The 57,671-nt window shown below is 40.9% G+C and carries 52 protein-coding genes, 1 pseudogene, 1 CRISPR repeat array and 1 riboswitch (2 of these 55 running past the window's edge); of the genes and pseudogenes, 27 read left to right on the top strand and 26 right to left on the bottom strand.

Annotated elements, in window-relative coordinates; all coding sequences use genetic code 11:
* From NLP_RS03850 to NLP_RS03795, 12 genes are all read left to right on the top strand, one after another.
* A protein-coding gene (locus NLP_RS03850) for a sirohydrochlorin chelatase (RefSeq protein WP_104905227.1) crosses the window boundary here: on the top strand, positions 1-581 show its 3' portion. Its footprint begins 166 nt before the window's first position; 581 of the gene's 747 nt are visible here — the last part of the coding sequence; the start codon falls outside the window, past its left edge; the stop codon is at positions 579-581.
* Between the two features lie 8 nt (positions 582-589).
* On the top strand, positions 590-1,357 hold the full coding sequence (cobA, locus tag NLP_RS03845; RefSeq protein ID WP_442946641.1) for a uroporphyrinogen-III C-methyltransferase: 768 nt from the start codon (positions 590-592) through the stop codon (positions 1,355-1,357).
* Positions 1,358-1,513: 156 nt separating this feature from the next.
* A riboswitch (cobalamin riboswitch) is annotated at positions 1,514-1,685 on the top strand.
* Between the two features lie 22 nt (positions 1,686-1,707).
* Positions 1,708-2,127, top strand: coding sequence for a DUF1636 domain-containing protein (locus NLP_RS03840; protein ID WP_104905225.1), 420 nt, complete (start codon positions 1,708-1,710; stop codon positions 2,125-2,127).
* Positions 2,124-2,864, top strand: coding sequence for a cobalt-precorrin-6A reductase (locus NLP_RS03835; RefSeq protein ID WP_104905224.1), 741 nt, complete (start codon positions 2,124-2,126; stop codon positions 2,862-2,864). The genes NLP_RS03840 and NLP_RS03835 overlap by 4 nt, the downstream gene beginning before the upstream one ends.
* A gap of 29 nt (positions 2,865-2,893) precedes the next feature.
* A complete protein-coding gene (locus NLP_RS03830) occupies positions 2,894-3,445 on the top strand; it encodes a PEP-CTERM sorting domain-containing protein (protein ID WP_234017196.1) in 552 nt (183 codons plus the stop codon).
* A gap of 146 nt (positions 3,446-3,591) precedes the next feature.
* Positions 3,592-3,831: a hypothetical protein gene (locus NLP_RS32745; protein WP_158680271.1), complete on the top strand. Its 240-nt coding sequence runs from the start codon at positions 3,592-3,594 to the stop codon at positions 3,829-3,831.
* A 244-nt stretch (positions 3,832-4,075) separates the two neighbouring features.
* Positions 4,076-4,945 carry an inositol monophosphatase family protein gene (locus NLP_RS03820; RefSeq protein ID WP_104905222.1) on the top strand — a complete coding sequence of 290 codons (870 nt, stop codon included), beginning with the start codon at positions 4,076-4,078 and terminating at the stop codon, positions 4,943-4,945.
* Between the two features lie 50 nt (positions 4,946-4,995).
* Complete coding sequence (locus NLP_RS03815; RefSeq protein WP_104905221.1) at positions 4,996-5,976, top strand: 2-dehydropantoate 2-reductase; 981 nt, start codon at positions 4,996-4,998, stop codon at positions 5,974-5,976.
* Positions 5,977-6,454: 478 nt separating this feature from the next.
* Entirely contained in the window at positions 6,455-7,648 is a 1,194-nt protein-coding gene (locus NLP_RS03810) for a Fic family protein (RefSeq protein WP_234017195.1), read from the top strand.
* 96 nt (positions 7,649-7,744) lie between these two features.
* Positions 7,745-9,235 carry an ABC transporter permease subunit gene (locus NLP_RS03805; RefSeq protein WP_104905220.1) on the top strand — a complete coding sequence of 497 codons (1,491 nt, stop codon included), beginning with the start codon at positions 7,745-7,747 and terminating at the stop codon, positions 9,233-9,235.
* Positions 9,228-9,962 carry an amino acid ABC transporter ATP-binding protein gene (locus tag NLP_RS03800; protein WP_104905219.1) on the top strand — a complete coding sequence of 245 codons (735 nt, stop codon included), beginning with the start codon at positions 9,228-9,230 and terminating at the stop codon, positions 9,960-9,962. Before NLP_RS03805 ends, NLP_RS03800 begins: the two co-directional genes overlap by 8 nt.
* A 480-nt stretch (positions 9,963-10,442) precedes the next feature.
* Complete coding sequence (locus tag NLP_RS03795) at positions 10,443-11,102, top strand: PEP-CTERM sorting domain-containing protein (RefSeq protein WP_104905218.1); 660 nt, start codon at positions 10,443-10,445, stop codon at positions 11,100-11,102.
* A gap of 54 nt (positions 11,103-11,156) precedes the next feature.
* On the opposite strand, the pseudogene NLP_RS03785 reads toward NLP_RS03795, so the two are convergent.
* A pseudogene (locus tag NLP_RS03785) lies at positions 11,157-11,400 on the bottom strand (hypothetical protein).
* A gap of 144 nt (positions 11,401-11,544) precedes the next feature.
* On the opposite strand from NLP_RS03785, the gene NLP_RS03780 reads away from it, so the two are divergent.
* Positions 11,545-12,171, top strand: coding sequence for an NADPH-dependent FMN reductase (locus NLP_RS03780; RefSeq protein WP_199784754.1), 627 nt, complete (start codon positions 11,545-11,547; stop codon positions 12,169-12,171).
* Positions 12,172-12,211: 40 nt separating this feature from the next.
* Positions 12,212-13,617: a CRISPR direct-repeat array (repeat unit 37 nt; unit sequence GTTTCAATCCCTAATAGGGATTTTGATGAATTGCAAT).
* Between the two features lie 268 nt (positions 13,618-13,885).
* On the opposite strand, the gene cas2 is transcribed toward NLP_RS03780, so the two are convergent.
* The 11 genes from cas2 to NLP_RS03725 form a co-directional block, all read right to left on the bottom strand.
* Positions 13,886-14,173 carry a CRISPR-associated endonuclease Cas2 gene (cas2, locus tag NLP_RS03775; RefSeq protein WP_069070563.1) on the bottom strand — a complete coding sequence of 96 codons (288 nt, stop codon included), beginning with the start codon at positions 14,171-14,173 and terminating at the stop codon, positions 13,886-13,888.
* A gap of 22 nt (positions 14,174-14,195) precedes the next feature.
* Positions 14,196-15,200 carry a type I-D CRISPR-associated endonuclease Cas1d gene (gene cas1d, locus NLP_RS03770; RefSeq protein ID WP_104905217.1) on the bottom strand — a complete coding sequence of 335 codons (1,005 nt, stop codon included), beginning with the start codon at positions 15,198-15,200 and terminating at the stop codon, positions 14,196-14,198.
* Between the two features lie 217 nt (positions 15,201-15,417).
* A complete protein-coding gene (gene cas4, locus NLP_RS03765; RefSeq protein WP_104905216.1) occupies positions 15,418-16,011 on the bottom strand; it encodes a CRISPR-associated protein Cas4 in 594 nt (197 codons plus the stop codon).
* A 31-nt stretch (positions 16,012-16,042) separates the two neighbouring features.
* Entirely contained in the window at positions 16,043-16,879 is an 837-nt protein-coding gene (cas6, locus tag NLP_RS03760; RefSeq protein WP_104905215.1) for a CRISPR-associated endoribonuclease Cas6, read from the bottom strand.
* Positions 16,869-17,489 (bottom strand): 2OG-Fe(II) oxygenase, encoded by a 621-nt coding sequence (locus NLP_RS03755; protein ID WP_104905214.1) that lies wholly within the window; start codon positions 17,487-17,489, stop codon positions 16,869-16,871. The genes cas6 and NLP_RS03755 overlap by 11 nt, the downstream gene beginning before the upstream one ends.
* A 76-nt stretch (positions 17,490-17,565) precedes the next feature.
* Positions 17,566-19,848: a type I-D CRISPR-associated helicase Cas3' gene (gene cas3, locus NLP_RS03750; protein ID WP_104905213.1), complete on the bottom strand. Its 2,283-nt coding sequence runs from the start codon at positions 19,846-19,848 to the stop codon at positions 17,566-17,568.
* Entirely contained in the window at positions 19,841-20,599 is a 759-nt protein-coding gene (cas5d, locus tag NLP_RS03745; RefSeq protein WP_104905212.1) for a type I-D CRISPR-associated protein Cas5/Csc1, read from the bottom strand. The genes cas3 and cas5d overlap by 8 nt, the downstream gene beginning before the upstream one ends.
* 3 nt (positions 20,600-20,602) lie before the next feature.
* Positions 20,603-21,631, bottom strand: coding sequence for a type I-D CRISPR-associated protein Cas7/Csc2 (gene cas7d, locus NLP_RS03740; RefSeq protein ID WP_104905211.1), 1,029 nt, complete (start codon positions 21,629-21,631; stop codon positions 20,603-20,605).
* 17 nt (positions 21,632-21,648) lie between these two features.
* On the bottom strand, positions 21,649-24,342 hold the full coding sequence (locus tag NLP_RS03735) for a CRISPR-associated protein Csc3 (protein WP_104905210.1): 2,694 nt from the start codon (positions 24,340-24,342) through the stop codon (positions 21,649-21,651).
* Between the two features lie 242 nt (positions 24,343-24,584).
* The gene (locus NLP_RS03730; protein WP_234017194.1) at positions 24,585-24,824 is read right to left on the bottom strand and encodes a DUF5615 family PIN-like protein; all 240 of its coding nucleotides are present in this window, start codon (positions 24,822-24,824) and stop codon (positions 24,585-24,587) included.
* Positions 24,821-25,072, bottom strand: coding sequence for a DUF433 domain-containing protein (locus tag NLP_RS03725; RefSeq protein ID WP_104905209.1), 252 nt, complete (start codon positions 25,070-25,072; stop codon positions 24,821-24,823). Before NLP_RS03725 ends, NLP_RS03730 begins: the two co-directional genes overlap by 4 nt.
* Before the next feature lie 377 nt (positions 25,073-25,449).
* Here NLP_RS03725 and NLP_RS03720 point away from each other — a divergent pair, with 377 nt between their 5' ends.
* Positions 25,450-26,313, top strand: coding sequence for a helix-turn-helix transcriptional regulator (locus NLP_RS03720; RefSeq protein WP_104905208.1), 864 nt, complete (start codon positions 25,450-25,452; stop codon positions 26,311-26,313).
* Between the two features lie 45 nt (positions 26,314-26,358).
* Here NLP_RS03720 and NLP_RS03715 read toward each other — a convergent pair whose 3' ends face one another.
* Positions 26,359-27,243, bottom strand: a complete 885-nt coding sequence (locus NLP_RS03715; RefSeq protein ID WP_104905207.1) for a fructosamine kinase family protein — start codon at positions 27,241-27,243, stop codon at positions 26,359-26,361.
* 276 nt (positions 27,244-27,519) lie between these two features.
* The gene (locus NLP_RS03710; RefSeq protein WP_104905206.1) at positions 27,520-28,848 is read right to left on the bottom strand and encodes a M16 family metallopeptidase; all 1,329 of its coding nucleotides are present in this window, start codon (positions 28,846-28,848) and stop codon (positions 27,520-27,522) included.
* Positions 28,849-29,155: 307 nt separating this feature from the next.
* Between NLP_RS03710 and NLP_RS32740 the strand changes: the two genes are divergently transcribed.
* The 8 genes from NLP_RS32740 (at position 29,156) to NLP_RS34580 (ending at position 40,387) form a co-directional block, all read left to right on the top strand.
* Positions 29,156-29,311, top strand: coding sequence for a transposase family protein (locus NLP_RS32740; RefSeq protein WP_234017193.1), 156 nt, complete (start codon positions 29,156-29,158; stop codon positions 29,309-29,311).
* 283 nt (positions 29,312-29,594) lie between these two features.
* Positions 29,595-30,602 carry a zinc-dependent alcohol dehydrogenase family protein gene (locus tag NLP_RS03705; protein WP_104905205.1) on the top strand — a complete coding sequence of 336 codons (1,008 nt, stop codon included), beginning with the start codon at positions 29,595-29,597 and terminating at the stop codon, positions 30,600-30,602.
* A 9-nt stretch (positions 30,603-30,611) separates the two neighbouring features.
* Positions 30,612-32,849 carry a pentapeptide repeat-containing protein gene (locus NLP_RS03700; RefSeq protein ID WP_104905204.1) on the top strand — a complete coding sequence of 746 codons (2,238 nt, stop codon included), beginning with the start codon at positions 30,612-30,614 and terminating at the stop codon, positions 32,847-32,849.
* A gap of 663 nt (positions 32,850-33,512) precedes the next feature.
* A complete protein-coding gene (locus NLP_RS03695) occupies positions 33,513-34,307 on the top strand; it encodes a hypothetical protein (protein ID WP_104905203.1) in 795 nt (264 codons plus the stop codon).
* 342 nt (positions 34,308-34,649) lie between these two features.
* Positions 34,650-35,927, top strand: coding sequence for a hypothetical protein (locus NLP_RS03690; RefSeq protein ID WP_234017192.1), 1,278 nt, complete (start codon positions 34,650-34,652; stop codon positions 35,925-35,927).
* 786 nt (positions 35,928-36,713) lie between these two features.
* On the top strand, positions 36,714-38,060 hold the full coding sequence (locus NLP_RS03675) for a P-loop NTPase fold protein (protein ID WP_104905200.1): 1,347 nt from the start codon (positions 36,714-36,716) through the stop codon (positions 38,058-38,060).
* Positions 38,017-39,954, top strand: coding sequence for a tetratricopeptide repeat protein (locus NLP_RS03670; RefSeq protein ID WP_104905199.1), 1,938 nt, complete (start codon positions 38,017-38,019; stop codon positions 39,952-39,954). The genes NLP_RS03675 and NLP_RS03670 overlap by 44 nt, the downstream gene beginning before the upstream one ends.
* A 22-nt stretch (positions 39,955-39,976) precedes the next feature.
* Entirely contained in the window at positions 39,977-40,387 is a 411-nt protein-coding gene (locus NLP_RS34580) for a hypothetical protein (protein WP_234017191.1), read from the top strand.
* Between the two features lie 6 nt (positions 40,388-40,393).
* Here NLP_RS34580 and NLP_RS03660 read toward each other — a convergent pair whose 3' ends face one another.
* The 9 genes from NLP_RS03660 to NLP_RS03620 all read right to left on the bottom strand — a co-directional run bounded on the left by NLP_RS03660 (position 40,394) and on the right by NLP_RS03620 (position 49,530).
* Positions 40,394-40,597, bottom strand: coding sequence for a hypothetical protein (locus NLP_RS03660; protein ID WP_104905198.1), 204 nt, complete (start codon positions 40,595-40,597; stop codon positions 40,394-40,396).
* A gap of 174 nt (positions 40,598-40,771) precedes the next feature.
* Positions 40,772-41,038, bottom strand: coding sequence for a type II toxin-antitoxin system RelE family toxin (locus NLP_RS03655; protein ID WP_104905197.1), 267 nt, complete (start codon positions 41,036-41,038; stop codon positions 40,772-40,774).
* Positions 41,035-41,274, bottom strand: a complete 240-nt coding sequence (locus NLP_RS03650) for a hypothetical protein (RefSeq protein ID WP_104905196.1) — start codon at positions 41,272-41,274, stop codon at positions 41,035-41,037. Before NLP_RS03650 ends, NLP_RS03655 begins: the two co-directional genes overlap by 4 nt.
* Before the next feature lie 269 nt (positions 41,275-41,543).
* Positions 41,544-41,774, bottom strand: coding sequence for a hypothetical protein (locus NLP_RS03645; protein ID WP_199784753.1), 231 nt, complete (start codon positions 41,772-41,774; stop codon positions 41,544-41,546).
* Positions 41,775-41,798: 24 nt separating this feature from the next.
* Positions 41,799-43,679 (bottom strand): ABC transporter ATP-binding protein, encoded by a 1,881-nt coding sequence (locus NLP_RS03640; RefSeq protein WP_104905195.1) that lies wholly within the window; start codon positions 43,677-43,679, stop codon positions 41,799-41,801.
* A gap of 111 nt (positions 43,680-43,790) precedes the next feature.
* Positions 43,791-44,789 (bottom strand): aldo/keto reductase, encoded by a 999-nt coding sequence (locus tag NLP_RS03635; protein ID WP_104905194.1) that lies wholly within the window; start codon positions 44,787-44,789, stop codon positions 43,791-43,793.
* A 157-nt stretch (positions 44,790-44,946) separates the two neighbouring features.
* Positions 44,947-45,312: a GDSL-type esterase/lipase family protein gene (locus tag NLP_RS03630; RefSeq protein WP_104905193.1), complete on the bottom strand. Its 366-nt coding sequence runs from the start codon at positions 45,310-45,312 to the stop codon at positions 44,947-44,949.
* Positions 45,313-46,386: 1,074 nt separating this feature from the next.
* On the bottom strand, positions 46,387-47,988 hold the full coding sequence (locus tag NLP_RS03625; RefSeq protein WP_104905192.1) for a B12-binding domain-containing radical SAM protein: 1,602 nt from the start codon (positions 47,986-47,988) through the stop codon (positions 46,387-46,389).
* Between the two features lie 558 nt (positions 47,989-48,546).
* Positions 48,547-49,530, bottom strand: coding sequence for a CHAD domain-containing protein (locus tag NLP_RS03620; RefSeq protein ID WP_104905191.1), 984 nt, complete (start codon positions 49,528-49,530; stop codon positions 48,547-48,549).
* A gap of 287 nt (positions 49,531-49,817) precedes the next feature.
* On the opposite strand from NLP_RS03620, the gene NLP_RS03615 reads away from it, so the two are divergent.
* Entirely contained in the window at positions 49,818-50,885 is a 1,068-nt protein-coding gene (locus NLP_RS03615) for a DUF3616 domain-containing protein (protein WP_104905190.1), read from the top strand.
* Between the two features lie 68 nt (positions 50,886-50,953).
* Here the strand turns inward: NLP_RS03615 and NLP_RS03610 are convergent, their stop codons facing one another.
* Complete coding sequence (locus tag NLP_RS03610; protein WP_104905189.1) at positions 50,954-51,358, bottom strand: NIL domain-containing protein; 405 nt, start codon at positions 51,356-51,358, stop codon at positions 50,954-50,956.
* A gap of 773 nt (positions 51,359-52,131) precedes the next feature.
* Here NLP_RS03610 and NLP_RS03605 point away from each other — a divergent pair.
* A complete protein-coding gene (locus NLP_RS03605) occupies positions 52,132-52,665 on the top strand; it encodes a sterol desaturase family protein (protein ID WP_325034720.1) in 534 nt (177 codons plus the stop codon).
* Between the two features lie 328 nt (positions 52,666-52,993).
* Here NLP_RS03605 and NLP_RS03600 read toward each other — a convergent pair whose 3' ends face one another.
* Positions 52,994-53,308, bottom strand: a complete 315-nt coding sequence (locus tag NLP_RS03600) for a hypothetical protein (RefSeq protein ID WP_104909763.1) — start codon at positions 53,306-53,308, stop codon at positions 52,994-52,996.
* Between the two features lie 365 nt (positions 53,309-53,673).
* Positions 53,674-54,543: a 3-deoxy-7-phosphoheptulonate synthase gene (gene aroF, locus NLP_RS03595; protein ID WP_104909762.1), complete on the bottom strand. Its 870-nt coding sequence runs from the start codon at positions 54,541-54,543 to the stop codon at positions 53,674-53,676.
* 876 nt (positions 54,544-55,419) lie between these two features.
* Here aroF and NLP_RS03590 point away from each other — a divergent pair.
* The 3 genes from NLP_RS03590 to NLP_RS03580 form a co-directional block, all read left to right on the top strand.
* Entirely contained in the window at positions 55,420-55,914 is a 495-nt protein-coding gene (locus NLP_RS03590) for a hypothetical protein (RefSeq protein ID WP_104905187.1), read from the top strand.
* A gap of 138 nt (positions 55,915-56,052) precedes the next feature.
* On the top strand, positions 56,053-56,760 hold the full coding sequence (locus tag NLP_RS03585) for a pentapeptide repeat-containing protein (protein WP_104905186.1): 708 nt from the start codon (positions 56,053-56,055) through the stop codon (positions 56,758-56,760).
* 471 nt (positions 56,761-57,231) lie between these two features.
* Positions 57,232-57,671, top strand: partial view of a DUF72 domain-containing protein gene (locus NLP_RS03580; protein ID WP_104905185.1) — the 5' portion only. It continues 415 nt past the right edge of the window; 440 of the gene's 855 nt are visible here — the first part of the coding sequence; it begins with the start codon at positions 57,232-57,234; its stop codon lies off the right edge, out of view.

The following is a 57,671-nucleotide window of genomic DNA, read 5'->3' as shown; positions in this document are numbered from 1 at the left end:
CTTTACACGAGCAGATTCAACAATTTGCTAAGAGCGCTTTTGGCGATTGCCCAGTGTCTCAAAATGAAAATAGCCTCAAAATTGTACCGCTATTTCTACTGCCGGGAGTGCATGTCATGACAGATATTCCCGCCGAAGTAGCACTAGCACAGCAGACTCTTGGTCAAGATATCATGATTGAGTTGCAACCATATTTAGGCTCTCACCCCAATTTAGAGAAATTGCTGGCAAAACAAATAGCTGCTATAAAAGCAGAAGCATGGATTCTATTAGCTCATGGTAGCCGTCGCCCAGGTTCTCAAGAAACTGTGGAAGCAATGGCGGCGAGTTTGGGAGCCGTGACTGCTTATTGGGCTGGTCCTCCTAGTTTAGAATTACGGGTGAAAGAGTTGGTAGGTGCTGGTTATCGGGAAATTGCAATCTTGCCATATTTTTTATTCGCTGGTGGAATAACCGATGCGATCGCCACCTCAATAGAGCAGCTAAAATTACAATTTTCTGCGGTGAATTTCCAATTGGCAGAGCCATTGGGAGCAAGTGCAGAATTAGCCGAGCTAATTTGGGATTTAACAGATAGATGAACCGCACAATGACAGAAAGGAACAAGTATTTGGGAAAGGTTTATTTAGTCGGTGCGGGGCCAGGAGATCCAGGACTAATAACTCTGAAGGCGAAAGGTTTGTTGGAATGTGCAGATGTAGTCATCTATGATGCCTTGGTGAGTCCGGCTATTTTGGCAATGATTAATCCCCAAGCCGAGCAAATTAATGCTGGTAAACGTGCGGGGAGACATTCGTTGTTGCAGTCAGAAACAACTCAATTGCTGATTGATAAAGCGCAGGATCATGCAATTGTAGTGCGGCTAAAGGGTGGCGATCCGTTTATTTTTGGTCGCGGTGGCGAAGAGATGGAAGAATTAGTCAAAGCTGGAATATCAACGGAAGTAGTGCCCGGTATCACATCGGGAATTGCAGCAGCAGCATACTCAGGTATTCCTTTGACGCATCGGCTGTATAGTTCATCAGTGACATTTGTAACTGGTCACGAGGCGGCGGGTAAGTATAGACCGATTGTAAATTGGAGTGCGATCGCTCACGGTTCCGAAACCATTGTAATTTATATGGGAATTCACAATCTGCCTTATATTGTGGAAGAATTAAGTGCAGCTGGGTTGAATTTAGAAACGCCGATTGCTTTGGTGCGCTGGGGTACACGACCAGAACAAGAAGAATTGATTGGTACTTTAAAGACAATTGTCAAACAGGTAGAGGAAACTGGATTTAGTGCGCCTGCGATCGCAGTTATTGGACAAGTAGTAAATATGCACAGTATTTTATCTGGCTGTCGCCCAGTTTGATGGTTGCCACAAAGCTTGTTGTTTCGTATTCTCCGATAACCCTAGTACCACTGCGTGGAAGTCAAAAGTCAAAAATCAAAAGTCAAAAGTATTGTATTCCGGACTTTCGCGTCATTTTGAATGGTATGTTTATTTACGCCATGTTGTACTAGTGTATGATCGATAAGGTTATTCGGTTCTGGTGGGAGTCAGTCACCAGAGGTAACGGGGAAAGTTCGGTGCAAATCCGGCGCTTGGGAGCAACTGTGAACCAATTTGAGATTAAAGAACTAAATCTCAAATCTCAAATTGAGTGAGTCAGGATGCCCACCGAAATAGATTTATTAGTTTCACATATCTGCGAGGTACAGATGACTACTACTGTAAATATTTCCCCAACCAGTCCAATGGAAGTTGCTGAACATACTTTATTTGTTTGCAAAACCTGTGCCAGTGTTTGGCAAAATGGAAAACGCTTAGGTGAAAGTGGTGGTGAAAAACTTCTACACGAACTTCAGCAGTTGGCACAAGATTGGGACTTACGAGATCGATTCCCGATTCAGGAAGTTGAATGTATGAGTGCTTGTAATCGTTCTTGTGTAGTCGCCTTTGCTGCTAAAGGTAAATTAACATATTTATTTGGTGATTTAGGCGTTGATGGTAATGCCTCTGCGGTACTGGAATGTGCTAGTCAATACTATGCCAAAGCAGATGGTTTACTACCTTGGTCAGAGCGTCCAGAAGCAATGAAGAAGGGCATTTTAGCAAAAATTCCACCTTTATCTAAATGATCCGCGTTTTGATTCTGGGTGGGACGGGTGATGCAGCAGAATTAGCTGCCAAAGTTACGACTATCCAAGGGTTAGAAGTAATCACCTCTCTAGCTGGCCGCACCCGTGAACCGTCAGTACCGTTGGGCGATTTACGGGTTGGAGGCTTCGGTGGCGTGACTGGATTGGCTAGCTATCTGCAAGTCATGCAAATTGACTTATTAATTGATGCAACCCATCCTTTCGCTACTCAAATTTCTTTCAATGCCGCAGATGCAGCAATGGAAGTTAGAGTACCCCGCCTGATGTTAATTCGTCCACCTTGGGAAAAAGTAAGTGGCGATCGCTGGATTGAACTGGATAATGTTGCAGCCGCAGCAACAGCCGTGCAAAACCAGGCACAGCGAGTGTTTTTGACAGTTGGTAGGCAAGAACTGTCCGCTTTTGCTCACCTAGAGAAAATTTGGTTTTTGATGCGGATGATTGACCCTCCTGGCGATGATGCTTTAGTACCGCCGGGGATGGTATTGTGCGATCGCGGGCCTTTTACCCTCAATAATGAAAGACAAATTCTGATTGAGAATAACATTGATACCATCGTCAGCAAAAATAGCGGTGGCGATGCTACAAAGCCCAAGATTATTGCAGCGCGAGAACTGGGCGTAAAGGTTGTGATGGTCAATCGTTCAGCGATACCGCCAGGGGAACAGGTTAGTAATGTTGATGCTGCTTTGGCGTGGTTATTAGATCGCTGCTAAGTAAATAGGCAAGATTGATAATACTATCTTTGTTAATTCCGTATAATACACCGGAACCTTCTACAATATCCGCGATCGCAGTAACGACTTCCATGAAAAATCTAGCTTTATCTGCCATAGCCCTCGTCACCATATCTGGATTAGTTTTCGGGACAATGCCGGACGCTTCTGCTTTAAGTTGGAACTGGAATTATTCTGGTACTGGCATAGAAGCGAACGGTATTTTCACCACTAATGACACCCCTAACGATTTGGGTTTTTACTTGATTACTGGAATTACTGGTACACGAAATGGTGAAATAATTACTGCTCTGCAACCCGCCGGGACTCCAATGCCAGGAAACGAACCTTTTGATGTTGATAATTTAATTAGCCTTAATACTCAGCAGTTAACACGTAAGGGTTTTGCGTATTCCATTTCGGGAGGAAATTATTCTAGTCCATTTTTCGCTAGTTTTTTGCCGACACCAGGTTATTTAGAGGTTTTTTCTGCGCCAAATAGACCAGGTTTTGAAAAGTTAGGATTAGAAGATAGGGAATTACCCATTAGTTTTTCTGCAAACCTAATCACCGTCCCTTAACCCACTTCTATTTTTAGCTTACTCATCATCGGCACTCTGGGCGCACCTCCAGTACTCAAACGTCACAAGCTATTCAAATTCACTCAGAAGAAGCTCGAAAAAGTTTCCTAAAACCATTTGTAGGGTAACTTTAATTAAATACAGTTTTGCGTAAAAGCGTAGCGTTTTTAATCCAAGCCAACGCATTAACAATCCAAGCCAACGCATTAACAATCCAAGCCGACGCATTAACAATCCAAGCCGACGTATTAACAATCCAAGCCAACGCATTAACAATCCAAGCCGACGTATTAACAATCCAAGCCGACGTATTAACAATCCAAGCCGACGCATTGACAATCCAAGCCAACGCATTAACAATCCAAGCTAACGCATTGGCATTGTAGGATATTGCCTTTGATTAATTCGCTATGAATTAATGAAATGCTGTACTAAGTGTTGGCGTTCGGTCTTAAACCCTTAAATTTACGAGAAAACTTGCGATTTATCTATAGGCTCTTTGAGACATACAGATTAAAGTAATATAGCAACGGTGGTATTATTGCATCCAAATGATACCGTAATTTTGTCTAGATGTAGAATTATATCGCCCTGCCAACGGGAGATTATTTCTAAAAGGAGTTTGCTGTAATGTCCACAACCCCAACTACTCGATTAATTTTAGAGACTTTACTCCCTCATCTCAAAGTAGCAGCAGCCTATGCCCATTTTTTACAACCAAAAATTGCTGCACTTCCCGCCAAAGAACAAGGAAACAACTTTTTTAGTGCTGCACTTACTGATGCAGATGTGGCTATTCAAAATCTGGTAGAAGTAGTATTACTAGGCACTTTTCCCGATATTCGCTTTTATGGTGAAGAATATGAAAGTTCTAATAATACCAAATATTTTCGGGCTACCGAACTTGGTTCAGAAGGTGATTATTTAGTCACACTCGACCCAATTGATGGCACGAAGTTTTACATGGATGGACATTCTAATTACCAAATTATTCTCAGTATTCTAAATTCTGATGATTTTGAAGCAGTAATCGCTATTTCTCCTGCCCAAAATGTTTATTTTTACGCTCTCCGAGGTGAAGGTGCTTTTGAAGGGACACTGGAGATGAGCTTAGCAGCCTGTACCCCGTTACATATAACATCTCCTAAACCTGCTATTTTGTTGGGATGGGGAATGAATGCGATCGCACCTTTACTAAAAGATCGATATCAAGTAATCGATATAGCAACTGATTACTCTAGTGATATTCAAATTCCCAATCTCAATGGTATTCTCAGTGGCGACTTGAGTGGAGCAGTCATCAAATCGGGCAAATTTATTGATGGTGCTGCACTTGCTTTTATTGCGAAAGAGGCTGGTTGGATTGTAACTACTCTGGACGGTTCTACTTTACCACCACTGCATACTTGTAAGAACTATAGCCTGCCTGGATTGATAGTGGCTGCCTCAAAATCTGTTCATCAAGATTTACTGAAAGCGATGCAAAGCCTAGCTGTTTGATGTAAAAGCAACTGGATAACGTCTTCCATGACTAATATTCTTTTGACAAAATGAAAATCTGTATTGTTGGCGCGGGTGCTATCGGTGGATATTTAGGGGCAAAACTGGCACTTGCTGGTGAAGCCGTGACGTTAATTGCGCGTGGTTCCCATTTAGAGGCAATTCAAAAAAATGGGCTGAAGTTGTTCATGTCAGACGGTTCCAGCCAAATTGCTACTCCATTTATGGCAACTAGCGATATTCAGTCAGCGGGGACGCAAGATGTAGTAATTTTAACTGTCAAGGCTCACAGTGTATCTGCGATCGCACCTTTTCTCCCAGCACTCTACGATGCTCACACGATAGTGGTGACAGCCCAAAATGGCGTTCCTTGGTGGTACTTTCGCAAGTATGGCGGTGAGTATGAAGATACGCGGATTCAATCTGTCGATCCAGATGGGATTATTGAAGCTAGTATCGGTGCTGAACGTGCTATCGGTTGTGTAGTTTACCCGGCAACTGAGATAATTGAACCAGGTGTAATTAAACATATTGAAGGCGATCGCTTTACTCTCGGTGAAATCGACGGTACTAAAACAGAACGCATTCAATTATTAGCCCAGACTTTAAAACAAGCAGGATTTAAAGCACCAATCCGCAACCAAATTCGCACGGAGATTTGGATCAAGTTGTGGGGTAATGTGGCGTTTAATCCGATCAGTGCGCTGACTGGTGCTACTTTAGAGGATATTTGCCGCTATCCCCTCACCCGTGAACTAGCGCGACAAATGATGACTGAAACTCAAGCGATCGCTGAAAATTTGGGTATAAAGTTTGGCATTACTTTAGAACAACGAATTAATGGCGCAGAAAATGTTGGTGCCCATAAAACCTCAATGCTACAAGATATTGAAACTGGACGCTCCACGGAGATAGACGCTATTGTTGGCGCGGTGGCAGAATTAGGAAAACTTACTCAAATTCCCACACCTTATATTGATGCGATCTATGCCAGCGTCAAGCTCCTGGAAGCGACCAAATTAAAGGTTTGATTTGACTTTCCTTGACTTTTGATAGCATCTGGAAAGCAGCGGACGGGGAGGAAAGTTTGTCTTCACCAGAGTCTTTCGGTTCCTCACCAAAACTCTGGTTTTTAGCATTATATGCGTAAAGCAGGATAAGTCTATTTGATGAAAGTTAAAAGGTCAAACTCTTATAGAGTTAATTAATCAAAAAATGAAGTAGGGATGGGATATTTCGTATTCTATCCCTATTTAGGTTTAACTTTCTTTGATTTCTAACAGATTTAAAACTAAAACAGATGAAACATTGATCCAAAATTAATGTTTTATTTACTACAGTAATTACTGGCATCCACATAAGTATAGCAAGTGTATTGATAGCTCAGGGAACTAAGGCAAAAGGAACATGCAGTTTACTTGCTGTTTGTTTCAATATATCAAATTTATAATCATATCATGTATAAACACAAAAAAACTCTTATTGCTGATATTAAGGGTATTTGATAATATGGATAAAAAATTGTCTCTTGTGAATGAAATCGATAATATGATTGATACCGATAGAGCAGGTAGATACATAGAACAGCTTACTGGATACAAAGCTTTTATACCTAATCCTTTACCGCCTATACCCAAATTATGTATTGATGATGAAATGTTAGAACTTTTATCACAAGCAGATAGAGCATTAGGTCGTTTAGATGGATCAACAGACGCTTTACCTAATCCCGACTTATTCGTGTTTATGTATGTTCGTAAAGAGGCAGTGTTGTCAAGTCAGATAGAAGGAACACAAGCTTCTTTAATAGATGTTCTTGAGTTTGAATCGCGTACAGTGGAACCAGACAACCCGCAAGATGTAACCGAAGTTGTCAACTATATTGCAGCAATTAATCACGGACTCGAAAGATTAGAGAATAATTTTCCTTTATCATTGCGATTGATCCGTGAAATTCATAAAGAATTATTGAGAGAAGGTCGAGGTTCTGAAAAGGGTTCAGGAGAATTTCGCCGCAGCCAAAATTGGATTGGTAAGGGAAGATGTAATTTAAAGGAAGCTACTTATGTTCCACCTCCACCCCATGATATGCAAGAAGCTTTAAGTAATTTTGAGAAGTTTTTACATGACTCTGCTCCAATGCCAGCTTTAATTAAAATTGGATTAGCTCATGCTCAGTTTGAAACAATTCACCCTTTTGAAGACGGCAATGGGAGAACAGGACGCTTACTAATTACTCTCTTATTATGTGAAAAAAATATATTAAAACGTCCTTTGCTCTATATATCTTATTACTTCAAAAAATACCGTTTGCAATATTATGATCATCTCCAATCTATCAGGGATAATGGGGACTGGGAAAGCTGGCTTAAGTTTTTTCTGAAAGGTGTATATGAAGTTTCTCAGGAAGCATCTACTGTTGCTCGTCAAATAGTTAATTTAAAAGAAGATCATCGTAAAACAGTAATGGAACGAATGGGAAATCGGAAGGCAGGGAATGCTATAGCTTTACTCGAAAAACTCTATTACAAGCCAGTTTTTAATATAGAAATGGCTCAAGAGTTTACCCAATTATCATACACTAACGCAAACATTTTAGTCAGAGAATTATGTAATATAGGAATTGTGGAAGAAGTTACTGGAAATAAACGTAACCGAGCTTTTATTTATGAACCATACCTGTCTATTTTTAAGGAGTCTTAACAACAAAGCAAATGCAGATTCAAAAGCTTCTGCACAAAATTTATAGCTACACTAAAATCTTTTGATAGCTATGGAATTTATCTAATTATCAAGTTCATGAAGAAAAAAAAAGTATGGCTATTAACGATACTGCTTGTAGCAGTAGTCGGAATTAGCATCATCACAGGACATAGCAATTCTCTAAAAGCTGCCTCATCTTTAGGTAAAGACACGCTGACGATAATTACTTCCCCAGATTATCCTCCTTATGAGTTTTATGATACTAAAGGAGGCGATCGCCAAATCGTTGGCTTTGATATAGATATTGCCAAAACCCTTGCTGAAAAACTAGGGTTTAAACTTCAAATAATGGAATCCGATTTTAATGGATTAATTCCTGCACTCCAAGCAAATCGCGCTGATTTTGTCATGGCTGGGATGACTCCGACTCCAGAACGTCAGAAAAATATTGATTTTTCAATTATTTATTACGAAGCTAAAGATACGATTGTCGCACCTAAAGGTAGCAACCTGAAGCAGCCCCAAAACTTATCAGGAAAAAAGGTTGGGGTACAACTAGGAACGATACAAGAACAAAATGCTCAGAAGATTGCTAAAAAAGTTGCGGGGATTCAGCTAAAGCAACTCAACAAAGTGCCGGAAGTAGTTCAAGAAATCAAATCTGGGCGAATTGATGCCGCAATTGTTGAAGATACTGTCGCTAAGGGATTCGCCCAAGCTAACCCAGATTTAGAATTTAATATTATTCCCTCAGAGGAAGCAAGTGGATCAGCGATCGCTTTTCCCAAAGGTTCTTCTTTTGTAGAACCGTTTAACAAAGTCCTTCAACAAATGAAGGACGATGGCACATTGAATAAACTTGTAGCCAAGTGGTTTTCACAGAATATCACCGCCAATCCTGCATCCTCAACTCCTGCCAAAGGCGGATTGAATCTTGACTTCACCAGAATTCTTCCCGACATTCCCTTTATTCTGCGGGGAATCCCTTTAACTTTGTTGTTCACGCTATTATCTGTGTCCTTGGGGTTAATCTGGGGAACAATCCTGTCTCTATTAAAAATTCTCGGCATCAAGCCGCTTACCTGGGTTGCTAACGCCTACACCTCTGTTTTCCGAGGCACACCTTTGTTATTACAGTTGGCGTTAGTTTACTACGCAACACCCCAGCTTACAGGCTATGACATTTCCGCATTGGAGGCTGGGGTGCTAACTTTTACCCTGAATTCTGGTGCTTATATGTCAGAAACCATCAGGGGTGGGATTCAGGCGGTGGATAAAGGGCAAAGTGAAGCGGCGATGTCTATGGGTGTTCCGTATTGGTTGATGATGTGGGATGTGATTTTGCCTCAAGCATTGAAGAACATTCTCCCCGCATTGGTAAATGAAACTATTGGATTGCTTAAAGATTCCGCGTTGGTGTCAACCATTGGGGTGGTGGAAATATTACGCAGCGCCCAAATCGTTGGTGCAAACAAGTATATTTATTTTGAACCACTGCTATTTGCAGGATTAATCTACTATGTTTTGGTAATGGGTATGACCTTGGGTGCATCCGCTTTAGAAAGGAGGTTACGGGAAAGTGAGTAATGTAGTAATTCGCACGGAATTCTTATGTAAATCCTTTGGCAAACTCGACGTACTCAAAGATATTTCCAGCGAGTTTTATCAGGGGGAAGTAGTTGCAATATTAGGCCCTTCTGGTTCAGGTAAGTCTACCTTTTTACGATGCATAAACTTGCTAGAACAACCCACCAGAGGAAGAATCTACTTTCACGAGCAAGAAATTACCAAGCCTAAAGCAAACATCGCTAAAGTACGTCAGCAGTTGGTGATGGTATTTCAACATTTTAATTTGTTTCCTCACATGAATGTGCTGCAAAATGTCACCTACGCACCTATAAAGGTGAAAGGAATAAACAAGCAAAAAGCAGAACAACATGGCTTAGAATTGCTTGCTAAGGTAGGTTTAGAGTCAAAAGTGTCTGTGTACCCATCTAAACTATCCGGGGGACAGAAACAGCGAGTAGCGATCGCTCGTGCATTAGCAATGGAACCAGAGATGATTTTGTTTGATGAACCCACCTCCGCCCTAGATCCGGAAATGGTCAAAGATGTGCTGGAAGTGATGAAAGCTTTAGCGCTATCTGGAATGACAATGGCGATTGTTACCCATGAAATGGGCTTTGCAAGAGAAGTTGCCAATCGGATTATGTTCCTCGACCAGGGAAGTCTAGCAGAAGATACTACTCCTGACGAGTTTTTTCAAAATCCTCAGTGCGATCGCGCTAAACAGTTCTTGGAAAAAATGCTTTAGAAGAATTGAAATTCGCCACTTTTCTTGTATTCCTGAAACTTTTTAATTTCAAAAAATCATGTTTTTAACATATAAGTATTGTGTTATTACACAATAAATAAAGGTTTCGGGAATATTTATTAATACATTGCTTGACTTTTTTATCAAAATTTTATATAAAATTTTTATGTCATTATGGTAAGTTTTTTTTAGTGTTTCTTACCAAGCCAATAGTAAGGATAAAAGAACATATTTGTGTTGCTCCTACAGCTTTTTCACATTTGTTCTGTCACTTTAACTTTTCAAACGATCAGATCAAGCTTGCGTCACTACTTATCTAAGGATTGCTAATCAAGTTTGTTAAGGTTCATAACCGATACTACGATAAATTCAGAGATCAGAAACCCTAGATTCTGACTCCTGGATTTAATGAAAGAATAGGCATTGTGAATATTTTTCGCGAAATCGCGTTTATTCATTCAATAATTCAAGGTGTTATTCATGAAACTTCAAATATTCCCTGTATTGCTTGCGATGGTGACTTGTTCATCCATTCCCTTTGTGTTTGCAGTCTCATCCGCTCAGGCTGCTGATTTTGCATTCAGCGCGAATTTTAGCAATGGATATTCAGCCGAAGGTTCATTTACAACTAAAACTAATGCTCCGGCTTCTTTTTCAGAAATTAGTCCAGGCAATATTCAATTTTCAACTTCATTTTTAGAATCTCAGTCGCTATCCATTTTCGACTCTAACAATACACTTCTTCAAAGTGGTAGTTCGGTTATAAACGGCATTTCAAATGACAAGTTTTTGCGTTTGGATTACGATAACTCTCTAACTGCTAACCTTCCAGTATTAAATGTCAGCACGGAGACACCTAGTCAGAACCCGTACTACTTCATCGGTAATAACGTTGATCCCAGCGGTAACCCTGTTGCAGCTGGTAGCACTAATTACAACCTATTTTCGTATGACAAAATTACTGACAAATATACTTTCTTAGGTGACACAACTAGCATTAAGGCAACACCCGTCCCTGAACCTTCTTCAGTAATCAGTTCACTGGCAGTTGCTGCTTTTGGTTTTGGTTTTGCTTTTAAACGGAAGCTGAATAACAGGACTGCATCAAACTGTCCCCCAACCAATGTTGCTGTTATCTAGTCAGTCGGGAATCGTTCTGAACCGACCAAACCCAAATATGAGTATCAAGTACAATCATTGCAAAACGTCCCAGTCCTCTAAGGCGACGGGTTCTGTGGGGTCGTCATAACAGTATGGCTGTGTGTTGTGCAAAAGATAAAGTATTTGTATCTAATTGGGGTTTCGGTGCTGCTTGGTGCTGTGGAGTATTAGTTTCCAGAATAATCACTTCCACAGCATCGCCGGCATGAAAGGGTAAACCCCGCAGCATCAGAGTTTCATTTTCAGTTAAAACGACTTCTATCTTGTGAACGTTCATATTTCAACTCTAAAAGCAGGGTTTTCAGTCTTTACGATCATTATTGTAATTATGTAATTTTGTAATTAAATCCAAATTTAACTTAGAGAAAGTTTGTAAATAAAATGTAAAGGTAGCAAATAGCGATCGCCTGAAAACAGGATAATGCAGCTGAACAGGTTAATTCTTCTCATTCAACCTAGAATTATGGCATTTACACCTAAAATTCTCGCCTTTGCTGGCAGCACCCGGATTGATTCTTACAACAAAAAATTGGTAAAAATCGCGGCGGTTGGCGCGAAGGCAGCTGGCGCAGAAGTGACTTATCTAGACCTCCGCGATTTGCCTTTACCTCTGTATGATGAAGATTTGGAAGCTCAAGAAGGACTACCTGCCAACGCCCGCACGTTTAAGGACTTGATGATTTCTCATCAAGGATTGCTGATTGCTTCGCCGGAATATAACAGTTCACTCACAGCAGTTTTGAAGAACGCCATCGACTGGGCATCTCGTCCATCTCCAAATGAAGCACCTTTGGCTTTGGCTGCTTTTGTAGGTAAAGTTGCTAGCATTATGAGCGCTTCCCCAGGCGCTCTTGGTGGTTTACGGGGATTGGTTCACCTGCGATCTATTTTGGGAAACATCAAAGTTTTGGTACTTCCCGACCAAGTAGCAGTATCCAAAGCTTATGAAGCCTTTAATGTTGATGGCACGTTAAAAAATCCGAAACAGCAAGAATCTATTGAGCGGTTAGGCGATGGCTTAACAAAGATATTGCTGAAGCTTAATTAAATTCTTCAGGTGTTCAGTAAATAACGAACACCTACAAGTAGTTTCAATCCCTAATAGGGATTTTGATGAATTGCAATGTGGTTGTAAACCTTACTAGAAGGCTGTTTGAGCTAGTTTCAATCCCTAATAGGGATTTTGATGAATTGCAATTTTAATAAGTTAAAATTCACTTAATTATTAGAAATTGTTTCAATCCCTAATAGGGATTTTGATGAATTGCAATTTTAGATTTAATTCCGCTTCTTTTAAATGAGTTAATGTTTCAATCCCTAATAGGGATTTTGATGAATTGCAATTCAACTGCTTCTACCCAAACACCTTTATACGTGCCGTTTCAATCCCTAATAGGGATTTTGATGAATTGCAATTTTAAACTCCAATCATTACATGGCAGCTGTAGCGGTTTCAATCCCTAATAGGGATTTTGATGAATTGCAATGTTACTGGAGGGGTAACTGTGACTGTATCTAGAGCAGTTTCAATCCCTAATAGGGATTTTGATGAATTGCAATTAGTCACTATCGATTACTTCCTATCCCACGGTTACGTTTCAATCCCTAATAGGGATTTTGATGAATTGCAATAAGTCAGTACAATGCATTGAATGTTTAAGGAAAGGTTTCAATCCCTAATAGGGATTTTGATGAATTGCAATGTGCAAGGAAGCAAGAAAGCATACGGCGCAAAGGTGTTTCAATCCCTAATAGGGATTTTGATGAATTGCAATCGCACCCTTGGGGGGTGCGCCTACGGCTGATGTTTCAATCCCTAATAGGGATTTTGATGAATTGCAATGAGTAGCTCCTCTGTTGCGCTTGCAAATGACCACGGCGTTTCAATCCCTAATAGGGATTTTGATGAATTGCAATATTGGGATAGTGATTCTCGCGCTGCTGCACTTCAAACGTTTCAATCCCTAATAGGGATTTTGATGAATTGCAATGTGCATTCCTGTCCTCCCATTGGGAGGGAGACGTTTCAATCCCTAATAGGGATTTTGATGAATTGCAATCTTAGAGAAATACATGGACGTTACCTTTATCAATAGTTTCAATCCCTAATAGGGATTTTGATGAATTGCAATAAAAGCCTCTAGTTGATAGCTAGAGGGTAAAAAATTAGTTTCAATCCCTAATAGGGATTTTGATGAATTGCAATCGGAAATCTTGCAATTTATGTCGATGTCAATGGCGGTTTCAATCCCTAATAGGGATTTTGATGAATTGCAATAATGCTAGCGTTAAAGCGATTGATGCTAGTGTCTTAGTTTCAATCCCTAATAGGGATTTTGATGAATTGCAATACGTCCCTGCATCTCTATGGGGTGTACATCGGTCTGTTTCAATCCCTAATAGGGATTTTGATGAATTGCAATTTGGAAGGAAGGAGGGCATTGGCGGGTTAAATGTGTTTCAATCCCTAATAGGGATTTTGATGAATTGCAATAGCGGGAGCCTGAAAGTCAAGCTGTATTTAGTTTTCAAGGTGCGGTTGCGCGATTCTGGAGCAATCATAGCATTAGAGAATTCGTTTGGAAAGAGCGCCAGGAAAATTTCAAGACTGAAATCGTATTTTGATAAGCATTTCAGAGATTGCGCGGATGAGAATTAGGCGACTAATGGCTTGAAAGTATTACTGGAGTTGGGATAGAAGCACTTTTTTATGGCTGTGAAATTTCTACATCTACCCTTCCGCGCATTAGAGATGCAGAAACCTAGCTAGAAGGAGACTCAGCAAAGAAAATTGTTTCGTCTCGTGGCTGTTCTCCGCCAATGCGTTCGACTTTTCGCTGACAACAGCCACAGAGAAAATAAAAACGCACGCTGTCAGTGTCGGGTTTAATCAATTTAGCTAAACGCGATCGCAGTTTAGCATACTGAGTGGGAGTGATATCGCACTCAAACACACTCAGTTGCATCCATTGTCCGTAAGACTTGAGAATGGAATGGATTTTAGTCCGACGCTTATCTTCTGGAATGTCGTAGCTAACAACAATATACATGGGGGAAGATTGGGAGAGGGAGTTATTTGAGAACTAAGGGGGGATATTTATCGATTTCGTTCATAAGGTACTTACTCAACAATCTCGCCTGAATTTCAAAGGCTTCTTGGTAGGTGCATTTGTTTCCCATGACTGGATGTTTGAAATCCGATTGTTTCTTTTGTTCGTAGGCGCGAAGAAATGTATGCAGTCCTTCTTTGGTTAAAGACACAGCACCACTAAGCGGTTCGGTGGTAAAGTCAGTTAAGGTTAGCGATCGCTTGTTAATCAGCGACAAGACTACAGCATCTACTATTAAAGGACGAAATTCTTCCATCAAGTCCAAGGCTAGGGAAGGTCTACCATAACGCTCAACGTGTAAGTATCCTAGATAAGGGTCGAAGCCGACAATATTTAAAGCACTTTGCACATCATGACGTAGTAATGAATACCCAAAACTCAGTAGGGCATTAACTGGATCGGTTGGTGGGCGGCGGCGTCTGGCTTCAAATCGAAATTCTGGGGTTTTGATTAGCTGTTGAAAGCAACCGAAATAGGCTGCACTACCAGCACCTTCTAAGCCTCTGAGGGAATCAATATTGTTAGTGTTTTCAATTGGTGCGATCGCGTTTTCCAATCGAGTGATATTATTATTCAGGTCAGTATCAGGATGTTCTCGCTGAGTCCGAAGTAAACTATGGCGGTAATTTTTCAATTTACCCCGCACGAATCCTCTGACTAAATGTATTGCTGGTTGTGATTCTCCCACAGCTTGCCATTGGGCTTTCCGAACAAAGATATTTTTGGTAACTTCTGGTTCTAAACGTCCTAAATATCGTCCGTTTTGTGTGAGAAAAGTTAAACAGATATGACGTTCTAAAAGTTCACTGACGACGGCAGGAGAAATAGTAGCCCGTCCTAGTACTACAATTCCCTCTATTTTAATTAAAGGGATATCCAAGATGGTTTTTTGTTCAGCTTTGACGGTGAGACGTTCGTCAACTTTACCGATAAAAGCATCGGCTTGTGTTACGTAAAGTGTTCCCATGATTTAATCCTTAATTAATTGAAAGTTATCAAACTCAATACAATACGGTTTGGTTAGCTTGTTTACTGCGCTAAGATCCCCCCAACCCCCCTTAAAAAGGGGAACTTATCTTCCTCCTTTACCCCCTTTTTAAGGGGGTCGCCACAGGCGGGGGGATCTTATTTGAACAGTATTGAAAGTCAATACATCCTCAAACTAGAAGTTACCTGAGTATGATTTAATGTACTTCTTGATAACTTTTGACCTTATCCGTTGCTTTGGGCAAACATTGCGAATAAAGGCTGCATCCTTTGCAGCGTTTGCTGTAAACTGGTTTTGGCATCACTCCTGTTTCTAGGATATTTGTGACAGATTCAATAGTAGCGATCGCACTTTGCCGTAACTCTTGATTAATCTCTACTAATTGCCGTTGATGCGAATGAGCATAATAGATATATCCAGTGTTAACAGGTTGTCCTGTCATCTCTTCCAAACATAAAGCTTGGGCACAAAGTTGCAACTCATCGTTATCCCATTCGCCTTTGCGTCCCCGTTTATATTCGACTGGGTAAACTTGGCCTGATTCGGCTTCAATTAAATCAGATTTACCGATGAGTTTGTATTGCTCAGACTTCAGCCAAATTGCCCGAATCTGCCAAGTTTCTCCTCGCTGTCCATCGCTTGTGGTGTGGACGCGATCGTGTAAAGTTGTGCCTTCAATTGTGTATTGATTATCGGTAAATTCGCCTGCACAAAACATCCGCCAACAGCGATGCGGACAATAGGCATATTGATTCAATGCCGCAATTGAAACATATTCGGTTTGATTCATAACTTAGATAGTTTTTAAATAATTATTGAAATTATGGAGAATACAGCCGCCTTGCTATGCCCATACCCATTGTTGTTTTGCGACCAACACCGCTATACAAAGCAAAATCAGCTAAAGCGTTAATTTGCTTAATTTGTATTGGTTCAACTGACCCTAAAATCTTATAAGTAACTTCGCCAATAATACCAATAAATTTGCTGCGGGAGTCAGCTAATATTTCTGTGTGAATATTGACAAAAGAAGGGAAGATTGACTCGATCGCAATCTGAGGAAATTCTATGCCACTGTATTTATTCCACCGGGAAAGTAGAGAATTAAAGACAGATTCTCTGGTAGGAAGGGTAGTATCATACTGTCCTTGACGGAAAGCGGTAGGTGTGGAGAAGCTAAGGTTAATGGAAGAAATGCGATCGCTGGCTTCTTCGTATAATTGAGCGTAAGTAGTGGCATTTGCCCAAGGTTGAATAGATTGGGGTGTGCCTTGAATGCTGGTAATATACAAGTCAGCCGGGCCAAGATGCCAAGGGCGATTGGGATTAAGATTTAGCCAAAGTTGGGTAAGTTTGCCAAATAGAGTGTCATCTAATAAAGAGATGCGCCACCAACAAGGTGTTCCGGCGGGAATGGATTGTTGATGTGAATATTGCAATTTAGATCCCCCCTTACCCCCCTTCAAAAGGGGGGAATTAATTTGTAAGGGAGAGAGGGTGAAAGCTTTATCAGCAGTAGAATCGTGCAAGCGATCGCCTAATGTGGTATCTACAGAACTAACGAGGGTTAAAAATAGGGCGTGGAGATGTCTACCTGTGAGAAACTGTGGTGGAATGGGCGATTGAGGTAGCAAATTCAACACTAAACTATGAGGCATACTTTTTCTTTTTGGTTGTAGACTGAGTGATTCTTGACTCTACAGTAAACTCAGGAATTTCCTGGAGTTCAGCTTCACTCAAACTATACTGTTCACAAACTAAACTGAGGCGATTTCCGGGGGTTTTGACAGCGTTAACCGAATGGGTTAAATCACCTTGAAAATAAACTAAAGTATTGATTTGGGGCTTAATTTGCCCAAGTTGGCGTTTGTGCGATCGCAATACCAGTTCTCCCCCTTCCATATCCGCAGGTACACGCACATAAAGCACGCTGACAACCGCAGGTGGTTCAATGGTTTTGGAGTAGGAACGTAAGGAGCGATCGATATGCGGATCGACGCGGGAGCCTTCCTTTAGCTGTAAAGGATTGAGGTAAAAAGCATTACAATTTGGCTGGAGAGCCAAATCTAGGTAAGGCTTGAAGTAGGGAAACTGCTGTTCTACTTTTGGTAATCCAGAACGCTGAAATACTACAGAAAATCCTTTGGTGGCGACAAAATCGCGGTTGAGGTTGTTGATAGCAAAGTAAGGACAAGCTTGGATTTCTCCCCACAAGTTGTTGAGGTAATCGCTGGGGAAGGCGTTAGATTGTTGTTGATAGTGTTTCACTGGGGGTATGAGAGAAATATACTTATAAATTGATGTTCTACAAATTCTCGCACCATTGGTGCGAGAATTTAATTACTTATCCCGCAATAAAAACCTCATCATCTGGAAGACGTAATTGTTTAAACTTCATTGCTATTGCTAAAATTCCTGACAAGCCTGCAAAGAATCTATATTCTTTCTCCACATCATTACAAACAATGGTTATTGGATAAGAAATAATTCCTTGCTTGTTTAATTGGAAAATAACAGCAGCATTTGTTCTTGGGCAAATAATTATTCCTGGTAAAAGATGCTTATTCAAAGATTGTATTTGGTCTGTTGGTCGTGTTCCTCCTCCAAGAGTGCGGATAATTCGACAATTTTTAAAAGCTGTTAGTTTGTTCAGTTCTGTACTGATAAATTCTTGCCAGTTATCAGTGTAGCGTAATTCAAAACTCAATTGATAAGCTTCAGCCGCGCGACTGGTGACTTCAATATAATCACCATTTTGGACAAATTCGTAATAGCGTAATAGATGAAAAGGATCTAGTCTTGTTTCCTCCGATTCATCTAGAATAAAACCATAAGGGTCACGAATGGAAAGACTTTCAAACAGACTAGAGCGAAAACTAAATAAAGGTGCATAGCTTGTACTAAAAACTTCAGCAAATTCTTTTAACTCAGCTAGTGCGTCTTCATCTTTTTTAAATAAATCTACGTATTCGTCTAAAGTTGTACGTCCAGCTTGTAAGTCATCCCAATCTTCAGGAAATTTAGCCTTGATAAAGGTTCTGACAAACGCTTGACCACCTTTGATATACTTCCAATCCTTTTTAATTTCTTTGGGAGTTTTTTTAGCAATAGTTTCAGCGCCTCGTAAAAGCTTCATTCTGTAGCGATAATCATCCCAAGTTCTGTTTCCTTCAAAAATAGATTTTAGAGTATTGAATAACTCCAAAATAAATTTTTCCTCAGCTAAACCTTCAAGCATTTCTTCCAATTCCAACAAGGGACGGGCAATTTCTAGAAATGCTTCTGAACGCCAGTAAGCTTTTAAAAAAGGCTTATCTAAACAGGGAAGTGTTTCTAGTACGTCTTTTAGCGCTGTACGTCCCTCACTAGTATCTAGAGAGGTTAAACCTTCTTCCCAAGCGTTAGCAGGTAAGTAAGCAATGGACTCTGAATCAATATTAGTTTCAGATTTACCCAAAACACGCCCTACTCTACCAATTCTCTGCCAAAATGCGGCGCGATCGCGTGCTGAAAAAATCAACCAATCTAAATTTTGCCGTTTCGGTTTAGGATATTTTTCAAAGTTAAACCCTACATCTACAGTGCTAGTAGCCAAAATAATTTGACACTGCATAGCCCTTTCTCTATCTTTTTTGGGTGCAGGGCCTGTAATGCGTCCGATGTCATCACCAATTCCTTGCTGTCTTAACAAAGTCGATAAACGATTAATATTATCAAGAGAGTCAAGAATTACAGCACCATTTTCATCAGGTCTTTCTCGAAAACGTTGGACAACTTCTGCTGTTAACTCTGCTAACCACTCTTCCTTACTATCTGGTTTTGGTCTTAATTCCAGATTAACTGCTGTTTGTGACGGTAAAAGATTGGTATTACCTGCTTCCCCATCAATTCTTGCTATCTTCACACCAGCTTGTTTGAAATTCTGCAAGGCTAATTCACAAGCTGGTTCTGGTGTTGCTGTCAGCAAAACTACTTTACGTCCGTCCTGAAAAAAGCGAAAAACGTGAGAATAAGCGAGGTAGAATAGCATTCCTACTAGCTGTTTAGCATCGTAGAGGTGAAATTCATCAAAAATGACTGTAGAAAATTTGGTGTAAAAACCAGCAGCAATATTGCCTCTGTCTAGATTGTTATATGCAAAGAAAGTTGCATAGTAGAAAATATCAGGATTTGTTACCAAGAGAATTGGTGTATTTGCCCCAACATCATCAAAAACTGTAGTGGGATTTCGCAAAACATTATACAGCTTTTCTCCTGAACGACGACCAACTTTCTCGTCAGGCCAGCTTTTAATATCTTTAGCTGAGGCTGATTTAACGACATGAGGTAAATTAGCATCACGAACAAACTGTTTTGCTGCTTCTGTTTGCTGTTCAATTAAAGCATTAGTTGGCGCAATGTAAACAGCACTTTTATTTGGCTGATGCTTTAATACTGTTAGTCCTGCTTTAGTTTTACCTGTGCCAGTAGGTGCTAAATCAAGGATTATATCAGCATCCTTAGATTGTTCAAATACATCTACTTGGTGCTGAAGTGCATTACCTATGAAAGATAGTTCATCTGGTAAAGATGCACAAGCTGAAATACTGCGTGGTTCTAATCTGATAACTAACTTTTGATTACTCATTGCTATTTTCTCTACCGCAAAAATGTAACCCTGCTGGTACAATCATTTGCCCAACTTGCCAAGCAGCACCCCGAAAACGAAGATTTTTAATAATGGGTGCAGGAGGAATAGAAATTAAATCGAATGCTAAAGTTTCTATTTGCTGTGGTAAATCGGCAGCATTTAAATAATGTTGACTTTGATATTCACCTTCTGGTAGTAAAGTCACAGGAAATTCATTAAGCACATTCACCTTGACTTTACTCATGAATTTACCAAGCCGAATATAATTTGGTAATTGGTGATTTCCAAATACCAAAGTTTGAAATTTGTTTCTGCGTTCAATCATCCGCAGTCTTCCAGTTTGTGGAAAATTACTTGGTCTAAATGAACTTGGTTTTTTACCTTGGCGTTGTAATGGTAAATCTTCCCGTGCAGTCGCAACACGGTTATTAGTCATTGCATACCAATAAGCATCAGAAAGAGCATTGAAACGTTCAAATCTGAATGTAACTCTGCCTATCGGTGAAGCTGGTAAGATATAAAAATCCTGTGCTATTGGCTGAAAATCTTCTTTGTAGGTTGGTCGTCCTGTAGCCTCACCTTGGAGTCGATAGGGGGAATTTACCCTACCTAAAGCATAGGTAAGAGCATAATTCCCAATTACCCCTTCAGTGTAATAGGTATCAGACAACTCTCTAGAGGCAAAAAAGACTGGTTCAAGACAGTATAATTCAACAAGTTTTGCCTGCTGAAAAGGAATTGTTGACATAATTTAACTCTCTACTTCAACTAGTGTATTTTTTCCTTTAGCCTTAGCCTTTTTCTTTTCAGTTGCAACCTGACGGAAGGGTTCATAAGATTGGCTTAAACGCTTGAGAAAATTATCACGTTCAGCTTCTGACCAATTAGTTTCTACATCAGTCAGTAAATTTGTTACTTCTGCTTCAGATAAATGCACAGAAACTCCTCTCTTATTTTGCCAATTTGCAATTACTTGCTTACTTGCTGTAATTAATTGATTAATATTCAAAGGGTGTTCTAAAGGTTTACCTAATACATCATAAGTAGCTTGTACAAGTTCCAGAGAACTAGGAAGTTCGGTAATACTACCAAATACACCTAATATTTGGTTTTCCATTCGTCCAACACGACTAGAAACTGCACCGTAACGACTTGTGAAAAGAATGTTCCCGATGATATAGCGCAATTCATCCGCAGTTACATCTTTTAGGGTGACGACATCTAGAAAATGCACGCCTGGTTTGATGTATTCGCTGGTATTTAAAGCTGTTGAGGGATTACCTTTTTCATCGCGCATTGTGCCAGTTTCGTAGATGGCGTTTATGGTGCGATCGCCTACAACATCACTAGCAGGTAAAATACTAAAAGCATCCTCAGTCCAAATGCGACTTTTTTGAGCGCCACCACCACCGGCAGCGAAGCCGTAAAGGAAACAATCTGTACACATTTCACAAGGTGCATTAGTATTTAAAGAACAAAGAGAGCCATCTTTAATATTGGTGTATAAAAGCTCATGCGCTCTTAAATGTTCTCGTCCGTAGCGTCTTTCTGGTGCTACTTGTTTACGCTTAGTCATTACCAAGCGTTGAATTATAGTTTTTTGATTTTCACCCTCCAAACCAGCTTGGACAAATTCGCTACACATTGGTTCACCTGAACCTTCTGTGCGAAAAATAGTTTCAGAATGGGTTGTTCTTAAAACAACTAAAGTAATAAAACGTCCTTTGGGGAAATTCTCATAAATTGTTGCTATTACTGAAGAAAGCTTTTGAATTGACATGATAAACTCCTAATTAATTACACAGTTGTATTTGTTTCGACTGAATCATCTTGAAGCTGAGTTTTTAGCTGTTTACGCGCTTCTTCAAGGAAAAACAAATAAGCAGCTTCTAAAGTTTTTTGGTCAGATAAAAACTTTTCAGGACGTGCTGAATAAACCTCCTCATATAGCTTTCGCAATACCTCGTAATAATGCTTCACCTGTTCATACTTTGTCGCGCCTACGCCATGCTCCCGGATACGGTCTAAGCGAGTATGATATTGCTGTATTAAAGCGGCAAAAATTACATCTAAACCCAAATAAGACTTTTGAGAACGAATGGCAGCAATAAAGGCTGTAAACGGTTCTGCTTGAGCAGTTCGTTTAAAAGAACTTCCCCAAATTTTTGCCTCTGCTGCAACTTGAGCAGCTTCTTTGAGATATTTAGTTAATAACGACTTTTCATCCGGCATAAGGTTCTCCAACAAAGTATTTAACGGTTCACAGATACGACTCCAAATAATACTCAAATTTGGTTCATCTTGTTCTCGTAATGTCCAACGTAGCAAGACATAATAAAGTTCAATTGGTCTGACACAAGCACGAGCTAAATCATAAAAACAATCATCGGCTTTCTGAATACTTGCAACAGATGTTGCTAGTTTGCCAATGCAACGTAGCCGCTCAAGAATTTTTTCTGCATCTTGGCGCTGCTCATATTGTCCATTTCCTAATAAAGTTTGCAGTGCAGAAGGAATTCCTTCTATTCGTCCGTAAACATCATTAGATAACTCCACTTCTAGATTGCTACTCAAGGTAAAAGGAAAGCCAATATCTAAAGACAAAGAAATTTCTAAAGCAAGCCTCAGTGATTTTAGTAAAGCTAAAGAATTATTAATATCTCCCCAAACTAGAGGAATAATGACAGATGTATGCACAAAATCAGGACGTTTTGGCAATGCTAAACCAACTACTTTGTTAGCTTTAAATTCAAGCTGGTTATCTCTATATAATTTCAATTCATCAATAGTGACAGTACCACCTTCAGCATTTGTCGCTGCAAGTTGTTTTAAAAGTTCACGCCAAATTCTCAACAATTCTGGAGCAGAACCTTTAGGTAATGCTAAGTGCAAATAAAATAGGTCTTGTTTTTTAACAGCAGCAAAGTTCGCCCCAACTGCCATTAATTGGTAGGCTAAAGCTGCAATTGAATCTGCTTGTCTTTTCGGTTCAGCACTGATACCACCCGGTAAGCGGTTAGAAAAAGCTTGTACTTTTGTACCAGGAGGCATATTATCTGAAATTAGCTCATCTATATCAGTGGAAGTAGAACCTAAAGAGCATCTTTGTCTGGGATTTGCTTCTACATAAGTATTTAAATCATTGGCTCCATTTAACCGAATAGCAAAAGGTAAATTTACCATTCTGCTAACGGCTGCAATCATTTCTTCAGATACTTCTGTTTCTTCAGATATTTGTGTACTTTCCTTTCTTAGCTGGAAAGATTCTTGTAGAGCTTCTTTAATACCCTCAATTCCTTTGATAGCAGCCTTAGCAGCAAATAAAGGTCGCCCATATTGACCATTAAATGGCTCAATTGCAGTGCGCTGAAGTTCAGAGATACCCGTATGATAAGCGATTTTATCCCAAACTTCTTTAGGGCTTAATCTGGCTTCACGGTAACTTAGATAAGCTGCTTTCAACCCCTCAGATATAGCAAATTCTTCTGCGTTACTTACAGGTAATAATTGAAGTTCAGCCGCTTTTATTAGTGCATCTGCACCAGCCGCTTCACCCCACTTAGTCACATCTTTAGCAATCTTGTCTGATTTATAACCAGCCTTTTTCTTTTCTAAAAGAGCTAGAACATTTACCAAAACTTCCTCAATATTTTGTTGGATAGCTTGATAAGTAACTTTAATCCCATCCTTGGTAGCTCTGACAAGTCTTTCAATATTATTTCCAAAAACTTGGTCAATTTTAATTTGCCAAACAGCAGCTATTTCTTTTGTCAAATCCACATTTGGTAAAGCTTCCCCTTCAAAAAGTTCGCCATCAGGAAAAATTGCTAAAGGATTTAACCCATGCTTTTGTAAAACCTCTTCGCAAGCACCCAGCAACAAAGCTGTAATATAGCCTTTATCTTCAGAGATGCGGATTCTAAAAAGATTACAGCTTCGCCCGAAAGCAACCGTTAATTCTTTTTCCAGCTTACGAAAACGTTGTGCATCTGGAATTCCTAAATCAAACAAGTCTGCGGCTGTAAGCATCGCCGCCCAACGTTCAATATTTGGGTCTTCTGGTAAAAATCTTGCTCCATCGCTGACGTTATGACCTGAATGGCGTTCAATTAGCTTTCTAACTAACTCCAAATCATCTTCTGAGACGATAAAGGTAAGTACACAAGCCTTTTCAAGTTGTTCTCGTAAAAATTCCTGATTTCTAGCCAGGGTTTTAACATTGCGTCCTTTGGTATCTAATTTATTTAGGTCATGTACAGCAGTTGCAGCTAGTAGCAAAGGTCTTTTATCTTCTGGGACTTCTGCAATTCGGCTGACTGTCAAAATGAACTGACACGCAGAATCGAGGTGTTCTGCAAGGGTTGTACCCGTTCTCACACCTGTTTGATGACGATGTGCATGATTTTCGTAAAGCTGGGAGCGAATTTCCGTGAAATAAACCTCCTCCAAAGACTTTGGAGGGCCATTCAAAAGCTTATTGCGCTTAATCATATTGAAAAATATAAATTGTAAATAGATTTAATGCCAAACTCAGTCTCACCATGTGGTCAACAATCACCATAGTCTGTCTTAATTTCTTGTGCCACTAGTACGAGTTTTTATTGAATGAATTTTCAAGCCCTATTTTCAGGTGGGCGAATTCTGACTCTATCTAATTCAGCAGTTACAATTGCACCAGAGAATAATTCGTTTCCGTAAAGCTGAAGTACCCGCAAACAAACTATTGATTGTTCTTAGGTTGAGAGATTAACTAAGCGCAAAATACCACAGTGAGGATTTCCCCGCAAAATTGCTAACTCTCCAAAATCTTTATCAAGGGTGACTAAAATCCTACCTTCACGATAGGCGGTTGCTAAAATTTCCTCGTCACCTGGATCTTTTGGCCAATCTCCAGACCAAACCACATCATACCCTGCCGTTTGTAAATCGGTACGCACCCTAGCATTAATGCAAGTATCTAGTAGTATTTTCACCTTTGGGACTCTATGAATAAAGGTTCAACTCGTTCATGACCAACTAACCTTCGTGCATAGACTAAACAGGCTTGTACATCTTCCCGTTCTAACCAGGGATAAGCTTCTAGCAAAGTTTCAATAGTATCTCCTACTGCTAACATTCCTAAAATATGTTCAACAGCTAGGCGACGACCTCGAATAATCGGTTTACCGCCAAAAATTTGGGGGTTAAATGTGATTCTTTCTAGTAATGTTTGTTCGTTCATGGTTTATACGATGACCTCTAATACAAGGTTTATCGAAATAAATATTGGAGTCAAGCGAAATTCTGGACAGCAAATGATCATCGGTCATGGTCGTTGACCTCACTAGCTGCTTTTTCAGGAAATGGGAGTAGCAGTAACTACCCCCGATAGCTGAGAAATACTGTTTATGCGATCACTAAAGACGTGATCAAGGCGTTAACATAACTTTATGAATCCCTATCAGGGGTTGCAAGCCAGAGTATAGCTCTGGCTTTTTTGATATCTGCCTAGCGAGTAACATTGTGTTTTTTTTGGTATTGAAATTCTTGATTAACTTGGTATACATATAAAATAGCTAAAAATACTATTTATGTCAATAGTGTAATTACAAATTAAAGATGCCGAGAAAAAAAGAAACGATTACACTGTCAATTCCGCCAGGAACTAAGGAACAACTAGAAGCGATCGCTCGCCACCTGAATATAACTTGGGGCAAAGAACCCAGTATTTCCGGCTTAATAGTAGCGATCGCACAACAATCTGTAGAGGTCGGAAAGCCGTTTACGCTTGACTCGAACCAAGTTAATGCCTTACAGCAGGCGATAAAAACTTTAAACGATGCAGGTCATATAGGAGAAGCAGAAACTGTAATTGCACTTTTACTAGAACGTGGCAATCTCGAAGCACCTCTTCGTCAATTGCTGATGAAACAACTTAGTCAACCTATCCAAGAGTGGCGGAGTAGGATAGAAGAACTTATTAAAGCAAAACAGCCTTTCTATCTCTTATATCAAGACTCTCAAGGTCGTGAGCTAGATTATAAAGTTCGTCATGCTGAGGTACAGTTTTTTGATAAACGCTTCTATCTGATGATTTGGTGCGAAGAAACAGCAGACGTAGAAGATGATATCCCAGAACTACCTGAACTTTGGCACAACCGTTGCCTCAGCTTCGACAGAATTAAATCTGTTGTATCTACAAGTGGTGATTGGCGAGGCGAACTTGATTATGTAAAAGTGCAATTACACTTTCGGAGTCGGCTAGCCAAAGCTTATCAACCGAAGGAAAATGATATTGAGGATGACATGATTAATGATGTGCGTCAGGTGGTGCGCCAAGTAGCTAATCCCTTCTGGTTGATTCGAGAAGTATCGCCTTATTGGGAAGATTGCGTGATTGTATCACCTGAGAGTCTGCGCGATCGCCTCAAACAAAAACTCCTCACCCTCTGCCAGTTGTACGATATTGAAACCAAGAGTTAAATATCGTGTCCTGCTAATTGCAATAATGTTTCTGCAATCCTCCACTTAGTGCAAAATCTGGTCAATCATCCGGTTGGCTTGCGAACTATAACCGCTGCCAAATAAATTGAAGTGATTCAAAATGTGATACAGGTTATAGAGCGTTTTTCGTCGTTCATAACCTGCATCTAACGGAAATACCTCGTTGTAACCTTTATAAAACGCTGCTGGGAACCCACCAAACAATTCTGTCATGGCGATATCAACTTCTCTATCTGCAAAATAAGTTGCTGGATCGAATATCACTGGTTCTCCCGACGCAGTACACCCAGCATTTCCGCCCCATAAATCGCCATGTACCAAGGAAGGTTGCACTTGACGATTTGCCAACAGTTCAGGAATCGCCGCTAATAACTTATCTTCTTTAGGGAAATTACCTCCCCGCCGCCTTGCTAATTGAAATTGATAACCCAGGCGATGTTTAAGATAAAATTCCACCCAGTCTGCTGTCCAAGTATTGATTTGGGGTGTGGAACCAATGGTATTGTTAATTTTCCAACCAAAACCTTGACTGCTGCTAGCTTTATGCATCGCTGCCAATTTGCGCCCCATCTCTTCCCATCGCGGAGCGTCTCGTAGAGAGGATTTAGTATTACCGCTACCAAGTTCTAACCATTCCAGGACGATGTAGCTAGAATTATCAGCAGTACCCCAGCAAATTGGTTTGGGAACGCGAATACTAGCTGTTACTAGCATTTGCTCTAAACCCAACGCCTCAGCTTCAAACATCGCAACTTGGGATGCTTGGTTTAGCTTGAGGAAGTAGGTTATCTCACCATTGGAAACAGCATAACCTTGGTTGATACACCCGCCACCAACCGATCGCCGTTGCTGACTTTGAAATTTTTTGCCAGTCACCTGGCTAATATGGGTGTCGATTTGAGTCCACATCATGCAATTTTGGATTTTGGATTTTAGATTTTGGATTAGTAACTGGGCATTGGGTATTGGTTATTAATAGAACTTACGCAAAATTATGAAAAAACGAACCGCATACTCCTACGGAGAAGCAAGCTACGCGCAGCGTCTCGTTAGAGAAGGACGCAAAGGACACGTTCGCGTAGCGTCTCGCAGAGAAGTAATAAAAGTTCTAGAGAGTTTTTGCGTAAGTCGGAATTAATTATTTTTCTCTTCTCCATGCCCAATGCCCCATTCCCCATACTTAATTTACGGCTTGACAAAAACTACACCATAAGCATCTGGAGATAGATACTCTTTGGCTGCTTGCATCAAGTCTGTTGCATCTTGGCTCTGAATAATCGCTGGGTAGTTAAAGGCGGGTTCCAAATCTCCCACCAAAGATTGATAATAACCATACAACCCAGAGCGATCGCTTGGTGTTTCGTTACCAAATATAAATCTGTTGGCTACTCGTCGCTGCACGCGAGCTATTTCTGATTCTGTTACCAACTCTGTTTGTATTTTGCCAATGTGTTGAGCGATCGCATTCTCTACAACAGCTAAATTTTCTACTGCACATTTAGCTGAAATATAAAATATCCCTTGTAGCTCGTTGCTCATGTTGCTCACAGAAATCGAAGAAACTAATCCCCGTTCTTCTCGTAAATCCCTCACTAATCTTGATGTCCGTCCGTGTCCCAAAATTCCGGCTAAAATATCCAATCCATAGGTGCGATCTAACTGAGTCATTCCTGGAACCCGCCAAACCATTACTAGTCTTGCTTGTTGCAGACTTTCATCGATAAATTCTCGACGAACAATTTCTGTAAATGCTGATTCAGGATTCAGTGGGGAGTGGGCAGAGACACGATTAATCGCATCTGTACTGGGGAGTGGGGAAGGTAGGGTTCCCTCTGGGGATAAGGGGTAATGGGGAATGGCTTTTGTAAATCCTTCTGCAACAGTTGCAATTAATTCTTCCACGGGCAAATTGCCCACAGCCACGGCAGTAATTGACTGGGGTTGATACCAATTAGCATGAAAATCTCGCATCTGCTGAGGTTTAAGTTCGGCAATCACCGATTCTGGCCCTAATACTGCACGGCGATAGGGTAGATAATCAAAGGCTGTCTCCATCACCCGCCGAAATGTCCGCCGTTGGGGATTATCCTCTGAACGCCTAATTTCTTCCAAAACTACCAATCGCTCACGTTCAAAGGCATGATCAGGAATACTCGCATTTGATACTACATCTATTTGTAGTGGCGCAAGCTCGGCAAAATCTTTGGGGGCAGTAGTTATATAGTAATGAGTATAGTCCTGGCTAGTAGCAGCATTGGTTACAGCACCCCGCTCTTCAATTCGACGTTCAAATTCGCCGCTAGCTAGTCGTTCTGTTCCCTTAAAAATCATGTGTTCTAAAAAGTGAGCCATGCCGTTAATGGCATCAGGTTCGACAGCAGAACCAACTTTTATCCATAAGTTGAGGTTTACGGCTTCAACTGGCATTTGCTCGGCAATGATTGTCAAACCATTGGGCAAGTAGTGCAGCGTCGGAGCATTGAGACGGGGAAATTTCCGCAGGGTTGAGGTCATTGCTACTTGTGTGTGAGGAGCATGTTACTCTTTTATCTTATCTGCGACTATAAAATAAGCACTGCGATCGCTTCTCCTGTCAGAGACGCTTTAGAATCTCCGCTCTACTTGTTACATCTGTGAGCGTGAAGATGTATCGGTTTGAGTTTATCTGCAACCTCAACCTTTGTCACAATTCTGGGTAGACTCGCTCCACTTCATCCCATGCCTGATTTGCTAGATTCTCTAGTGCCATAGCCAAGTACAGAGTACGATCGTACTCACCCTGTTGTAGGCGCAAGGGAGAAAATCTCGATTTGCAGGATCATTGAGTTTGGTGTTCATAGAGTTGCGATCGCAACATCGACAAATTATGAGTGCGAACTTTGACGATACTATCCTCAAGTACTTTTGTAACCTAGAAGATCCCAGAATTGAGCGTACTAAACAACATCAATTGGTAGATATCGTTGCGTTAGCGTAGCTCACCGTTCGCGGAGCGTCTCCGACAGGAGAAGGTATCGCAATATTAGCAGTTATCAGTGGAGCAAATAGCTGGGTAGCAATTCATACTTATACCCTAGCCCAGTGAGAATGGCTGAAAACGTTTCTGATGTTACCCCCAAACACGTTAAAACACTTATAAATTATCAACACATTTATGAGATATCTAGACATTGCAGTTTTGGTTCAGAAACATTTCTGTATCTACCCTCTTGCGCTAAAGTTGCATAAGAATGTGCATCTAAAGCCAGGAGGAAAGAGTTGTGAAAGCAGTTTTGATGACAGCAGCTGGTAGTCCCGAAGTTCTGCAAGTACAGGATGTGCCAAACCCTGCTGTTCCTGTAGGGAATACTGAACTTTTAGTGCGTTTGGTGGCAGCTGGTATTAACCCCATTGACACTAAACTTCGTAGTCGAGGCAGTTTCTACCCCGATCGCACGCCGACAATTTTAGGATGTGATGGTGCAGGTATTGTTGAAGCAGTGGGTGCTGGCGTGCAGCGTTTTCACGCAGGTGATCAAGTATATTTTTGCCATGGCGGTTTGGGCGCACACCAAGGAAATTACGCTGAATATACCGTTGTAGATGAGCGGTTTGTGGCACGTAAACCCGCTTCTATCTCCTTTGCCGAAGCAGCAGCAGCGCCTTTGGTGTTAATCACCGCCTGGGAAGCTTTATATGAACGCGGACGATTAGAACCTGGAGATCGCGTTTTGATTCATGCGGGTGCTGGTGGTGTCGGTCATGTAGCAATTCAATTAGCGAAACTTAAAGGTGCTACTGTTTCCACCACAGTGAGTTCTGAGGAAAAAGCTAATTTCGTCAAAGAACTTGGTGCCGATCGGGTAATTTTTTACAAACAAACAGACTTTGTGCAAGCGGTATTAGATTGGACTGGCGGCGAAGGCGTAGACTTGGCTTTTGATACCGTAGGCGGCGAAACCTTTCACAAAACCTTCCCCGCAGTGCGAGTCTATGGCGATATTGTGACCATTCTCGAACCAGATGCCAATACTGTTTGGAAAACTGCTAGAACTCGCAACCTCCGCATTGGTTTAGAATTCATGTTGGCACCAGCATTGCTAGAATTACAAGATAGTCTCCACCATCATGCAGAAATTCTCGAACAATCTGCCACCTGGATCGATGAAGGCAAATTAAAAATCCATGTGAGTCATAAATTTCCCTTAAAAGAAGTAGCTAAAGCCCACCAACTGATTGAAAGCGGTACTGTAGCGGGTAAAATTGTTCTGCTAATTAGTGACGAATGATCGAACAATTTGCATAATTTATCTTTTAAAAACAGATTTATCCAGAGGTTAAACGCAAAGATACCCAGAAAACTCTCTCTGCGTACCTCTGCGCTTCCCTTTGCGTTCCTTTGCGTTTTACTTCTCCTCTTCCTCCCCCTACCTACTTGGGCAGCACAAACACAATCAGAACGCACACCCTTAACTCTAGAATTATTGCAAGAACGACTACGCACACCCATACTCCGCGAAGGAAATTTGACCATAGATTTGCAGAAAATGGCGATTGATTTACGCCCAGAAAACGCCACCTTTCGTAATGCTTTTTACCAACTACTGCGAAAAGAACTCGCTACAAAACCTCTAGGTTTAGACCTCAGCTATGCTTTGATTCTGGGGGATTTTGTCGGCAGCGATTTGGGTTTAAGAACACCATTGTATGCAAAAGCCATTGCACCCATTTTCACCGCTACCGAACAAGAAAAACTAGAACGTTTGCGCTTCGTTTGTCTAGAGTCACTCGCCATCGCTTTACCCAACTCCAAAGATTGTCGATCGCTTCTGGGAACAGAATCAACTCCATACAGTGAAATCGCCGTCTTTCGTGGTGTCTTAACACTGGTGCAAACTCGCTTCAACGGCGAAGTGAAGTTCTCCAATACATTTTTTCTTCAGTCTGTGGATGCCCAAGGTGCAACTTTTCTCCAACCCACAAACTGGACTGAAACCAGATTTGCTCGTTCCATTAGTTTCACCAGTGCTAACTTCCTGCAACCAAGCAATTTTCAGGGCAGTATTTTTTTTGAAAAAGCTGATTTCAAAAAAATAAAATTTCGGGAACTCGCTGATTTTCAAGGCAGTTTCTTTGAGAATACTGCCAACTTCAACAAAGCAATTTTTAAACAGGTGGCTAAATTCAGTAGCGTGCAATGGCAAGGAAATGCTGATTTTTCTGAAGTGTATTTTGCTAATCAAGCCCAGTTTACTAAAGGGAATTTTAATCAGTTTCTCCTTTTAACAGAAGCGACTTTTGAACAAGCTGTAAGCTTCCGAGAAGCGGAGTTTAACCAGTTAGTAAATTTGCAAGGTGCGAACATTCTTAACCAAGCAGATTTTAGTGATGCCAGGTTTGCTCAAGAAGCTTGTTTAAGCGTATCTAGTTTAACTTTTAACTCCAACCAAGCGAAAATTTTAGGTAATCCCGGTCAGATTGGTCAGATGTTCTGCATCAAAACATTGCAAGGTAATCAAAACGTCTTGCGGAACTTGGGGCAGAATTTTCGTCAGCAACAGCAAGTTGCCGATGCTAATGAACTGGAATACACAAAACAACGACTGCGATTAATAGAGTTTGGCCATCGTTTGACGGCTACAAATATTAATAGTGCAACTGTAGCAAGTTTGATTAACCTGGGTTTTTCTGCAACTCAAGCTGAAGCGATCGCCCAGCGTCGTCTGCTAAAATCCTTTCGCAACAGTAGTGAGTTACTCACCATAGCAGACATCGATTTAGAAAAATATACCCAACTGAGCGATCGCTTAATTGTTGGCGAAACCCTTTCTATCGGTGGATGGTTACTGCAAGCTTGGAGCTGGTTGGCGTTGAGTGTATTGCTGTTGTTGAGTGGCTATGGTACGAATTTTTGGTTAGTCTTTGGCGTGGGAGGATTAGCGATCGCTTATTTCGGCCTACTGTTTTGGCTAGTCGATCGCTATCGTCGGCTGCATCCCGTACCAATTATTCCCACATCTTACGAAACAATTTCGATATTAGTCAGTTTTAGCGTTTTAGAATTCTTCAGTTTACTAGCGATCTTTCGCAATGCCGAACAACCTTGGCTGACATTGGGGTGTCTGTTAATAATTATTGTCCCCGTCCCAATGGCTTTATTAATCCGACTTTACCAACAAGGTCGTTATCACGATTTAATGGACGTTTCTTACTTCACAGAAGACGGCACATTTCGCCAGTTACGATTATTGATTGGACGTTTGCCAGTCATACCAAGGAATGAGACATTTCGGGAACGATATATGCCCTTGTTGTGCGATCGGCGTTGGAACTGGCTCAACTACTATGATTTTAGCCTCAACAACCTAGTTAAATTAGGATTTAACGACATTCGGCTGCGAGACGAACACTTACCAGGTATCATCTCTGCACTTGCTTGGTATCAATGGAGTTTGGGTTCAATTTACATCACCCTAGTTTTGTGGACACTTTCGCGTACAATTCCAGGATTGAATTTGCTGATTTATCTGAAGTAATCCCTGTACCTGAACCTTTTTTCGCTGCACTTCGTAGTGGTGCTAATATGATGCAAGCTAACTAGGTCGGCGTAAATAATTATCGTTAGAATAAGGCAGGTAGTAGGGGCAGAGGGCTAGGAGAAAAAGCGTTTCAACCTTGTTTACTTTTATTCACATAGTTTGCTTTGATTGTGCCGACTTAATTATTGTAAGCTATAAGTAACCGTGCTATTCGTTATTATCAGTCTTGCGCTATCACATCAGATAAAAGTGATATAGCCCCGGATAAATGCAGATAAATTAAATATCTAAAAATTTGGTAATTTTATCAAAAGATTATTCATTACAATATAATAATTAGTCTAAATTCAATTTTATTATCCAAAAACTTTAGTTATTTTTTTATTATTGTCTAAAAATATCTACAAATTTGATAAACATATCAAAATATTTTTCATTGTCTTTCAACATTAAATCATATAGATTGTAAATTGTAAGTAGTATTGGTTAAAAATTGTTTATCTCCACTTAACAAAGATAACCAAATAATCTAATAACTACTAACTAGTTTTGCTAACAAAAAGATAGCAATCAAATAGACAAAACAGACTTATATTTTGTCTATTTTATGTTGCAATGCTAGCAAAATTTTCATTAAAATAACACGAGGATTAATCCTAAATGGCAGATTTGAGTAATAGTGGTAGCGGTAACTCCTCTACTAGTGGGAACAATCCGCTTGGACAATCACCCTTCGGTCGCTTGGAAGAAGTTGTCGGTAAGGAAGGCGTCAAAAATCTATTCAGTGGTGTTGGTGATGGAAAGGGTGGCAGTAGCCCATTTGGTGGTGGTGGCGGTGGCGGTGGCAGTCAGCCTGATTTAGCCTATGGTGGTAATCCTTTCGCTGGCGACAACTTCTGGAATATCTTTGCAGGTGGTGTAAACCCATCCAAAGTTAGTGGTAGCCCATCCACAGGTGGTAGTAGCCCATCCACAGGTAGTGGTAGCCCATCCACAGGTGGTAGTAGCCCATCCACAGGTAGTGGCAACCCACTTGCAGGTGGTGGTAGCCCATCCACAGGTAGTGGCAACCCACTTGCAGGCGGTGGTAGCCCATCCACAGGCGGTAGTAGCGACCCTTTGACTGGTGCTGGTAGCCAGTCCGGTGGTATTAGCACAACTGAAATACCGGACGGGTTCGGTTTGAGGGGTAGTATTGACAAGCTAGTTAACTCAAGGCTTGACAAGGAACTTGGTGGTGGAAAAATCCCATCATCTGGCGGACAAGGACAAATCCCTTCATTTGGTGGTAGTGGTCAAATCCCCTCATTTGGTGGTAGTGGTCAAACTCCCTCATCTGGCAGTAGTGGACAAATCCCCTCATTTGGTGGTGATGGGCAAATCCCCTCATTTGGTGGTGGTGGTGGACAAATCCCCTCATTTGGTGGTGGTGGTGGACAAAACCCCTTCGCTTAATACAATATTTGCGAAAATCAGCAGATAAATCGAGAGGAACAATCATGAGTTCTTCAGTACATAGTATGCTAGTACAGCTTGGCGCAAATAAACATATTATTCGATAAACCAGAAAAGCGTGTATTATCGCTGATGTGACTTCTGCCTTATTGTACTAGTTTGCTATTTTACGCCCGAAACTCTTCTCAGGTAAAGGTTTAGGCAATATCTTCTGTTAGTTTGACGGTAAGATTATTAAAGCCTTTATTTTAGAGAGATTTTGGGTTTAGCAAATTCATAATTGGTATAAGAAGTACTGAAGACCCCATAATTTTTTAACTAAAAATAGGAGAATTAGTGCCAATGGAAGCGTCTGCTGTCAATCCCATAAATGGTGGATTTAATCCATTAAGTGCAGGTGGCGCTAGCAACCTATATAGCGGTAATTCCTTTGCTGCCAATGACAGTTTGTCTGCTGCTAAAGGCAGCCTGTTGACGGGTGGTAACAATCTGTTATTAGGTAACGGTAACAATCCTATTCCAGGTGGCGGTATTAACCCGTTTGCAGGCGATGGTGGCAGTGGGCTTCAGAAATTAATCTTTGAGCGATTAAAGTTAGTTCTGGGTGATAACTATTTCAAGGGTATTGATAACACATTAGCAGGAGGTAGTAACCCGTTTGCAGCCAGTGGTTATCCGATCGCAGGTGGGGCTACCAACCCGTTTGCAGGTAACAGCAATCCGATCGCAGGTGCTGGAAGTCTGCTTCAACAATCGCCTTTCGATCCATTGAAAGAAGTCCTTGGTAACAATATACCCTTTAGTAACACTGGTAATACATCTAATTCAGGTAGCCAAACTTTTAATCAGAGCAACGCACCGCTTGGGAATGGTAATAAGGACTTTGGTAGTAATAACGCGACTATTGGTAATTTTAACTCGGATAATGGCAGTAACAGTGCAACCATTGGTAATGGTAACTGGAACTTTAATAATGACAACGCAACTATCGGTAATGGCAACTGGCTATTTGGAAAGAGTAACACAACCCTTGGTAATGGCAACTGGGATTGGGACAACGGCAGTAATAATGCAACACTAGGTAATGGAAATTGGCACTTCGGTAGTGACAACGCAACCATTGGAAACGGCAATTGGGACTTTGGCACTAATAACACAATTATTGGTAATGGGAACTGGGTTTTTACCAATGGAAATGAAATTATTGGTAATGGCAATTGGTTAACAAAGACTGACAACACAACGATTGGAAACGTCAATAATCTCAGCAGTTTAAAGTTATCCCCATTAGGGATCAAAACTGATGTTAACAATCTGATTGACTCTCTTATAGGTAAAATAGGTCAAAATTTTCTGGGGTTTACAGGAGATTTTGATGTATCAAGTAGCCAAACCTTTAACCGCCTGATCTCTTCTAAAAGTGTTGGTAATGACACTAATATATCTAAGGATATTGAGCAACTTTTGGCATCACTCAGCCCAATTCAAGGAAATTTCATCAATTATCAGCCTGTGCAAAACTCTCAGCCTGTCCCAGAATCTGCTTCTTCAGTGTCGTTGGTAGTAATGGGACTTATGTGTTTGTTGTTGTCACTCTTCAAAAAACAACAACACTGTTAACGTAAATTCAATTCTTTTAAGCTGATTGCGATCGCACTTTCTGTTTCTCTACTAGGTTGACTTACAGCAGTAATTAGCGAGAATTGATGCCGTCCGTGCCAAGCTCTGCTCATAAAGACGGTTTGCGATGTCTACGACGGGCTACGCCTACGCACTATAGAGCAACTCATAAGTTAATTACAACGATTGCTGCAATGATTTAAACCTTTCTTATACATGAACAAGTAATTGTTGCAAAGCATGAAGCCTTTGCAGCACCTGCTTATACCTTTCTTGGAAATACTTAAACCTTTCTTATACATGAAAGAGCAATTGTTGCAAAGTATGAAGCCTTTGCAGCACTTGCTTATACCTTTCTTGGAAATACTTAAACCTTTCTTATACATGAAAGAGCAATTGTTGCAAACGTTTCAATTTTGGCAACTAGTTTTCAGGGTTAAGCGAGTTACGAGTGCTGATAGCAAGGAAAGGGGAGACAAAGCATAGCTTTGGCTGTTTGGGGTGCAATGACTAGACCTCTTGCACAAATGCAAAATTTGCCCTCATCCCCCAACCCCTTCTCCCAATTTTGGGAGAAGGGAAGCCAATTTTAAAGTCCCTCTCCCAAGCTTGGGAGAGGGATTTAGGGTGAGGGTTTTTGATTCATGCAAGAAGTCTACTGTAGGAATCATAAATAATTTCCTTTCCTTGCGCGCGGAGTTTTATGAGTCCTATAGCTGTATTTGCTAAATTTGATGGGCGATCGCTTAAAATTTAGAAGTTGGTGATTGTTATCTGCTCAAAAGAATGCCTCAGTCAAGTTTTCAGCGTGCAAATACTCTTAAAGCGGCTTTTTTGGCTTGTAATGTTGAGCCGCTTGAACCAGCAGAAATGGAACGGTATTATGTCGATCTGTCGGGGGTGCGGAAAACTTCGGCTATTGATAATGTCAGTACAATTTTGGATTTTCAAGAAGCAGGTGATTTTACAACAATTTTATTTACTGGACATCGCGGTTGTGGTAAAAGTACGGAGTTAAAAAAAATTCAGAGTCTTTGGGAAAACAATTATCGGGTTATTTATTTGGAAGCGAATGAAGAGACAGATATTAATGATACCCGGTATACAGATTTATATTTGATTGTAATTAAACAAGTTGAATTTGAATTACGAAAATTAGGTTTGACTTTTAATCAAAATTTATTAAAAAGTTTTGAATCATGGTTTAAAGACATTACTCAAGAAGACGAGCAAAGTGTCGAAAAATCAGTCAACGTCGAGGCAGAAGCAACTCTCAGCCCTACTGCGCCATTTCTCGCCAAACTAATGGTCAAATTGCTGGCACAAATTAAAGGCTCGGACAAGCAAAAGACAACTATTCGGCAAACTCTAGAAAAAGATTTATCTCGCCTCAAATCTGATACTAATCTGTTATTAAGCGACGCTTACACAAAATTGCGGCAAAAATTTCCTCCGTGTAAAGGTTTATTAATTATCTTCGATAATTTGGATCGGGTTCCTCCTGCCGTAGCAGAACATTTATTTTTTGATTATGCGGCTCAGATGCAAGAATTAAATTGTACAATCATTTATACAGTACCAATTTCAATTCTTTGCTCGCCGAAAAATCCCCTGAATCAATTTGATGGTAATCCTCATATTGTGCCGATGATTAATATCTATGAATTTGAACGGCATAAATGTGATTTAAATTATCATCAGACGGGCTTAGATGCGATGGCAAGTGTAATTGAAAAGCGGGTTGATATTGATGCAATTTTCGAGAGCCGTAATCAATTATTAGAACTAGCAAAAGCAAGTGGTGGCCATGTGCGTCAGTTAATGCAAATGATGCGCTCTGCATGTCAAACAGCGAGTACCCGAAAACACGCAAAAATTATATCCGAAGATATAGAGTATGCAGTTAAACAGCAACAATTTAGTTTTGAGCGGTTTATTCCTGAAGAACATTACGCTCATTTGGCTCAGGTTTGCTTAACTAAAAATGTCAGTAAAGATGAAATTGGACAATTAATGTTATTTAATACTTCTGTATTGGAATATAACGGTGATAAACGGTGGAATTATCCAAATCCGGTGGTGAAGCGAAATGAGTTTTTCCAAGAAGCTCTCCAATCAGCACAAAAACAGTGAAGTTCAAGCCGAAATAGGTAAATTTATTGCCTATAATAAAGATGAATTTGCTGAATTAGTGACATTTGTCGATTTTGCAGAAAAATTTACCTTAGGTTTTATTGAAATTAACTTTACACCCGATATAAACCTATTAATTGCTGGATTGCAACAAAATCCTCAATGTCAAGAAATCCAATTTGTGGTTTTAGATTTTCCTGATGGAAATTTGCAATTTTTGCGGGATGAATTGGTGGAGCAATTAGCCAAAATTACTAAAGAAACAAATAAAAAACTTGTTTTATTAATTCGGAATTTAGAAAAATCGATTGGTGTTTTTGGAGATTATCCACCAGTTTTACAAGATTTAAACTTCGTCCGCGATTCTTATCGAAAAACCGTACCTCATCCGCTTTTATTTATCTTGCCAGATTATGCGATTTCGCGGTTAGCAAAATTTGCACCTGATTTTTGGGCTTGGAAATCAGGTTTATTTCGCTTTAAAACCACAGAATTGACTAGAGATAGGGCAATTGCCAATACTCTGAATACAGATATAAATATAGAACGCTTACCAACACCAGAACAACAAGAACGTATCGATTTATTACATGGGCTGTTGATGGAATATCACCCAACTGGAGAAATACCTAGCCCAGAACATCTCCGCAATTGCGGTAATATTTTAAATGAATTGGGCAAAGCATATTTAAGCCAGCACAAACCAATCAAAGCTAGAGAATATTTAGAAAAAGCTGGGAAAATTACCAAGAAATTCCCTGATTATTCCTTACAAATCGAAGTTATCAATCAGTTAGGTGAAAGCTATCAGCAGCAACGACAGTTTGAAAGTGCAAACAGCTATCATCAACAAGCTTTAGATATTGCCAAAAAGCAGAAAAATCGTCCTGCTGTCACCAATTCCTTGTTTTATTTAGGTAATGTCTCTCTGGATATGCGACAGTTCCACCAGGCACGGGATTATTATCAACAAGCCCTGGAAATCAAAATCGAATTTGGCGATCGCTATGCGAGTGCTAGCACTTACCACAATTTGGGAAGGGTTGCCCAAGAGTTGCGGGAATACGACCAGGCACGGGATTATTATCAACAAGCCCTGGAAATCAAAATCGAATTTGGCGATCGCTATGCGAGTGCTAGCACTTACCACAATTTGGGAAGCGTTGCCCAAGAGTTGCGGGAATACGACCAGGCACGGGATTATTATCAACAAGCCCTGGAAATCAAAATCGAATTTGGCGATCGCTATGCGAGTGCTAGCACTTACCACAATTTGGGAAGGGTTGCCCAAGAGTTGCGGGAATACGACCAGGCACGGGATTATTATCAACAAGCCCTGGAAATCAAAATCGAATTTGGCGATCGCTATGCGAGTGCTAGCACTTACCACAATTTGGGAATCGTTGCCCAAAAGTTGCGGGAATACGACCAGGCACGGGATTATTATCAACAAGCCCTGGAAATCAAAATCGAATTTGGCGATCGCTATGCGAGTGCTAGCACTTACCACCAGTTGGGAAGGGTTGCCCAAGAGTTGCGGGAATACGACCAGGCACGGGATTATTATCAACAAGCCCTGGAAATCGAAATCGAATTTGGCGATCGCTATGCGAGTGCTAGCACTTACCACAATTTGGGAATCGTTGCCCAAAAGTTGCGGGAATACGACCAGGCACGGGATTATTATCAACAAGCCCTGGAAATCAAAATCGAATTTGGCGATCGCTATTCGCAAGCTCTCACGCTTTATTGTTTAGGAACGCTTGCACAAGCAGAGGAAAACTATGCAGAGGCTAGGGCTAATTTGCAGACAGCGTTGGAGATATATGTTGAGTATCAGGATGAATATTGGTCTAAGGTAGCACGGGAGATTTTAGAGAGTTTACCGGAGTAGGGGAATATAGGCGATCGCATTTGTGTTTGTGGAAGTGCGATCGCGTTTGCTTGTTTGGTTTGGGAGAGCGATCGCGTTTGGGTTTGTGGAGGTGCGATCGCGTTTGCTTGATTGGTTTGGGAGAGCGATCGCTCTCCAGTTATCCTTAAAAGTTACAATGAGTATGGTATTTACAGGAAAGGCAGAAATGACTGCAAAAGACAAAATTCACGCTGAAATTGATAGCCTTAACGAAGAATATCTAGATGAACTATATCTTTTAATCAAAGATTTTGCCCAATCTAAACAACATCTAAAAAAACCGAGTTTCATGTCAAAATTGAAACAAATCAAGATAAATGCTCCAGAGGATTTTGCTAGCAATCATGATTCTTATCTAGCTGGGGATGAGGCAGGAGGCAGAAGGCAGGAGGCAGGAGGGAAGAGGGTTTGAGTCTATTTAATTTTTATTAACACACTCTGGTAGTGCAAATTTTGCCCTAACTTCCTGTGCGGAAATTACTTTACCAGCTTGACTCTCAGCAAGTCCAGCTTCCACAACTTGCCTAACATAAATCTCATACATGAGGTCATCCCATGTTGAGTTAGCAGGTAGTTTATCAATTAGCTTTCGAGCTTCTTCTTTAATATTTAGCTTTTCCATAGAGATTACAGATAACTTGCTTTTCTATATTGTATGCTCAACGGGAATCGCGTTTGGGGTTTGTGGAGGTGCGATGTCTAACGAAAAGCCGCATTGCGTCTACGCGTTTTGGGTTTGTGGGGAGGTGCGATTGGGTTTTCTGGAGGTGCGATCGCTCTAAGTTTTTCTTGCTTTTCAACTTTCATCTTTATAAATATTTTTACGATGTCCGACTTCCACAACATTCACCACTAGAAGATCGTCGAAAATATCATAGATAAGGCGATAGTCACCTACTCTAATTCTGTAAGCATTTTCTTTCCCTTTTAGCTTTTTGACCCCATTCGGACGTGGTTCTGTAGCTAGATCATCAATTTTAATTTGTATACGTTCTTGAAGTTCTGACGGTATTTTTTTAAGTTGCTTCAATGCACCCCTCAATATTTCAACTTTATAACTCACGCAACTTTCTTTTTGATTCCTGTTTTTAGTTCTTTTTTAGCTTCTTCCCATAACAATGAATTATCAATATTAGCTTCTGTTTTTGCTTTATCGTAGGCTTTTAAATCTTCTTCTTCTTCTTCTTCTTCGATTGTTTGAATTAGTGTGTAAATCTCATCTAAAGTACTATCATAAGCCTGATTTAACAGGATGTTAATCTCTTTAATTAATTGTTCGCGTTCCTGTTCACTTTTCATTTTTAGACCTCTTTTATTGCAAATATATGTTTATAATTTGTCTTTCTTACTCTCAACTGAGGCTATAGCTAAGACAGTAATTCAATTATAAATGCGATCGCGTTTTGGGGTTTTGAGATGGGGAGAGAAATAAATAAGTGTATTGATGGCTATACCAGTCGTAAAAATTACTTAAAATTTCTCTTTACTCCCGCTACCTCCCCTGCTCATTTCAGGATCATCTCACTTTTTCGCGTTGCTCCTCTTAAGGAAGCGATCGCATCTGTATTTTATTTACCCGGTGGTAAAGTTCCCCCGTCACCTCTGTCGGTATACTTGCAATAGACATTCAAGCCGATTTTGAGGATGTAGAGAATAACAATAGTAGCGATCGATGGATCGAGAGGAATTGCGGTTAAAGCCATGAGGGATGTAATCGCTGCCGTCAGTAACACAGCATTTTCTGGACTTTTGGTATAATCGCTCAAACGCGTCCGAAAACCTTTATCAATTACGTCCACAATTGCGAATTGCGAATTGTTCGGTCAAGCGATCATTCCCTCTTCGACGTTATCTGTGCCAGTACGAACCTCGCGTATGCGTTCCTCGTCAAGATTTTCCGGCAGAAATCCACCTGCTTGCATTTTCCATAATCTGTAGTAAGCGCCGCCGAGTGCTAGTAGTTTGGCGTGGGAACCATCTTCGATAATCCGACCTTTGTCGAACACCAGAATCCGATCTAGATGGACGATGGTAGATAATCGATGAGCTACCACGATCACCGTTTTCCCATTCATTGCTAAGTCGAGGGTATCCTGGATTGCTTTTTCGGTGATTGAATCGAGGCTAGAGGTGGCTTCATCTAAAATCAGAATCGGCGCATCTTTGAGGATTACCCGCGCAATCACAATGCGCTGTCTCTGCCCTCCAGACAACTTGACACCACGTTCGCCCACCAGAGAATTGTAACTATCCTTACTTTGGACGATGAAATCGTGAGCATGAGCTTTTCGCGAAGCCTCTATTACTTCCTCATCGGTTGCATCCAAGCGTCCGTAACGAATATTTTCCAGCAAAGTGCGATGAAACAGAGACGGATCTTGAGGAATCAAACTGATCTGAGCGTGTAAGGCATCCTGAGTCATGTCTCGAATATCGACCCCATCAATGATAATCTCTCCAGATTGCGGGTCGAACAAACGCAGAATCAGATTGACAAAGGTGGATTTTCCAGAGCCGGACAAGCCCACCAATCCAATACGCTGTCCGGGTTGGATGGTGACAGAAAGGTTGGTGAAAACTTTCTTCTCTTCTGTGTAGTTGAAATTCACCCGTCGAAACTCAATCTTACCTTGAGTGATTGAGTGGGCGATCGCTTGATCGCGATCGACCAACTCGTGCGGTTGAACGATGATAAAAACACCATTGGCAACATTACCAATATGTTCAAAAAATTCCAGAAAGCGGCGGCTCAAATTACGCGCTTCACTGATGATCAACAGCGACAGGCTAGTTGCTACAACAAAGTCAGCAGTAGCGATGGTTCCTTGACTCCAGAGAGAGAGCGAGTAATACAGGGTGCTGATTTTCAGAATGGCTGCTGAGATGAACTGAAACCAGCGAATTCGCTCCGAGTACCAGTTGGACTCTCTCACGTGTTTGATTTCGCGCCTTAATTGCTCATTCAAATAGCGTCGTTCAAAACCAAAGCGAGCAAATAATCGGCTACTAGTGAGATTTGTTACCGCATCTACGATGATCCCAGTTGTCTCACTTCTGGCGGCTGCGGCTTTCCGGGAGTAAAATCGGCAGCGAGTTGCCAGCCAGAACGAAATACTGATGAAGAGAACTGCCCATATCCCCACGAGTGCAGCTAGCGGAGGATAGGCGCGATACAGTATCGTTGTGGCGACGGTATACACAACAATTACTGGCATAAATTCAGTAATCATCATTTGCATCGTCTGCGTAACACCTAGAGAAGTTTCGCTAATTCGATGTGCCAATGCCCCGGAAAAACTGCTGCTTAAGTAGCGATGCGAATGGTGCTGTAAGTAGGCATATAGCGATCGCACAATGTGCTGGCGATGAATCGGATGGAGAATCGTCTGCAAGAGTCCAGCCGAGCGCCCAAATACCACTTCACCCACACTCAAGCCGATGAATAACATTAGGGGTTGCTTCATGGCATCAAAAATGGGCTTGCTGTCGCCCGTTGATCGCGTTACACCCCGAATTATCTCACCAATAGCATAAGGCAACATGATGCCACAGGTTGCGTTTATAATCTCCAAGATAACTGCTAGCACATACCACCAGCGAAACTGGTTAACGAAATAGCAAATGAACCTGAATGGAGTTGATGGCAAATCTGGTGCATCAGCAGCACGTTGAAAAAATTTGGATTGTCTGATCTTTTTTGTCATGAAAGTTCCGGTTTGCAAACGTCTAATACCAATTCGTAATGACGCTCCTACATCGCTAGTGCTGCGCTAACGTAATTCGTAATTATGAAAATCATTTTTTATAAATAGAAACTAACGAAGAGAATCTCCCCTGCGGTATTCGGCGGTTAGGTCGTCTAACTTTTGTTTCAAACTGTCGTCAAGTTTTAGTTCTAGTGCCTTGAGGCTGTCAGTAAGTTGTTCTGGATGGCTAGCGCCAATAATCGGGGCAGTGATCATGGGATTAGATAAAACCCAAGCTACCGCCAAGGTGGTGAGGGGAAATCCGGCGAGATCCGCTACTGTGCGTAAAGCTTCGACAGTATTAAACTCGCGATCGTGCCAGTAACGATCTTGATAACGTTCTGCGGCAGCACCTAGCGTAAAACGCGTACCTGATGTGGGGCCTTGAGCGAGAATGTGTTTGCCAGTAAGTAGACCACCCGCCAAGGGATTGTAGGAAATTACACCCAGTCCCTCTTCTTTCGCCAGAGGCAACAGTTCTCGCTCAATTTCGCGAAATAATAGGTTGTAGCGGGGTTGAATTGAGATGAACCTGGTTAAATTGCGCGTGTCAGCACGACCCAAGGCGCGGGCGAGTCGGTAAGCTAAGAAGTTGGAAACCCCGATGTAGCGCGCCTTGCCAGCACGAACCACTGTATCCAGTGCTTCCAGAGTTTCATCGAGGGGGGTGGAGGCATCGTCAGAGTGCAACTGATACAGGTCGATATAATCGGTTCCCAGCCGCCGCAGAGAAGCATCGATCGCATCCAAAATATGTTTCCGCGAAGCCCCTTGATCCCAAGGTGCAGGGCCAACCCGGCCGACGCACTTGGTAGCTAAGATAAAATGTTCGCGTTTGCCTTTGAGCCAGCGCCCAACGATTTCTTCGGTGCGTCCAGCAGTAGCAAGCCCGCCGCCGAGGGGATAAACGTCGGCTGTATCCAAAAAGTTAATTCCGCCATCAGCAGCAGTGTCGAGGATGTGCCTGGAAGTTTCTTCATCGGTTTGCAACCCAAAGGTCATGGTACCGAGACAAAGGCGGGAAACGGTCAATCCAGTTTTACCGAGATTGGTAGTTGCTAAGGTCATAGAGATGTTGTTGGTTGAGAAAGTGTGGAAATTTTTAAAGAAAATGCGACGTGCGTTCCGCCCCGCTTCTCTACGAGACGCTACGCGAACGCTAACGCAGAACTAAAAACCTATAGGACATATTAACTAACCCATGATTAGCCCGATTTCGGCATTTTTAAGGTGTGAACCAATTTAACCAAGCTTCCCAATTTTGGACGATCGCGGCAAATTCTGCATAACCATCAGCTTTTGGGTGAGCGCCGTCATTGGCTTTTGCTTCTGCTAGCCAGATGGGTGACTTCAGCAAACTAGAAAACACATCAAGATACGCAACATCTAGTTCATTACAAACCAACGCGAATTCCTGTGAGAGATTGGCAAGAATTTGATTATCACCACAGGGTGGCGGACTAACCATCAAGATTGGATAGAGTTGCTTTGCTTGGCTTAAGATGCTGCGAGCATTTGCGATCGACTCTGAAAGTTCGATTCCTTGCTGTTTACCCGCCCATCCTGAATCGTTTGCCCCAAAGGAAAACACTACTCGACCATCAGATTCTCTTGGGAGACGATAGGAGAGCTACGATAGGTTGGCTAATTCCTAACTGCTCAAATGCCTGACACATCTTGGTCAAATCCAGATGGCTACGTGGCAAGTGACAGATGACAAGACGACAGCATTAGGCTTTCAACCGCTGATATAAGTCCAAAAAATATTTGGATAGCATATCGACAAAATCTTTTTCCCATAAAACTTTGAGGTATTTGTGTCAGCCACTCAGGCATTCACTCTTTGCTACACACTGAATGTAATCATGGAATGCTCTCTAGTAAGCAAACTTGCCGTTCAGTTACTTACTAATTGCTCAAAAATCAAATAACCGAATTTAAGCAAGTTTAATAGCACAGCAGAATTAGGGATGCTGCTGCTTGGTGCTCGAATTACCATAAATTTATCTAGTAATTTTACCCAGCAGATATGAGCCTACACGATCAATGCAAAAAAAGATGTGCTGGAAAACACAATATCATGAAATACTAATTATTAGTTTCTCTAATATTAAGTATTACAAACTAATTATTTACTAAGTATATAGTTATTTATGTATGATGCCCTAAGCTTGTTGGAGAATACTCTATGTTCGCTTGATCTCTCCCCATGACTAAAAACTGAGGGTTTTCACTCTGGCAATTGTTCACTGGTTTCAAGATTCTGTTTTATGGCAGCACCAATGGCATGAACAGTTGGCTCTGTACTTTGTAGCAACGCATCTGCAACATTACTCTGGACATGATAACCAGAGGTAAGCTGTTACGCATTTAAGTTGTATATTTACTCGTGTTCGCGCAGCGTCTCCTTCAGGAGAGGGTTGTCATTAGTCAAAAGTTATTAGTTATTTGTATTTCAAAGTCAAGATGACCAATTGACTTTAGAGAGTCAAAATGTCAATATGTACAATTCTTTTCGCGCATCAGCTTATCGTAGTTTTTTGAAGTATAGGTATAATTTTACTTAGAGACAATCCTTGTCTCTAAGTGTGATTGAGAAGGCGATCGCATCTGTTGTTAAAGTAGGCAGGAGCCGATCTTAAAACGTTGCTCTAAGTACTATGAGTTATTTTTTTAAGCTTTCTAATACTTCCATCACTTTTGCTTCAGGTTTTACCCTAGCTTCTGCTTCCAAAAATTCAGCCACTTGAGCCTCAATTTCATCTCGGACAATTTGGCGATATTCCAAGAAATGCTCAATTTGGGCACAAACAGCTAAGTAGCTACTCACCCCACCCGGATTATGCTGATACATGCTCCACAAGTATTGCCAGAATTGCCAGCGCGTCTGACGACGTACACCCTGCCGCCAGCAAATTACCAACAACGCCCGGAGTACTTTCCAGTTCAATGGTTTCTTGGCAGCTTTGCCCTTTTTCGGGTAGGTTGCTTCGCCCAAAAGACGGAAGTGTCTGTATGTACGCTCCAAAAACCGCTCTGGATCATACAAATCACAGAACGCCTGCACATATTCACGAGCGATGTCTTCTAACGGTCGAGTTGGGACAAAGTTCATCAACGTAGTTTGGTTAATGTTGGCAGATTTATTACGGAGTCGTCCTTCCTTTTCTAATCTATGCCAGAGGGCTGTATCTGGGAGCGCTTGCAACATACTAAATAAGGCGGTGGGAATTGCTGTTTGCTCGACAAATTTGACAATTCGTGCTCCTGCTCCTACTTTCTCGCCATCAAATCCAATGATAAAGCCTGCCATGACTCGCAGCCCTGAGCGGGTAATCCTATCCACCGCTTCACTGAGTGAGTCTCTGGTATTCTGGTATTTCTGAGTGAAAGTGAGACTTTCTTCGTCGGGGGTTTCAATTCCCAGAAAAACGGCTCCAAAATTACACGTTACCATCAAATCCATCAGTTCTTGATCTTGGGCTAAATCAACTGAAGCCTCTGTGGCAAAGGAAAAGGGATAGTTATGTTCCACCATCCAGGGCAAAAGGGACTTCAAAAATAATTTGACATTCCGCTTATTACCGATGAAGTTGTCATCCACCATAAAAATACTGCGCCGCCAACCCAGTTTGTAGAGGTAATCAAGTTCTGCTAACAGTTGTTCTGGGTTTTTGGTGCGCGGTTTGCGACCATAAAGAACAATAATGTCGCAAAATTCACATTGGAAGGGACATCCACGGGAAAATTGCACCGACATCTCCGCGTATGCTTCAAACTCTAACAAGTCAAAGCGAGGGGTTGGAGTGTTGGTGACATCTGGTTTTTCACCACCAGAGCGAAAGATGCCTGTGCGATCGCCCCGTGCGATCGCTGCTACAAATAAGGGTAGGGTAATTTCCCCTTCGTCTAAGATCAAATAGTCTGCTCCGGCGGATGTCATTTCATTCGGGAGCGCTGTCGGGAAAGGCCCACCCACCGCAACCCGCTTACCTCTCTGCTTTGCTTCCAATATCTGAGAGAGCAAATCCTCTTTTTGCACAATCATCGCCGACATAATAACCAAATCTGCCCAAGCCCATTCGGCTTCCCTACAGACGCGAACATTTCGATCTACTAGCTTGAAATTCCATTCTTGGGGTAAAATCGCCGCTACAGTCACCAAGCCTAAAGGCGGTAGCATTGCTTTACGGTCTAATAAAGCCAGTGTCTTTTCAAAAGACCAAAAACTTTTTGGAAAGCGGGGGTATAAAAGTAAAACGTTCATATTTGATGCTTATCAACCTTGATTTTCGTTGCTAGTTGAGTTGTATGTCAAACTAAACCAGTCGTGACAACACATTAAAGGAGGTTGTGTATCCAGTAACTGTAACCTCTACTAGGACTGATTTAGACAGAGCAATATTTTCTTAGGGCAATTATTACTGTTTTCAGACCAGAGAATAGCTGAAAATTGCTCATAAGTGTGAGGAGTTCAATCGCAATTTCCAGAAATTCTCAAATATGTACCGGTAAATGATTTAGCCAGAAATACCAAGACTTGTGGGACGGTTATAACATCTGTTCTTTAGAGATATGAGTGAAAAAATATAGAGACGTAGCACTGCTACGTCTCTACAAGAGTTGTGGATAACGCATATTTAATTTCCCCTGATGTCTTTTTTATGAATTGGCAAATTGGCAACTCGGAGAAAATCAACTGTGTTATTTTCAATCATATACAAGGTGTATTTGCACTTTCAAGCTATTTAGACGGGCTGCAACCCGTCTTTATTTTGTTTGGGGCAGTTCGTTAGTCCAATCCTTACCCAACAAAGAGAAACTTTTAACTTATTACTCCTGAAAGCGGGTGCAATATTGTTAAATGAAAACTATGTCTGGTTTCAGTTTTCAGATACCGTTCTTGCAAAGGTTGCCACTGCTGCCACGACTGGTAACGATTTTCAGTTAACAAGTTAGCAAAGGTGGGCAACTCAGTCTGAATTTCTGACTTGTATACATCTGTAAGCCAATCAGTTAAAACAGCACTATCTTGCATCGTACCCAAAATTTCTTGGATATTTTTGACTTCTGTAATATAAGCTTCGTAAGAATCGCCATATAAGTCAGTAAATAACTCCATTTGATAGCGTATACGTTTAGCTTCTTTTCGCAAACTATGAAGAATTTCACCTTCTGTTGTCAATTGTTTTTCTATCTTTTTTGGTTTCCAGTTTTTCTGGATCTTCACTTCTGATTCTACAAATTCAGTACCAACTAGCCAACCTGGATGCAGTAAGAAGTTACTCACTTCTGGTAAAAGTAAGTCTGGTAGTACTTGCTGAATCGAAACAGCTGCCAAAGGTTGATAACTGGGTTTCTCTAACCACTTATTTAATGCATCTTTTAAAGACTTGTAAGATTCATCGTTTAATGTTTTCTGCACACTCGATTCTACATCTTCACGTTGTTTCGCCAAAGCTGTAAAAGCTGTTTGTAGAGATTCCTGTTCTTTACGGGGTAAGTTTGGTTTGTAATTGTTTTCCAAACTTTCTTTGAGTACGTCTAAATCTCGCAGATTACCAAGACGACGAGCTATTTTACCAATATTTTTATCGTTGACTGGTTTCGATACATCCACCGCTAGCCCAAACCGAGTTACCGCTGTCCGTAGGCGGCGCATTCCCACCCGCATTTGGTGTAGCGCTTCTGGATCTTCATCTTTCTTCACTGATTTTTCCCACTTGAAGGTTTTCTTACAGTGTTTTTCAATCGCTTGATAGGCGTAGTCACCGAGAGTTTTTACTGTGGGTTGTGTGGCTAATTTCATAATTGGTTTGAATGATTACCTCATGAGGTTATTGCATAATAACAATATTATTTAAAAATTTTCATCTACTTTTGATATTTTTTAACTATGAGGATTGTTACGTATGCTTATGACTATTGATAGGTGCATCCTCTTCTATAAATATGCAATATCTGTCAAAGGTTTAAATAGTAGTTCATCCCCTCAAGTTAATATGAACTATAGTTTTGAGATAAATTTTTAGGATAATTGAATCATATATTATAATACTATGGCTAGCATATTTATAACTATCAATATGATTTAAAATGCCAAATTTACATTTGTTAAATCAAGTTTTATTGACTTTTGTAGATTCTTTTCAAGAACATAGAGAAAACTTATCAGCAGTGCTGCTAACGCATCAGAAGTATTTATGGTTGGGGTCAGATGAAACCTCAACTATTGAGCGTTTATCTTTGGTTGATACTGATAAATTTACAGAACATCAACAATTTAGAGTAGCAGAATTTATCAATTTACCTGCATCAGAAGAGGAAGAAATTGATATAGAAGGACTGGCTTACGCTGATAATTACTTATGGTTTGTTGGTTCTCACAGCTACAAACGCAAAAAATCCAAACCTGAAAATACAGATGCCAAAAATTTTAAAAGGCTAGCAAAAGTTGAATCGGAACCTAACCGTTACGTTTTAGGACGAATTCCTCTGATAAACGGTAAGCTATGCTCATCTTCCCCACACCCCCAAAAGCCAGATGTGCAATTGAATGCCGCTAAATTAGAGGTGACGAATCAAGGTAATTTGCTGATGACAGCTTTAGCAGATGATGCCCATTTAGGCTTGTTTATTAAAGCAGGAATTCCCGGAAAGGATAATGGCTTTGATATTGAAGGAATAGGCATTTATCAAAACCGTGTTTTTCTGGGTTTGCGGGGCCCTGTATTGCGAGGTTGGGCTGTAGTGCTGGAAATAGAATTAGAAGATTCTACTCCTGGACTGATGAAACTAAAGCAAATTGGGGAATTGAAGGAGTTATATAAAAAGCATTTTATCTGGTTGAATGGTTTGGGAATTCGGGATTTGTATGTAGATGATAAAGATTTGTTGATTTTAGCCGGGCCAACGATGGATTTAGATGGGCCCGTGCAAGTTTATCGCTGGGTAAATGGTGTGAATTTAGGAGAAAATGTCTTCAGCAATCCCGATTTTGTGCAAGATATTCCTTATGGAAATCGAGAAGAACACGCTGAGGGAATGGCGCTGTTTCAGGATGTAGCTGGCATACCTTCGCTATTGGTAGTTTATGACTCTCCAGCAAAAAGTAGGCTGGTGGGTGATAGTGGTGTAATCGCGGATGTGTTTAAGTTGGGCTAACTTCAATTTTAGATTTTGGATTGCTGAGAAAGTTGGATGGGCAATGCTCCGTGGTGTGTGCGCTAATCTTAAATGTTAGTAGAGATTGCTTGTACGGGACAGGTGGGAATACACTGTTCGCAGACAATACAGCGCGATCGCGTGAATGTCAACTTGTACGTCTCTGGGTGGAGGGTGAGGGCTTCGGTAGGACAAACCCCAGTACACAAACCACAGTGGACACACACATCCTCGTCGATCGCAATTTCACCTAATGTAGAAGAAACATTAACATTACGCGATCGCATCCACTCGATCGCTGCATCTAATTGATCGATGTCTCCCGATAATTCCACTACCAGTTTGCCAATTTGATTTGGGGCAACTTGGGCGCGGATAATATTAGCGGCAACGTTGAACTCTTTGGCCAGTACGTAAGTGACTGGCATTTGCACGGCGCGTTTCGGGAAGGTGAGTGTTACTCGTTTTTTCACAGATTTAGCAGAGGGTTTTTTCTGTTGTAGCGTATTGAGAGTTTTATCAGTCCTTTCCTACGGTAAGTTGCCCGAACCAGCAGGACAAGAGAAAGACACTGCTCTTACCTCAACATACATAGCACCATTTCCAAAAATCTTTGCAATACATAAATCGGCTGTAGAGGTGTACAGCTAGCTGTACCAGTTTAAATCCCGATTTGCGATCGCTTGCAGCCAAAGATGCGCATACCTTGGCGAATATTTAGGTACTTTTGGCTTGCCTCTTAGATCAAAATTGGCACGCAATATCGAACTTTTACTGAGTTATAGTCAAACCCTGAGTCAATCTGAGATTAGCAACCTCGTAAGTTGGGTAAAGTTATGGCGTCGGGAAATTGACGACTTAATATATATTTACTGAACTACTTGATGTTGTAAAATAAGCAGTGGATTTTGTCGATTAACAAATTAAATCGTAATTTGCTTATTTTTGGTAATGAAGACCAAAACAATTGGACATAATCAGCATTTTCATTTCACCGAATTAATATTACGGATGGGTCTAATTGACGAACCACTCATTTTGGTATTATTGCTTTTTCTTCTTCGCTATCACTCTTGCCCGATACTTTCTGATTGCTGGTGGAGCATACTTGCTCTTTTATTTAGTTCTGGGGAAGTCTCTCGCCAACAAGAGTTTGCGTTTGAAACCGTTGATGAATTGTTCCATTAAAAAGGATATTGAATTATCAGTAATCTCCACAGTAGTTTTTGCTATTTCTGGAGCATTTATGATCTCAGAGTATAATTTGGGAGCAACGCTGTTATACGCTGACATCTGGAAATACGGACTGTGGTATTTAATAGTTAGCTTTATTGCAGTGCTAATTCTTCAGGATACTTACTTTTATTTTATCCATCGGATGTTTCACCAGCCGCTAATTTTTAGATGGATGCATTATGGACACCACCGTTCAGGCGAGCCAACACCCTGGAGTTCCTCTGCCTTCGACTTGCCGGAAGCGATCGTACAAGCACTTTTCTTTGTAGGTGTAAGCTTCATAGTTCCGCTGCATTTTGTCACCTTAGTTGCCGCACTTATAACTATGACAGTATGGGCAGTGTTTACCCATCTTGGATTTGAGCTATTTCCCTCCTCATCTAAAAGTTACTGGATTGGAAAGTGGCTTATTGGTTCTATGCATCATTCCATACATCATCGTAAGTATAAAGTACACTACGGTTTGTATTTTACGTTCTGGGACAAACTGCTTGGTACTGAAGATCCTAATTATGAAAACGAAACCCACACAAGGGAGTTTTAACAATATTAGCAGAAATCCCACGTCTCACTTTTAGGAGCGTGGGATTAATCCGCCTGAGCTTCTGAAATATTCAACAAGGTTAATCTATGCTAAAAAAGTAACACTGTTTTATAGAACAAATGAGAACATCCTATAGGAGTTCTAAATCATTTGTAAAATATTTTTGGAGTTGGCTGTCATTATTCATTTGTCCTTTGTAATCAAAAATAACATAGACGCACCAGCGGCTGACCGCAGGGTAGCACAAATGACCAAGGACGACCATAATAAAAATTTTCACAATCTCATTTAAGATTGCTATAGCAGCACCGATTAAACTAGTGGAATTCTAGAGTACTGACTCTTTAACTTTTGTCGAATTCTCAAGCTTGTTTGGATTCACCCAACGATTAACAAATTCGTTGTTATGTTTGTAAACCTTGATTTGCACTTGCTTGGAACTTAACTTGACTATTTCGGCAGGAATTCTTTGGACATCGCTAGAATCTGTGCGGGGCTTGTAAAGCCAAATCACTTTTTGCCCAACTTGAAAGTTGTTAGGATTGCTAGTTAAAGAAAGCGTACTTTCTGCCCACGAGGGGAAAGCAATTACTAAGTTTATCAAAAGTGCTAAGACCACTAGAGTGATTTGAAAAAGTTTCATAATCATTGCACTTGTCTTAGGTTTGATGGGGCAATCAATCTGCTGCTCTAACATTTAGCTATTGTCCTTCTTTGGGTTCTTAAAGTTGAAATATCCGTATACTAAAACTTCTTTAGGCAATTTAGTAAAAGTTAAAATATCTACTGATTTCAGGATAAAACGACTTGTAGAATAAAATCAAATAGTCTTATTTTTTAAAATGATAATTTAAATTTATCTATAGAAGATTGTGTTGCAAAAATACGTTTGAGAACCAATGGAATAGCTGAAGTTACAAGTTTATTTTACGAAAGCGATCGCTGTTTGTCCTTAAGCTAAAAGAAATATTTTGACTCAGACATTCAAGCGATCGCCTTGTGTGAAATTTAAGCAGCCCAAAAAATTGGGGCAGGTTCTAAACCCGCCCCGACATCTGATATAATACGCCCAACGGCTGTGGCTACAGGCTTTAAACTATTAACTAAATGCACCATATCTTCTAAAGAAAGTGCTTGACGGGCATCAGAAACAGATTTTTCTGGTTCTGGGTGACATTCAATAATTAATCCATCTGCACCGCAAGCGATCGCAGCCCTAGCCACAGGTGCTACCAACTCCCGTTTACCGACGGCATGAGAAGGATCTACAATTACAGGCAAGTGAGTTATTTGCTTGAGTGCTGCCACTGCCCCTAAATCTAGGACGTTACGGGTATAATCATCGAAACTGCGAATACCTCTTTCGCACAACACCACATCAGGATTCCCGTGGCTAAGGATATATTCAGCAGCCATGACAAATTCTTCAATAGTCGCTGCTAAACCACGTTTGAGCAGTATTGGTTTACCAGCTTGTCCCAAAGCTTTGAGCAAATCAAAGTTTTGCATATTGCGGCTACCAACTTGAAGCATATCAGCGTGAGCGGCGACTACTTCAATTTGGGAAATTGACATCACCTCCGTGACAACTGGCATATTGTAATGCGATCGCACCCTGGCTAAAATCTCTAACCCTGACTCTCCCATACCCTGGAAAGCGTAAGGAGATGTGCGGGGTTTGTAGACACCGCCACGCAACCCTTGTACTGATGCAGTAGATAACTTTTGGGCGACTATCTCCATTTGTTCTAAGCTTTCAACAGTGCAGGGGCCGCCGATAATTACCAGTTCTTCACCGCCGAAAGCGACTTCTTCCGAGATTTTAACGATTGTCTGGTGGTTTAGATGGGATTGTGCAGCAAGTTTGGCATTAATCATGATTACATTCTCCAGAGAAATTAAGTATTGGGCATTGGGCATTGGGGATGGGTATTAAGATAAGAGTGTTTTCCACTCCCCAATCTCCGGTAACAACAAAAAAGCCCGAAACCTTTAAGAGTTCCGGGCGCGTTCTGATTCATTAGCATGACGCTATTTACCCGGAATTTATTCTGGGCCAAAAGTAAAAGCCATAAAACCAGCTACTGAAATAAGTCATGACAATGAAATTCTCCTTAAAAAAACAAAAACCGCAGAGTTTGCTCTGCGGTTCACCGGGTGGTTTCCATTAGGAAACTTAATTCACTCCCGGTGAACCACCCTAAACCAAAAATAAAAGTAGGAATTTGTGTTAAGCATTTGCAGGGTTTTTGCTGAAAAATCTAAGAAATATATTTATATAAATTAACATTAGCAGGAAGAGTGGGCTTTGTCAAGACCTGCACAAACTATAAAAAAGCGATAGACTCAGTACAACTCTGGGGATTAAGACTAATAACGCTTTGCACAATTCAAAATCACACCCTGTTCTGATTGTACTAGTGCAACACGGCGTAAAGAAACCACCCATTCCAAATCAATGAAATGCTTATGCTGTATTCATTTTGACTTTTGACTTTTGACTTTTGACTTTTGACTTCCGCCTTGCGGCACTAGTTGCTTATTTGCGTAGCGAAAAAAGCGGCTTGTCATTAGACATTACGATAGTTATATAACCTCAGAAGAAAAAGCCAGGATTGAGAAGTTAAAATATATAATTATCCTGACTTATGATTTCATCTTACGAAAGCTGATTGCAGGGAATTGACAACCGCCATACATTATTACCCAAGTCCTCATTGACCAGATCAATTTTTTAGGATCATCAGTCTCATTATGCCCAGTTCCAAAATCTTAACCCAATCTTTCGACTATTATGGAGCTTATCCCTGCCCAGTCTGTCGAATAGGTAAGATTTCTCACATGCCATTGATGGAAGCTATGGCTTGTGACTTTTGCCAAGAGATTTTTACAGTCAACTTAGAACAACAGCAAATCAAGATGCCTTCTAGGCAACCACCTTTAACTTGGCGTTGGAATGGGTTTAGTTGGACAGAAGGCCAGTTGGAAGGTGTGGAATTAGGTTGGGGTTATGGACTAGCAGCAGCAATTTTTATAATTTTTCCTACTACTCTAATTGGCATAGTAGCTTACTATTTTCCTGCTAATCTGAAAGAACCCATTACCTGGATGCCATATATTTGGACAATATTAACCTTCTTATCACATTTATCAATTATTGTTTGGATTTATATTGAAGTCTATCAGATTCCAGTTGCAGCATATTTTAGAGCGATCGCTCGATGGAGAAATGGAGAGATGGGAAGATGAGAAATCAATTAAAAATTAAAAATTAAAAAACTTCTGCCTCCTGCCTCCTGCCCCCTGCCCTATAATCCATAACAAATAATGCAGCGTATAGATGGCTCCATCACTCATAATTAAGTTGATTGTCCACCAAAATATCGTATGAGCGATCTGGAGCGGTACTATAGAGTTTTGGAATTAGAGCCTGGAGCAACACTTGAAGAAGTGAACCAGGCTTACAAAGATTTAGTCTTTGTTTGGCATCCCGATCGCATTCCCAAAGACAATCTCCGTTTACAGCAGAAAGCGCAAGACAAGCTGAAAGCTATAAATGAAGCTCGTGAAAAGTTGCGCTCTCTAAAAACCAAACATCAAACCACACATCAAACCACACATCAAACCACACATCAAACCACACATCAAACCACACATCAAACCACACATCACTCACCGCAACCTCAAGAGGAAAAACCATCTCAAACAACCCAGCGACCACCAAAACCAAACTCAGATTTAAGCGGCAAAGACTACAGTCGGGCAAATTTGAGCAATAAAGACTTATCTGGCAGAAATCTGAGTTATGCCAATTTGAGCGGTGCTAATCTTAGCGATACTTTTATGCACAAAGTCAACCTCAGAGGTGCAAATTTATCTGAAGCAAATCTATTTCGAGCAAATCTACTTTTAGCCGATCTCAGGGAAGCGAATTTACGCGCTGCTAATTTGATTGGAGCGGATCTCAGTGGTGCCGACTTGCGAGGAGCCGACTTGACGGGAGCGCGGATTCGCTCTGGTGAGCGTCTTCTAGTTAAACTAGTTGGGACTAACTTAGCAGGGGCAATTATGCCTGATGGTTCAATTTATCAATAAGTGAGGTTGTGCCATAACACCAAAACCCTCATGTAGAGACGCGATTTATCGCGTCTTAAAAAACCAATTATTTACACCAATAACCCTTAATTGAAACGTATTGATGCATAAATTACTCCTATGCAATGCAATTAAAAACTGCTATATGCCTATTTGCTTGCCTAAAACACTAAAATGAATACGCGATCTACTGAAAAGAGAAAGCAATATGCCTTTTTGCTTGCTAAATTTACTGAAATGAGAAAGCAATCAAGCATTTTAAGAAAAAATCTGTGATTTTTTTTAACAAGTTGGGAATTTGACCTAGTACAGCATGGCGTAAATAAACATATCATTTCAAATGGCGCAAGAGCTTGGAATATAATTATGCGTGACTTTTGACTTATGACTTCCGCCTTGCGGTACTAGCTTCATCCATTCCTACAATCTGCCTGTAAAATTGAATATGATACATCAAGGCTTTTAAGCACTGTGAACTTTTTCATCGGTTGTGCTGTTTGGGCATATAAAGGTTGGGTAGGCGAACTCTATCCCCAAGGTACTCGCACTGCCGATTTTCTCCATCTTTACAGTCGTCGCTTCACCACTGTAGAAGGTAATACCACCTTTTATGCCGTGCCTAACCAAGAAACTGTAACCCGTTGGGCTGCCGAAACACCAACAGGTTTTGAATTTTGTCTAAAATTACCGCGAGATATTACCCATCAAGGGTTGCTAAAACCTTATATACCAGCTGCTTTAAAATTTCTGGAGGGGATGCGCCCTTTAGGTAAGCATCTTGGCCCAATGTTTGCCCAGTTACCACCCAGTTATGCACCTGCATTACTTGACGATTTGTCCAACTTTCTGGAAGCTTGGCCGCATACAGAAGCACCCCTAGCAGTGGAAGTTCGGCATCCCGACTGGTTCAA

It is taken from the genome of Nostoc sp. 'Lobaria pulmonaria (5183) cyanobiont', from assembly GCF_002949795.1.
In the GTDB taxonomy this organism is placed as follows: Bacteria; Cyanobacteriota; Cyanobacteriia; order Cyanobacteriales; family Nostocaceae; genus Nostoc.
This window is presented reverse-complemented; position numbering and strand designations above follow the sequence as displayed.

Excerpts from the sequence above, each read along its gene's own strand:
- NLP_RS03600 (WP_104909763.1), bottom strand. The coding sequence starts at position 53,308 with ATGAAACTTTTTCAAATCACTCTAGTGGTCTTAGCACTTTTGATAAAC.
- NLP_RS03725 (WP_104905209.1), bottom strand. The coding sequence starts at position 25,072 with ATGAACGAACAAACATTACTAGAAAGAATCACATTTAACCCCCAAATT.
- NLP_RS03835 (WP_104905224.1), top strand. The coding sequence starts at position 2,124 with ATGATCCGCGTTTTGATTCTGGGTGGGACGGGTGATGCAGCAGAATTA.
- NLP_RS03795 (WP_104905218.1), top strand. The coding sequence starts at position 10,443 with ATGAAACTTCAAATATTCCCTGTATTGCTTGCGATGGTGACTTGTTCA.
- NLP_RS03640 (WP_104905195.1), bottom strand. The coding sequence starts at position 43,679 with ATGACAAAAAAGATCAGACAATCCAAATTTTTTCAACGTGCTGCTGAT.
- cas4 (WP_104905216.1), bottom strand. The coding sequence starts at position 16,011 with ATGAATCAAACCGAATATGTTTCAATTGCGGCATTGAATCAATATGCC.
- NLP_RS03620 (WP_104905191.1), bottom strand. The coding sequence starts at position 49,530 with ATGAAATTAGCCACACAACCCACAGTAAAAACTCTCGGTGACTACGCC.
- cas7d (WP_104905211.1), bottom strand. The coding sequence starts at position 21,631 with ATGTCAATTCAAAAGCTTTCTTCAGTAATAGCAACAATTTATGAGAAT.
- NLP_RS03840 (WP_104905225.1), top strand. The coding sequence starts at position 1,708 with ATGACTACTACTGTAAATATTTCCCCAACCAGTCCAATGGAAGTTGCT.
- cas3 (WP_104905213.1), bottom strand. The coding sequence starts at position 19,848 with ATGAGTAATCAAAAGTTAGTTATCAGATTAGAACCACGCAGTATTTCA.
- NLP_RS03805 (WP_104905220.1), top strand. The coding sequence starts at position 7,745 with ATGAAGAAAAAAAAAGTATGGCTATTAACGATACTGCTTGTAGCAGTA.
- cas2 (WP_069070563.1), bottom strand. The coding sequence starts at position 14,173 with ATGTATATTGTTGTTAGCTACGACATTCCAGAAGATAAGCGTCGGACT.
- NLP_RS03710 (WP_104905206.1), bottom strand. The coding sequence starts at position 28,848 with ATGACCTCAACCCTGCGGAAATTTCCCCGTCTCAATGCTCCGACGCTG.
- cas5d (WP_104905212.1), bottom strand. The coding sequence starts at position 20,599 with ATGTCAACAATTCCTTTTCAGCAGGCAAAACTTGTTGAATTATACTGT.
- NLP_RS03625 (WP_104905192.1), bottom strand. The coding sequence starts at position 47,988 with ATGAACGTTTTACTTTTATACCCCCGCTTTCCAAAAAGTTTTTGGTCT.
- NLP_RS03715 (WP_104905207.1), bottom strand. The coding sequence starts at position 27,243 with ATGTGGACTCAAATCGACACCCATATTAGCCAGGTGACTGGCAAAAAA.
- NLP_RS03660 (WP_104905198.1), bottom strand. The coding sequence starts at position 40,597 with ATGGAAAAGCTAAATATTAAAGAAGAAGCTCGAAAGCTAATTGATAAA.
- NLP_RS03810 (WP_234017195.1), top strand. The coding sequence starts at position 6,455 with ATGGATAAAAAATTGTCTCTTGTGAATGAAATCGATAATATGATTGAT.
- cas1d (WP_104905217.1), bottom strand. The coding sequence starts at position 15,200 with ATGGGAACACTTTACGTAACACAAGCCGATGCTTTTATCGGTAAAGTT.
- NLP_RS03615 (WP_104905190.1), top strand. The coding sequence starts at position 49,818 with ATGCCAAATTTACATTTGTTAAATCAAGTTTTATTGACTTTTGTAGAT.
- NLP_RS03780 (WP_199784754.1), top strand. The coding sequence starts at position 11,545 with ATGCAGCTGAACAGGTTAATTCTTCTCATTCAACCTAGAATTATGGCA.
- cas6 (WP_104905215.1), bottom strand. The coding sequence starts at position 16,879 with ATGCCTCATAGTTTAGTGTTGAATTTGCTACCTCAATCGCCCATTCCA.
- NLP_RS03820 (WP_104905222.1), top strand. The coding sequence starts at position 4,076 with ATGTCCACAACCCCAACTACTCGATTAATTTTAGAGACTTTACTCCCT.
- NLP_RS03590 (WP_104905187.1), top strand. The coding sequence starts at position 55,420 with ATGCCCAGTTCCAAAATCTTAACCCAATCTTTCGACTATTATGGAGCT.
- cobA (WP_442946641.1), top strand. The coding sequence starts at position 590 with ATGACAGAAAGGAACAAGTATTTGGGAAAGGTTTATTTAGTCGGTGCG.
- NLP_RS03635 (WP_104905194.1), bottom strand. The coding sequence starts at position 44,789 with ATGACCTTAGCAACTACCAATCTCGGTAAAACTGGATTGACCGTTTCC.
- aroF (WP_104909762.1), bottom strand. The coding sequence starts at position 54,543 with ATGATTAATGCCAAACTTGCTGCACAATCCCATCTAAACCACCAGACA.
- NLP_RS03695 (WP_104905203.1), top strand. The coding sequence starts at position 33,513 with ATGGCAGATTTGAGTAATAGTGGTAGCGGTAACTCCTCTACTAGTGGG.
- NLP_RS03690 (WP_234017192.1), top strand. The coding sequence starts at position 34,650 with ATGGAAGCGTCTGCTGTCAATCCCATAAATGGTGGATTTAATCCATTA.
- NLP_RS03650 (WP_104905196.1), bottom strand. The coding sequence starts at position 41,274 with ATGAAAAGTGAACAGGAACGCGAACAATTAATTAAAGAGATTAACATC.
- NLP_RS03585 (WP_104905186.1), top strand. The coding sequence starts at position 56,053 with ATGAGCGATCTGGAGCGGTACTATAGAGTTTTGGAATTAGAGCCTGGA.
- NLP_RS03670 (WP_104905199.1), top strand. The coding sequence starts at position 38,017 with ATGAGTTTTTCCAAGAAGCTCTCCAATCAGCACAAAAACAGTGAAGTT.
- NLP_RS03735 (WP_104905210.1), bottom strand. The coding sequence starts at position 24,342 with ATGATTAAGCGCAATAAGCTTTTGAATGGCCCTCCAAAGTCTTTGGAG.
- NLP_RS03815 (WP_104905221.1), top strand. The coding sequence starts at position 4,996 with ATGAAAATCTGTATTGTTGGCGCGGGTGCTATCGGTGGATATTTAGGG.
- NLP_RS03720 (WP_104905208.1), top strand. The coding sequence starts at position 25,450 with ATGCCGAGAAAAAAAGAAACGATTACACTGTCAATTCCGCCAGGAACT.
- NLP_RS03675 (WP_104905200.1), top strand. The coding sequence starts at position 36,714 with ATGCCTCAGTCAAGTTTTCAGCGTGCAAATACTCTTAAAGCGGCTTTT.
- NLP_RS03605 (WP_325034720.1), top strand. The coding sequence starts at position 52,132 with ATGATCTCAGAGTATAATTTGGGAGCAACGCTGTTATACGCTGACATC.